The 57671-nt window shown below is 60.6% G+C and carries 45 protein-coding genes and 2 riboswitches (1 of these 47 running past the window's edge); of the genes, 25 read left to right on the top strand and 20 right to left on the bottom strand.

The features are described from left to right. On the bottom strand, window positions 1-851 hold the 5' portion of the coding sequence (locus RBR41_RS05050) for a sirohydrochlorin cobaltochelatase (RefSeq protein WP_320351501.1). 67 nt of this gene lie to the left of the window's left edge; only the first 851 of its 918 coding nucleotides appear in the window; it begins with the start codon at window positions 849-851; its stop codon lies off the left edge, out of view. Between the two features lie 33 nt (window positions 852-884). Further along, a riboswitch (cobalamin riboswitch) is annotated at window positions 885-1110 on the bottom strand. Window positions 1111-1275: 165 nt separating this feature from the next. Between RBR41_RS05050 and RBR41_RS05045 the strand changes: the two genes are divergently transcribed. Beyond that, window positions 1276-2988, top strand: a complete 1713-nt coding sequence (locus RBR41_RS05045) for a 30S ribosomal protein S1 (RefSeq protein WP_179980415.1) — start codon at window positions 1276-1278, stop codon at window positions 2986-2988. A gap of 201 nt (window positions 2989-3189) precedes the next feature. Continuing rightward, on the top strand, window positions 3190-4107 hold the full coding sequence (locus RBR41_RS05040) for a diguanylate cyclase (protein WP_320351500.1): 918 nt from the start codon (window positions 3190-3192) through the stop codon (window positions 4105-4107). A gap of 125 nt (window positions 4108-4232) precedes the next feature. On the opposite strand, the gene RBR41_RS05035 is transcribed toward RBR41_RS05040, so the two are convergent. The 5 genes from RBR41_RS05035 to RBR41_RS05015 form a co-directional block, all read right to left on the bottom strand. Further along, entirely contained in the window at window positions 4233-4718 is a 486-nt protein-coding gene (locus RBR41_RS05035) for a hypothetical protein (protein ID WP_320351499.1), read from the bottom strand. A gap of 110 nt (window positions 4719-4828) precedes the next feature. After that, a complete protein-coding gene (locus tag RBR41_RS05030) occupies window positions 4829-5311 on the bottom strand; it encodes a hypothetical protein (protein WP_320351498.1) in 483 nt (160 codons plus the stop codon). A gap of 245 nt (window positions 5312-5556) precedes the next feature. After that, window positions 5557-6750, bottom strand: coding sequence for a signal peptide peptidase SppA (gene sppA / locus RBR41_RS05025; protein ID WP_320351497.1), 1194 nt, complete (start codon window positions 6748-6750; stop codon window positions 5557-5559). 57 nt (window positions 6751-6807) lie between these two features. Beyond that, a complete protein-coding gene (locus RBR41_RS05020) occupies window positions 6808-8493 on the bottom strand; it encodes an AMP-binding protein (protein ID WP_320351496.1) in 1686 nt (561 codons plus the stop codon). Between the two features lie 56 nt (window positions 8494-8549). After that, window positions 8550-9119 (bottom strand): XRE family transcriptional regulator, encoded by a 570-nt coding sequence (locus RBR41_RS05015; protein ID WP_320351495.1) that lies wholly within the window; start codon window positions 9117-9119, stop codon window positions 8550-8552. Between the two features lie 346 nt (window positions 9120-9465). Here RBR41_RS05015 and RBR41_RS05010 point away from each other — a divergent pair, with 346 nt between their 5' ends. Beyond that, complete coding sequence (locus RBR41_RS05010) at window positions 9466-12159, top strand: carbamoyltransferase HypF (protein WP_320351494.1); 2694 nt, start codon at window positions 9466-9468, stop codon at window positions 12157-12159. 278 nt (window positions 12160-12437) lie between these two features. Here the strand turns inward: RBR41_RS05010 and RBR41_RS05005 are convergent, their stop codons facing one another. Beyond that, window positions 12438-13895, bottom strand: a complete 1458-nt coding sequence (locus RBR41_RS05005; protein WP_320351493.1) for an RsmB/NOP family class I SAM-dependent RNA methyltransferase — start codon at window positions 13893-13895, stop codon at window positions 12438-12440. Between the two features lie 403 nt (window positions 13896-14298). Between RBR41_RS05005 and RBR41_RS05000 the strand changes: the two genes are divergently transcribed. The 3 genes from RBR41_RS05000 to purE all read left to right on the top strand — a co-directional run bounded on the left by RBR41_RS05000 (window position 14299) and on the right by purE (window position 18293). Continuing rightward, window positions 14299-15981, top strand: coding sequence for a VCBS repeat-containing protein (locus RBR41_RS05000; protein WP_320351492.1), 1683 nt, complete (start codon window positions 14299-14301; stop codon window positions 15979-15981). 243 nt (window positions 15982-16224) lie between these two features. Continuing rightward, complete coding sequence (gene purD, locus RBR41_RS04995; RefSeq protein WP_320351491.1) at window positions 16225-17511, top strand: phosphoribosylamine--glycine ligase; 1287 nt, start codon at window positions 16225-16227, stop codon at window positions 17509-17511. A 284-nt stretch (window positions 17512-17795) separates the two neighbouring features. Further along, window positions 17796-18293 carry a 5-(carboxyamino)imidazole ribonucleotide mutase gene (purE, locus tag RBR41_RS04990; protein WP_320351490.1) on the top strand — a complete coding sequence of 166 codons (498 nt, stop codon included), beginning with the start codon at window positions 17796-17798 and terminating at the stop codon, window positions 18291-18293. Between the two features lie 375 nt (window positions 18294-18668). Here purE and RBR41_RS04985 read toward each other — a convergent pair whose 3' ends face one another. Further along, a complete protein-coding gene (locus RBR41_RS04985; protein ID WP_320351489.1) occupies window positions 18669-18974 on the bottom strand; it encodes a hypothetical protein in 306 nt (101 codons plus the stop codon). A 192-nt stretch (window positions 18975-19166) separates the two neighbouring features. Between RBR41_RS04985 and mutL the strand changes: the two genes are divergently transcribed. The 3 genes from mutL to RBR41_RS04970 all read left to right on the top strand — a co-directional run bounded on the left by mutL (window position 19167) and on the right by RBR41_RS04970 (window position 25023). Then, complete coding sequence (mutL, locus tag RBR41_RS04980; protein ID WP_320351488.1) at window positions 19167-21338, top strand: DNA mismatch repair endonuclease MutL; 2172 nt, start codon at window positions 19167-19169, stop codon at window positions 21336-21338. Between the two features lie 295 nt (window positions 21339-21633). Next, window positions 21634-22110, top strand: a complete 477-nt coding sequence (locus tag RBR41_RS04975; protein ID WP_320351487.1) for an EVE domain-containing protein — start codon at window positions 21634-21636, stop codon at window positions 22108-22110. A 735-nt stretch (window positions 22111-22845) separates the two neighbouring features. Then, on the top strand, window positions 22846-25023 hold the full coding sequence (locus tag RBR41_RS04970; RefSeq protein WP_320351486.1) for an autotransporter outer membrane beta-barrel domain-containing protein: 2178 nt from the start codon (window positions 22846-22848) through the stop codon (window positions 25021-25023). Window positions 25024-26266: 1243 nt separating this feature from the next. Here RBR41_RS04970 and RBR41_RS04965 read toward each other — a convergent pair. From RBR41_RS04965 to RBR41_RS04940, 6 genes are all read right to left on the bottom strand, one after another. Continuing rightward, complete coding sequence (locus tag RBR41_RS04965) at window positions 26267-27538, bottom strand: DNA polymerase IV (RefSeq protein WP_320351485.1); 1272 nt, start codon at window positions 27536-27538, stop codon at window positions 26267-26269. Between the two features lie 448 nt (window positions 27539-27986). Next, window positions 27987-29675 (bottom strand): cation:proton antiporter, encoded by a 1689-nt coding sequence (locus RBR41_RS04960; RefSeq protein WP_320351484.1) that lies wholly within the window; start codon window positions 29673-29675, stop codon window positions 27987-27989. A 3-nt stretch (window positions 29676-29678) separates the two neighbouring features. Further along, a complete protein-coding gene (locus RBR41_RS04955; protein ID WP_320351483.1) occupies window positions 29679-30095 on the bottom strand; it encodes a secondary thiamine-phosphate synthase enzyme YjbQ in 417 nt (138 codons plus the stop codon). Window positions 30096-30114: 19 nt separating this feature from the next. Continuing rightward, entirely contained in the window at window positions 30115-31362 is a 1248-nt protein-coding gene (locus RBR41_RS04950) for an ATP-grasp domain-containing protein (RefSeq protein ID WP_320351482.1), read from the bottom strand. Further along, entirely contained in the window at window positions 31359-32708 is a 1350-nt protein-coding gene (locus RBR41_RS04945) for a homoserine dehydrogenase (RefSeq protein WP_320351481.1), read from the bottom strand. The genes RBR41_RS04950 and RBR41_RS04945 overlap by 4 nt, the downstream gene beginning before the upstream one ends. 249 nt (window positions 32709-32957) lie before the next feature. Then, window positions 32958-34139 carry an aminotransferase class I/II-fold pyridoxal phosphate-dependent enzyme gene (locus tag RBR41_RS04940; RefSeq protein ID WP_320351480.1) on the bottom strand — a complete coding sequence of 394 codons (1182 nt, stop codon included), beginning with the start codon at window positions 34137-34139 and terminating at the stop codon, window positions 32958-32960. Between RBR41_RS04940 and RBR41_RS04935 the strand changes: the two genes are divergently transcribed. The 6 genes from RBR41_RS04935 to RBR41_RS04910 all read left to right on the top strand — a co-directional run bounded on the left by RBR41_RS04935 (window position 34120) and on the right by RBR41_RS04910 (window position 40421). Continuing rightward, on the top strand, window positions 34120-34341 hold the full coding sequence (locus tag RBR41_RS04935; protein WP_320351479.1) for a hypothetical protein: 222 nt from the start codon (window positions 34120-34122) through the stop codon (window positions 34339-34341). The two genes, RBR41_RS04940 and RBR41_RS04935, sit on opposite strands and share 20 nt — an antisense overlap. A 273-nt stretch (window positions 34342-34614) precedes the next feature. Further along, window positions 34615-35733, top strand: coding sequence for an S-methyl-5-thioribose-1-phosphate isomerase (gene mtnA, locus RBR41_RS04930; RefSeq protein WP_320351478.1), 1119 nt, complete (start codon window positions 34615-34617; stop codon window positions 35731-35733). A 4-nt stretch (window positions 35734-35737) separates the two neighbouring features. Further along, on the top strand, window positions 35738-37846 hold the full coding sequence (locus RBR41_RS04925; RefSeq protein WP_320351477.1) for a TIGR04326 family surface carbohydrate biosynthesis protein: 2109 nt from the start codon (window positions 35738-35740) through the stop codon (window positions 37844-37846). Between the two features lie 2 nt (window positions 37847-37848). After that, a complete protein-coding gene (locus RBR41_RS04920) occupies window positions 37849-38274 on the top strand; it encodes a C-GCAxxG-C-C family (seleno)protein (protein ID WP_320351476.1) in 426 nt (141 codons plus the stop codon). Between the two features lie 392 nt (window positions 38275-38666). Then, window positions 38667-40061 carry an L-serine ammonia-lyase gene (locus RBR41_RS04915; protein ID WP_320351475.1) on the top strand — a complete coding sequence of 465 codons (1395 nt, stop codon included), beginning with the start codon at window positions 38667-38669 and terminating at the stop codon, window positions 40059-40061. 69 nt (window positions 40062-40130) lie between these two features. Then, on the top strand, window positions 40131-40421 hold the full coding sequence (locus tag RBR41_RS04910; RefSeq protein ID WP_320351474.1) for a putative quinol monooxygenase: 291 nt from the start codon (window positions 40131-40133) through the stop codon (window positions 40419-40421). A 463-nt stretch (window positions 40422-40884) separates the two neighbouring features. Here RBR41_RS04910 and RBR41_RS04905 read toward each other — a convergent pair whose 3' ends face one another. Together RBR41_RS04905 and serS are read right to left on the bottom strand one after the other, a co-directional pair. Next, a complete protein-coding gene (locus RBR41_RS04905; protein WP_320351473.1) occupies window positions 40885-41697 on the bottom strand; it encodes a class I SAM-dependent methyltransferase in 813 nt (270 codons plus the stop codon). A gap of 539 nt (window positions 41698-42236) precedes the next feature. After that, window positions 42237-43511, bottom strand: a complete 1275-nt coding sequence (gene serS, locus RBR41_RS04900; RefSeq protein ID WP_320351472.1) for a serine--tRNA ligase — start codon at window positions 43509-43511, stop codon at window positions 42237-42239. 181 nt (window positions 43512-43692) lie between these two features. Between serS and RBR41_RS04895 the strand changes: the two genes are divergently transcribed. From RBR41_RS04895 to RBR41_RS04885, 3 genes are all read left to right on the top strand, one after another. After that, window positions 43693-44280 carry a hypothetical protein gene (locus tag RBR41_RS04895; RefSeq protein ID WP_320351471.1) on the top strand — a complete coding sequence of 196 codons (588 nt, stop codon included), beginning with the start codon at window positions 43693-43695 and terminating at the stop codon, window positions 44278-44280. Between the two features lie 313 nt (window positions 44281-44593). Continuing rightward, window positions 44594-46219 (top strand): hypothetical protein, encoded by a 1626-nt coding sequence (locus tag RBR41_RS04890; protein WP_320351470.1) that lies wholly within the window; start codon window positions 44594-44596, stop codon window positions 46217-46219. Then, window positions 46216-46560 (top strand): hypothetical protein, encoded by a 345-nt coding sequence (locus RBR41_RS04885; protein WP_320351469.1) that lies wholly within the window; start codon window positions 46216-46218, stop codon window positions 46558-46560. Before RBR41_RS04890 ends, RBR41_RS04885 begins: the two co-directional genes overlap by 4 nt. Before the next feature lie 98 nt (window positions 46561-46658). Here RBR41_RS04885 and RBR41_RS04880 read toward each other — a convergent pair whose 3' ends face one another. Beyond that, window positions 46659-47441: a TlyA family RNA methyltransferase gene (locus RBR41_RS04880; RefSeq protein WP_320351468.1), complete on the bottom strand. Its 783-nt coding sequence runs from the start codon at window positions 47439-47441 to the stop codon at window positions 46659-46661. 414 nt (window positions 47442-47855) lie between these two features. On the opposite strand from RBR41_RS04880, the gene rpmE reads away from it, so the two are divergent. The 3 genes from rpmE (at window position 47856) to prfA (ending at window position 50271) form a co-directional block, all read left to right on the top strand. Beyond that, window positions 47856-48068, top strand: a complete 213-nt coding sequence (rpmE, locus tag RBR41_RS04875; RefSeq protein ID WP_179980448.1) for a 50S ribosomal protein L31 — start codon at window positions 47856-47858, stop codon at window positions 48066-48068. A 142-nt stretch (window positions 48069-48210) separates the two neighbouring features. Further along, window positions 48211-49125: a DUF1385 domain-containing protein gene (locus tag RBR41_RS04870; RefSeq protein WP_320351714.1), complete on the top strand. Its 915-nt coding sequence runs from the start codon at window positions 48211-48213 to the stop codon at window positions 49123-49125. 75 nt (window positions 49126-49200) lie between these two features. Then, window positions 49201-50271, top strand: coding sequence for a peptide chain release factor 1 (gene prfA, locus RBR41_RS04865; protein WP_320351467.1), 1071 nt, complete (start codon window positions 49201-49203; stop codon window positions 50269-50271). Window positions 50272-50683: 412 nt separating this feature from the next. Here the strand turns inward: prfA and RBR41_RS04860 are convergent, their stop codons facing one another. From RBR41_RS04860 to RBR41_RS04850, 3 genes are read right to left on the bottom strand one after another with little or no spacing between them, the layout of a single operon-like run. Further along, window positions 50684-51394, bottom strand: a complete 711-nt coding sequence (locus tag RBR41_RS04860) for a septal ring lytic transglycosylase RlpA family protein (protein ID WP_320351466.1) — start codon at window positions 51392-51394, stop codon at window positions 50684-50686. Next, window positions 51391-52458: a hypothetical protein gene (locus tag RBR41_RS04855; RefSeq protein WP_320351465.1), complete on the bottom strand. Its 1068-nt coding sequence runs from the start codon at window positions 52456-52458 to the stop codon at window positions 51391-51393. Before RBR41_RS04855 ends, RBR41_RS04860 begins: the two co-directional genes overlap by 4 nt. Further along, window positions 52455-52724 carry a hypothetical protein gene (locus RBR41_RS04850; RefSeq protein WP_179980453.1) on the bottom strand — a complete coding sequence of 90 codons (270 nt, stop codon included), beginning with the start codon at window positions 52722-52724 and terminating at the stop codon, window positions 52455-52457. The genes RBR41_RS04855 and RBR41_RS04850 overlap by 4 nt, the downstream gene beginning before the upstream one ends. A 553-nt stretch (window positions 52725-53277) precedes the next feature. Here RBR41_RS04850 and dsrA point away from each other — a divergent pair. The 4 genes from dsrA to amrA all read left to right on the top strand — a co-directional run bounded on the left by dsrA (window position 53278) and on the right by amrA (window position 57070). Further along, a complete protein-coding gene (gene dsrA / locus RBR41_RS04845; RefSeq protein WP_320351464.1) occupies window positions 53278-54591 on the top strand; it encodes a dissimilatory-type sulfite reductase subunit alpha in 1314 nt (437 codons plus the stop codon). Between the two features lie 18 nt (window positions 54592-54609). Then, on the top strand, window positions 54610-55755 hold the full coding sequence (dsrB, locus tag RBR41_RS04840; protein WP_320351463.1) for a dissimilatory-type sulfite reductase subunit beta: 1146 nt from the start codon (window positions 54610-54612) through the stop codon (window positions 55753-55755). A gap of 56 nt (window positions 55756-55811) precedes the next feature. Continuing rightward, window positions 55812-56048, top strand: coding sequence for a dissimilatory sulfite reductase D family protein (locus tag RBR41_RS04835; RefSeq protein WP_320351462.1), 237 nt, complete (start codon window positions 55812-55814; stop codon window positions 56046-56048). 443 nt (window positions 56049-56491) lie between these two features. Next, window positions 56492-57070, top strand: a complete 579-nt coding sequence (amrA, locus tag RBR41_RS04830; protein ID WP_320351461.1) for an AmmeMemoRadiSam system protein A — start codon at window positions 56492-56494, stop codon at window positions 57068-57070. A gap of 415 nt (window positions 57071-57485) precedes the next feature. After that, window positions 57486-57634, top strand: a riboswitch (FMN riboswitch). Window positions 57635-57671: the final 37 nt, after the last annotated feature.

Here is a 57671-nt window from a genome sequence, read left to right as displayed (position 1 = left end):
GCAGTGCCGGGGGTTTCGCCAAGACCCTTGATATGGGTGTCAACCTTGATGCCGGCCTTTTTAAGCTGGGTAGCCCAGGAGTCGTCCTCGTCGCCTGCAAGGTCGTTGCGGGCATGGTCGCCAGCCACCAGCATGAGCGGGGCGATGACAACGTGCTTGACCTTGGCGGCCTTGAGTTCCTTGAGCAGGTCTTCAAAGCTGCGTGCGCCTTCCACCGTGGCCATGTGGATGTTTTTGTCAGCGGTTTTGAAAACCGAGCGCACGCCTTCAAAGGCCAGGTCTGCGCGGCCATGGCTCTGGCCGTGGCCCATGAGCACAAGGGCGGTGTTTTTGTTGCGCTGGCCCTTGGTGTCGGCCAGGATGGCGGCCAGAAGTTCCTGGGCGTCGGGCTTGGACTCAAGCAGGGGGCGGCCCATAAAAACAGCCTCAAAGCGGCCGGGGTTCTTGCTCACGTCAAGCAGCACGGCCCGTTCAAGGGCGGTAAATTCTTCACCGGCCAGAACATGCAGGGACTGCACGCGCACAACCTTTACGCCGTCCTTGGCCAGCTGGGCCATGCCGTCGCTGATGCCGCCCACAGGATGCCCCTGTTCGGCCAGCTTTTTACGGATGATCTGTGATGTGTAGGCCCAGACCACAGGCGAGCCGGGAAAGGCTTTTTTAAATTCCGCATCCACAGCCTTGAAGGCGGGCTGGGCTTCGGGCACGCTGGTGCCGAAAGCCACCAGCAAAATGCCTTCCTTGGGGGCGGCGTCTGTGGCGTGGCTTGTGCCGTGCACGGCAAGCGCCGCCAGCAGCAGCAGGACAAAAAGCAGCGGGCGAAGCCCGACGTGTGACAGGATGCGCGGCATGGCAACCTCCTCAATATCGCGTTGAAAGGTTCGCAAAAGGGTTATGGCCCCGGCGGGTGTTCGGACTTGAGGGCTGTGTGGCCGCATGGCCAGCGCCTTGGTTTCGCCTTCACCGCTTGCGCGATTGGCTGTCAAACGCCGCCCTTCCTGAGCAGGCGAAAAGAAACCTTGTCCCCTCTTACCGCAGCGCGACTGTTTTCGATTTGCACGAAATTCCCCGCCAAAGGGATACAGGACAACAGGGCGCGTCAAATGTCAAGGAGGGCGGGAGGTTGCGCCAGCCGCCACATGAGGGCCAGCACAGGGGCTGCAGCGCGGCTTTCGTGGCCGCTCAGGCCGTATTTTTCCTTGTTCTTCCGGCAAATTTCTGCTACATATGCGACCTCCCTTTGAAAAAGGGAAATCATGTTTGGAGGCTGGACATATGGCAGGCTTGGAAACCGGGCACGAAACCGAAATGAATTTCGAGAGTGCTCTCGAAAACTACCTCACTTCCGATTTTGGCGACCTTGAAGAAGGCTCTATCACCAAGGGCGAAATCGTTCGCGTGGACGAAGACAATGTACTGGTGGACGTGAACTTCAAGTCCGAGGGGCAGATTCCCGCGGCTGAATTTCGCGATGCCGCCGGCAACATGGTCGTTGCCGTGGGCGACAAGGTGGACGTGTACGTTGTTCGCAAGAACGAAAACGACGGCACCATTACCCTTTCTTTTGAAAAGGCCAAACGCATGCAGGTTTTCGACCAGCTCGAAGACGTGCAGGAAAACAACAGGGTCATCACGGGCCACATTGTACGCCGCATCAAGGGCGGTTACACCGTGGACATCGGCGGAGTCGAGGCATTTTTGCCCGGTTCTCATGTGGATCTGCGTCCCGTGCCGGACATGGACGCCCTGGTCAACCAGGAGTTCGAATTCCGCGTGCTCAAGATCAACCGCCGCCGCAGCAATGTCATTGTTTCGCGCCGCGTGCTGCTTGAAGAAGAACGCGATTCCAAGCGCCAGGATCTGCTGCGCACCCTCGAAGAAAACCAGACTGTGCAGGGCAAGGCCAAGAACATCACCGAATACGGCGTGTTCGTTGACCTGGGCGGCCTCGACGGCCTGCTGCACATCACTGACATGAGCTGGAAGCGCATCCGCCATCCCAAGGAAATGATCACCATCGGTCAGGAACTGACCCTGAAGGTGCTTTCCTTTGATCGCGAAAACAACAAGGTTTCCCTGGGCCTCAAGCAGCTTGTGCCCGATCCGTGGCAGGATATTTCTGCCCGCTTCCCCGAAGGCGCCAAGTGCACCGGCAAAGTCACCAACCTCGTCGATTACGGCGCGTTTGTTGAACTGGAAGCCGGCGTTGAAGGTCTTGTGCATATTTCTGAAATGTCCTGGACCCGCAAGCTGCGTCATCCTTCCCAGATGGTTCACACCGGCGACGAAGTCGAAGTGGTCATCCTGGGCGTTGACGGCGACAAAAAGCGCATCAGCCTCGGCATGAAGCAGGTTCGTCCCAACCCCTGGGAACTGGTGGCCGAGCGCTATCCCGAAGGCACCATCCTTGAAGGCGTCATCAAGAACATCACCGAATTCGGCATGTTCATCGGCATTGAAGACGGCATCGACGGCCTCATCCACGTGTCCGACATTTCCTGGACCAAGAAGGTTCGCCATCCCAACGAAATATACAAGGTCGGCGACACCGTGCAGGCCAAGGTATTGACCGTTGACCAGGAAAGCGAAAAGTTCACCCTGGGCGTCAAGCAGCTGGTGGACGATCCGTGGGGCCATGTGCCCACCACCTACCCCGTGGGCTGCACCATCAAGGGAACCGTGACCAACATCACCGACTTCGGCCTCTTTGTTGAAGTGGAAGAAGGCATTGAAGGCCTGGTGCATGTTTCCGAGCTGTCCAGCAAGAAGGTCAAGACCCCGGCTGAAATCTACAAGGAAGGCCAGGAAATCCAGGCCAAGGTCATCCACGTCAGCGCTGAAGAGCGCCGCCTTGGACTGTCCATCAAGCAGATTCAGGAAGTGGAAGAACGCCGCAAGCCCAAGGAATTCCATTCCGGGCCGCAGGAATCCGGACAGAGCCTGGGCGACCTGCTCAAGCAGAAGTTCGAAGAGAGCGAGAACGGCTAGTCCGTTTGAGAGCAAGTATCAAGGGCGCTTCCAGTGGGAGCGCCCTTTTTGCATCATTGGATTATCGGAATACCTGAGGCGGGCGGCGGCTGTTTGGCGCTATGCTGAACGCATCGCATAGGGTATTGTAACACAATTGGCACATGAATTTTCTCGTACAAAAAGTCGTGACACAAAAGCCCGCAGCCTGGATGAAACGTTATGGATAATGTTACAGTGTTCGACATGAATATGGTGCTGGATCTGCTACCCAACGCCATATTTATCAAAGACGAGAATCTGCGCTTTGTTTTTGTGAACAAGGCCTATGAAAAAATGTTCGGCGTGCGGCGAGAGGACGTTTTGGGAAAGTCCGTGCTGGAAGTGACCTATCTGCCCGAAGAAGAGCGCAAGATGTATCAGGCCGATGATCTGGCCACCCTGGAGACTCAGGCGTTCAAGCACTATATTTTCAGTTACAGGTTCGCCGACGGCAAGATGCATACCTGTCTGCACTGGAGCGGCGGCTTTACGGACGCAAACAACGCGCGCGGCTTTCTTGGGGTCATTGTGGACATCACGGAGCAGAGCCGCACCATAGGCACGCTGCGCAGCCAGCTGAACTCGATGCTCAACAGGGTCAGGCTGGCGGACGAGAGAAGTCTGAAAGATTCGCTCACCCAGTTGCGGACCAGAAAATATCTCGACCTTGTGCTGAACAAGTACGCCAAGGTGGAAAAGCGGCCATTCTGCTGTGTCATGCTTGACGTGGACAGATTCAAGGACATCAACGATACCTTTGGGCATCTGGCTGGCGACAGCGTGCTCAGGGCGGTGGGGGCAGCCATCCGCCAGTGCGCGCGCAGCAATGACATAATCTGTCGTTATGGCGGGGACGAATTTGTGGTTCTGCTGCCCGACTGCGGGATAAGAAATGCCGTGCCCACTGCGGAAAGAATACGCAGCACTGTGGCCGCAAAGGTGTTCAGGCCGGACGGCAAGCCTGTGAGCGTGAGCCTGGGCTGTAGTGAGCACAGCGGCCATGGCGACGGCCTGCTGACGCTGCACGAGGCGGACAAGGCGCTGTATGCGGCAAAGCAGGCTGGTCGCAACCGTGTGTGCGCCGGGCTTGTTTGGTAAGGCATGGCATGAGGAGCGCGCGTGCGACAACATGGCGGTCATTCTGACCGGCGGTATATGGCCTATATAAAAACCGCCCGGCTTGTCTGAAGCCGGGCGGTTTTCATATACCTTGGTAAACCGTCCTATTCGGGGAACAGGATTTTTTTCAGAAACGTGTCGATCTTGTCGTCCTTACCGGTGATGGAGTCATACGCGGCCTGCAGCGAAGTGGGCCATTCCTTGTCACTGGCGTCGCTCATGAACATTATAAGGTAGTCATGGTCGCCCACCACATCCACGTTCATGAGCATGCCGTTGCTGGTGGCCGTGAAGGTCCAGCCGCCGTCCTCGGAAGGTTCGGGCGCGCTGCCCTTCATCTGCCGCGAAAGCTTGGCTGCAAAATCCTTGTCGGAAAGGTTGCCAGCCTCGCTCTTGGTGTACAGGGCAACGGAAAAAAAGGCTTCTTTCGAGGCCGTTACGGTCACGATGCCGTCTTTTTCCTGAGTGGTGCAGCCGGCGGGCACATCTATGCTGAAGTGGGCGAACTTCACTTCCTTGGCCTGCGCAGGCAGGGCCAGGGCCAGAAGAACCAGACAGCAAATGGGAAACATGAGAAACTTTTTCAGCATTTCGTCCTCCTGAAAAACGGGCATTGCTGGGCAAGCTTTGTCACGCTGTCCGGTATTTGTCCATTAAAAAATATGACGGTAAAAATTTAGTAAATAAGGTTGGTTAAGCGTTATCTTGCCGTAAGGATTTTGTGCAGCAGGGGAGCCAGTTCGGGCGCCTTGCCCTTCACCGAAGCGTAGGCGCTGCTGATGTCTTCTGGCCATTGTGCCTTGTTCAGGTCGGTGAACAGCTCCACCACATGGCTTTCATCAGCCATGACCAGCACATCAAAGGGCACCATGGCGATTTTTACCGTAAAGCCATAGCCGTCGTCGCCCACCTGGCTCACGGGGCCGCCCTTGAGACTGCGGGACAGGTTTTCGGCGTGTTGCTGCAGCGAAACGTCCTTGGCGCGATCGGTCACATTGACGGTGAAAAAATGGTCTTCATCGTCAAGCACAAAGAGCGCGCCGTCCCGCGTCATAAAGTTGCAGGAGTCAGGAATGTCAGCGGTCACAAAGGCAAGGTCATAGGGTTTTGCATGGGCGGGGGCCGCGACAAAAGCCAGACTCAGGGCCAGCAGCAAAAAGGTCAGAAAACGCTGGTGCGGCATACTATGTTCTCCGGATAGGAACGGGCGGGCACGGCCCATGGCGGATTTGTATCCGCCATGGGCTGATGCTCCGCCTTGATAAACGTGCAGGTAAGGAAACGCTGATTTATTCCGTTTGGCGGACTTGCTTCACTTTTTTTGAAACAGTCGAGGACGGAAGAGTCCACTCCTGCTTCAAAAAAAGTTCGCGCCTTGCCAAACGAAATAACTGCACGTTTCCAGGAGGCTCTTTAATCAGCGTTTCCTTAAAACTGGTATAAAAAGGCCGGAGTACGCAGGTCGGTCTGGCCGTTGTTGTTGTGCAGGCCCACAAGGGCCGCCAGCCCGCCGATGGAGTCCGCATCAAGGCCGAGCATGGCCGTGAGGCCACGCCCCAGCCAGTTGCCTTCCTTGGGTCTTGTCAGCAGTTTGCGGTCAGCGGGCACGCCCGTCTTCTGCGCCAGCCAGCGCTGGGCCTGCTCGCGGCCGCCCATTTCGTCCACAAGGCCGAGCCTGAGCGCTTCCTGCCCGGTATAGACCTTGCCGTTGGCCAGCTTGACGACCTGTTCGCGCGGCATGTTGCGGCCCTGGGCCACAATATCCACAAACTGGCCGTACATGTCGTTGAGCACGCCCTGAAAATAGGTGCGCTGTTCGGGCGTCATGGGCCGCATGTAGGAGGCGGCGTCTTTGTACGCGCCGACCACAAGGGTTTCCTGCCCCACGCCCACCTTGTCCATAAGGCCCTGAAGCTGGGGCACGTCCATGCGCACGCCAATGGAGCCCGTCACTGTGGAGGGGTTGGCGAACACGCGCTGCCCGGCCATGCTGACCATGAGCCCGCCGGACGCCGCCATGGAGCCCATGCTGACGGCCACGGGCATTTTTTGCGCCACCGCTTTCAGGGCGTCAAAAATTTCCTGCGAGGCCGCCGCGCCGCCGCCGGGGGAATCCACACGCACAAGGATGCCCTTGACCGAAGGATTCTGCGCCACCTTGCGCAGCCATTCAAGGGTGGGTTCAGCGGAAAGTATGGGGCCGTTCACCGAGACAAGGGCGATGCGGCCGCCGCCCGTGAAAGGGCCACCATCATCGCTTGCCTTGACGATCAGGCCGCCGATCAGGCCAAGAACCAGCAGGACGCAGCCCCAGAACACTACGGGACGCCGTTTGCGGAAGGGGCGGCGCAGCAGGGTTTTCCATACCTCCGCCGGAATCTGGGCCAGGGGGCAGGCGGTGGCGCAGCCCGCCCGTTCAGGCAGCGGGCCAGTCTGCAGCATGGATTGCTGCGCGGATTGCTGGACGGTCTCGGCGGACTGCGCAGCGGAAGCCGCGTCCTTGTGGCCCCCGCTGCCATTGCGGGCATTGCCGCCATTGTCACCGTTGCCACCGTTGGTGGAAGGGCTTGGAGTCCCAATCATTGACAGGGGCTCGTCATAGGAAAATTCTTTGTCACTCACGTTGTAATCCTTTGCGGAGGGGCCAGTGCCCCAGGCGCAGTTGCGGGCGCAAAGCGCCTACAATTTGGGCTGCATGGCTTCGGGCCACAGTTCGGCCGCCTGCTCACGCAGTATGTATTTTTGTATCTTGCCGCTGGCTGTAAGAGGAAAGCCAGATATCATGGCAACATACTTTGGAACCTTGAACCAGGCTATCTTGCCCCGGCAGAAGGCGCGTACGTCTTCGGGCTGTATCTCGACGCCGGGACGGGGGATGATGAAGGCCGCCACTTCTTCGCCATACTTGAAGCTGGGCACGGCGACCACCTGCACGTCCAGAACGCCCGGCATGGACAAAAGGTATTCTTCCACCTCGCGGGGGTACACGTTTTCACCGCCACGGATGATCATGTCCTTGATGCGTCCCGTGATGCGCAGATAGCCTTCTTCGTCCATCACGCCCAGGTCGCCGGAGTGCAGCCAGCCCTCGGGGCTGACGGCCTTGGCCGTGTCTTCGGGCATATTGTAGTAGCCCTTCATGACATTATAGCCCCGGCAAAGGATTTCTCCAACCTGGCCGCGCGGCAGTTCCTCGCAGGTTTCGGGGTTCGCCACGCGCACCTCGATGCCCGGCATGGCGCAGCCCACGGTTTCGCAGCGCTGCTCCAGGGTGTCGTGCATGTCGGACTGCGTCATGACTGGCGAGCCTTCTGTCAGGCCGTAACAGATGGTGATCTCCTTCATGTTCATGTCTTCGATGACGCGGCGCATGAGGGGTTCGGGGCAGATCGACCCTGCCATGATGCCCGTGCGCAGGCTGGACATGTCAAAGCGGTGAAAGAGCTTGTGTTCCAGTTCGGCCAGAAACATTGTCGGCACGCCGTAGAGGGCGGTGCAGCGCTCGGCGTCAACGGCGGCCAGCACCTTGAGCGGATTGAAGGACTCAAGAATGACCATGGTGGCCCCGTGATTGACGCAGGCCGAAACGCCGAGCACACAGCCGAAGCAGTGAAAGAGCGGAACAGGCAGGCACACGCGGTCATTGGGGCCGAAGTTCTGGTGGCGGCCTATCCAGTAGCCGTTGAGCCCCACGCCCACATGGGTGAGCATGACCCCGCGCGGAAAGCCCGTCGTGCCGGAGGTATACTGCATGTTGATGACGTCCCAGGGGTGCAGCGTAGCCTGCCGGGCCTGGTATTCCTCATCATCCACCATGACGGACAGGGAGAGGATTTCAGGCACGGAATACATGCCCCTGTGCTTCTCCATGCCCAGAAAACAGACGCGCTTGAGGTGGGGCAGGCTTTTGCACACGAACGAGCGGCGCGCCTGCACGCGCAGTTCAGGCGCGATGCGGTACAATGTGTCCAGATAGTCGTGGTCGCGCACGCTGTCGATGAGAAAGAGATTTTCGCATTCCGAATGGGTGAGCAAATAGCGCAGTTCGTGTTCGCGGTAGTTGGTGTTTACCGTGATGAGTATGGCGCCGATCTTGGCAGTGGCAAACTGCAGGGCGACCCAGTAGGGCACGTTGGTGGCCCATACCGCCACCTTTTCGCCCTTTTGCACGCCAAGGGCCATAAGCCCCTTGGCAAAGCGGTCAACAACATCGCCAAACTCCCGCCAGGTCTGACGAAAGTCGCGGTCGGCGTACACAAGCGCCTCATTGTCGGGGAAGCGGCTTATGGTGTGGTCAAGAATCTGCCCCAGTGTCCATTCGCGTAATTCAAACTGGGCCTGACGCTGGCGAACTTTTTCTTCCATACTGTCTCCTGTGGTGCGCGTGCGGCAAGTGGTCGGTGGAACTATTTCAGTTGAGCCTACGAGTTGTAGGTAACGGCCAGAATTTCCACCGGTTCGTCACCCGCCGCGCCCACAAAGTGGGGCACGATGGAATTGTAGTAGATGGTTTCGCCGGCTTTCAGCACGTAGTTTTCGCGTCCGTATACCACCAGCAGCGTGCCCTTGAGCACAAATATGAACTCTTCACCCTGGTGCGAACTGGTTTTGCGTTCCCCGGCGTCAGGGAAAATACGGATGTGGAATGGCTCCATGTTGCGGTCGTTCTTGCCCTTGCCCAGAGGCTGATAGGTGTAGCTCGGGCGGGGGATGCGGCCGGTGTGCAGGGCTTCTTCGCCTTCACAGTCGTTGTTGATACAGGCAATGATGGGGTCGCGGGTAAACTGGTCGTCCAAAAACGTTCCCAGGCGCACGCCAAGGGCGCGGGCCACCTTTTGCAGGGGGCCGATGCTGGGGTAGATGGCGTCGCTCTCCAGCTTTTGCAGGTAGTTCTGGTCAAGACCGGTATCCCGGGCCAGTGTTTCAAGGTCAACTTCGCGTTCTTCACGGAATGACCGTATGCGGGAACCAATGGTACGGGTAGAGGGCATGGCGGGCTCCTGGCTGTGACCCGGCCTGGATGCGTTGGTGGGCTGGTGTCCGGGCGGGCTTTTCTGAGGTGATTGGAACGTCAATATGGGCCTCAACCTAGCTAAAAGCTGTCTCGCCCGCAAGTCTGGGAAGCACGGATTAAAGAGCCTCCTGGAAACGCGCAGTTATTTCGTTTGGCAAGGCGCGAACTTTTTTTGAAGCAGGAGTGGGCTCTTCCGTCCTCGACTGTTTCAAAAAAAGTGAAGCAACGCAGCCAAACGGAATACATCAGCGTTTCCCTTGGTATCACTGCGGCTGCCGGGGCATCCCTGCTGACAGGGCGGGATTTGTGCGATACTGTGCCGCATGAACGAAAAACTTACAGTACGGCGGGCTTTTGTGGCCTCCGGGCAGGTACAGGGCGTGGGCTTTCGCCCCTTTGTCTACAGGCTCGCGCACGAGGGCGGCCTCACGGGAACCGTGGGCAATACCTCGGAAGGCGTGCGCATGGAAGTGCAGGGCGCGGAGGCAGAGGTGCGCCGCTTCGGCCAGCGTCTGCAGGCGGAGCTTCCTCCCCTGGCCCGTCTTACCGGCCTGAAAGAGGAAGATCTGTCGCCTGTTGCGCAGGAGGACGCCTTTGCCATTGTACAGAGCAGCGGCCATGCCGGGCACAGCGTGCTGGTCAGCCCGGATGTGGGCGTGTGCGCCGACTGCCTGGCGGATATGGCTGATCCGCAAAATCCGCGTTACAATTATCCTTTCACCAACTGCACCAATTGCGGCCCGCGCTATACCATCACCCGTTCCATTCCGTACGACAGGGCCGTCACGTCCATGAGCTGTTTTCCCCTGTGCCCGCGCTGCTCGTCGGAGTATGCGAACCCGGCGGACAGGCGCTTTCATGCCCAGCCCGTGGCCTGCCCGGTCTGCGGGCCGACGCTCTGGTTTGTAAGCAAAGAAGACGCGGCGGCGGGGCGCACCTGTCCGCAATGGGGCAGCGTGCAGGACAAGGAAGCCCTGACGCGCCACGCTCTGGAGCGTTCGGGCCAGGTGTTGCTGGATGGCGGCATTCTGGCCATCAAGGGGCTCGGCGGCTTTCAGCTTGCCTGTGATGCCCGCAATGCCCGGGCCGTGGCGCTCTTGCGGCAGCGCAAAGATCGTCCGCACAAGCCGCTGGCGCTCATGGCTGGCAGTCTTGCGACCGTGCGATCCCTTTGTGATCTCACGCCGGAGCATGAGGCCCTGCTCGTGAGTCCGGAAAAGCCCATTGTGCTCTGCCCGCGCCGTCAGCAAGGCGATTCGCCCTCGCTGCCGCTGCAGGTGGCCCCGGATACGCGGCAGGTGGGCTTCATGCTGCCCAACACCCCCCTGCACAGCGTGCTTTTTGACTGGCTGGCCGCCCACGCGCCCCAGCCGCCTGTTCTGGTCATGACCTCGGCCAATGCCGGGGGCGAGCCCATCTGCCTCGGCAACAGGGAGGCGCTTGAGCGTCTGCCGCACCTCGCGGACGCCTGGCTGCTGCACGACCGGGACATTCTGGTGCGCGTTGACGACAGCGTCATCACCCTGCAACCGCACGCAGCCCCGGCAGCGGCCGCCCTTTCCAGCGCATCGCGGTCAGACAGGGGCGAACCGCTTTTTTACCGCCGCGCGCGGGGCTATGTGCCGCGCCCGGTGTTTCTGGCAGACAGCCAGGCAAAGGCGGATGCGGCGAGCGCGGCGGCTGCGTCAGGTACAGGGACTGCGGAGGCTCGGCCAGATACGGCAGCTACAGAGGCTACGCCAAATATGGCGAGTATGGCGGGCACGGCGGGTATGGCAAATACGGCAAGCGCGAAAGCTGCGGCGGCAAGGGCGCAAGCTGAAGGCCCGGCCCCTGCCTGCGTTCTCGGCACAGGAGCGGAACTCAAGGCCACGGTCTGCATCACGCGCGGCAACGAAGCCTTTGTGGGGCAGCATGTGGGCGATCTGGAAAACCCTTCGGTCATGGCTTTTTACGAAGAAGTGGTCACGCATCTGGAAAAGCTGCTGGAGGTTCGCCCCAAGGCTCTTGTCTGCGATCTGCACCCCGACTTTCTTTCCACGCGCTATGCCGAAGCCCGCGCCGCGCGCGAGGGTCTGCCCCTGTGGCGATTGCAGCACCACGCGGCCCACGCCGCCGCTGTTCTGGCCGAAAACGCCTGTTTCAGCCCGGCTCTGGCCCTGTGTCTGGACGGAACGGGCCTTGGCGACGACGGCACGGTCTGGGGCGGCGAACTGCTTGTTATGGATTTGGACAGGCCGGAATGGCGGCGGCTGGGGCGGCTCTCCCCCTTTGCCCTGCCGGGTGGTGACGCTGCCGTGCGCGAACCGTGGCGCATAGCCCAGGGGCTCATGGCCCAGGCCGCGGAATACGGTCATCTGGACGCAGCCAGCGCCCTGGCTGGCGCGCCCTGGTTGCCGGAGCATGCACAGGCATCCCGCGCCGTGGGGGAAATGCTGGCACGCGGCATCAATTGTCCCGCCACTTCAAGCTGCGGGCGTCTGTTTGACGCCGTGGCCGCGCAGGCTGGCCTGTGCATGACCACCACCTACGAGGGGCAGGCGGCCATACGGCTGGAGGACGCGGCCAACCGGGCGCAAGGCCCGATGGGGGACGTGCTGGCTGGCCGCGCACCCTTGGTGGATATACGTAACATTCCGGGCATGATCTGGCCCGTGGGCGTGACGGAACGCGGCGGCCTGCTGGAACTGGACAGCGCCGGACTTTTTGCCAGGGTAGCGCAGGGCCTCGCGCACGGCATGTCCGTGGCCGAGGCGGCAGGGCGTTTTCATCTGAGCCTGGCCGAGGCGCTGGCGGGCATGGCGGGCAGGGCCGCCAGATCGCTTGGCATCACCAGCGTGGGCCTCAGCGGCGGCGTCATGCAGAATGCCATTATGGCGCGGCTGCTGCCTCAGGCCCTGGAATACATGGGCCTCAAGGCGCTCACCCATCATGAACTACCGCCCGGCGACGGTGGCCTGTCTTTGGGGCAGGCCGTGTGGGGCAGAAGAATGCTGGCCGCCGGGGCCGGACAGTAGGGAACCGTGAAGACAGCCTGCGGCGCGCGCCGCACGGCCTGTTAGAGTAGTGCTATTTTAAAATGCTTTGTGGGGGAGGGACCCTTTTGCAAAAGGGTCTCCTCCCCCACACCCCCTCCTCCTAAAACCTTTATTGTAGCTTACCAGGGTACAATGAGGGTTTGCTCTAAAGCTGAGGGGAGAGGCAGCATCTTCTTGGCGTCACACCATCTCAAATCTTGTCTGTTCAAGGCCAGGCGCGGCTGTTTTGCCGCCGGGATCTGGCCGCCGGGATCCGGCTACCGGAAACCGGCCACAGCCCGTCCGTTCTTGAGGGCCACGCGGCCCAGGGGCAGGTCGCGCCACCACAGGGCGGCCTCGCGTCCCTGAAGCCCCGTCTGGCGGCTCTGCCCGCTGAGCAGGGCACTGATGTCGTTGAGATCTTCCAGCACAAGGCTTGAGGCCGCGTCCGGTTCTTCGGGCATCAGTGTTCGCAGGCGCGGGGCTGCGTCCAGCCTGCCGCCACAAAGTTTGCCCAGCAGCGCGCCCTGCCAGATGCAGTTCTGCGGCAAAAGGGCCGTGGCCTGGGCCGGAATAAAGCGCACGTGTTCGCCATACAGTACGGCCTCACCAGGGGGCAGCAGGGCGGGATCGCACGTGGGCCCGGCAAGACAGTCCGGCGGCAGGGCCTGGCCCAATGTCTGGCCTGATGTCTGGCCCAAGGTCTGGCCCAAAGCCTGTCCGGGCGATTGGCGGGACGCGCGGCCAGACCTTTTGCGTCCAAAACGCGAAGAGCCGGAAAATTCGGAGTCCGATGCAGCCCTTGGGGAAAACCCGTCCGCACTGCCAAATGCGGTGGATGTGGAGGCTGCGGCGCTGCCCTGTGTGTCGCCAGTCCCGCTGCCCTGTGTGCCGCCTGCCCCGCCGTCAGTCATGGTGCCGGGCTTGCGCAAACGGGCCACATAAAATCCCTGGGCCTGGGAGCGTGCGCCGTCCACCCGCAGGGTGCCTTCGCCGCCGGGCATCTCTTCCCAGACAAAGCCGGGTATGGGCGCAAGATGCTCGCGCACAAGACCCAGTTCTTCTTCGGCAAAGCGTACCTGGTCTTCGTTTTCAGCCACATTGGTAGTGCAGGTCGAGTAAACGAGGCTCCCGCCGGGAGCCAGCAAATGCGCGGCATGGCGCAGCAGGCGTTGTTGCAGGCTGGTGAGGCTGTCCAGTTTGTCCCCCTGCCAGAGTTTGAGCACCTGCGGGTGCTTTTCGGCCGTGCCCCAGCCGGAGCAGGGAGGGTCAAGCAATATGGCGTTCCACGATCCTGGGTGCAGGGGCAGGGCGTCGCCGCTGTAGAGGCAGGTTCCCGCCTGGATCAAATTGCACTGGTGCAGGTTGGCGCGCAGCGTGCCGAGGCGCGTGGGCGAGGGTTCGTTGCCCAGCACAAAGCCTGTGCGCCCCACAAGTTGCGCCAGAAAGCCCGTCTTGCTGCCGGGGCTTGCGCACATGTCCAGCACCGAGGCTCCCATAGCCGGGGCCAGAGCCACGGGCGGCAGCATGGACGAACGATCCTGGATGTAAATATAGCCAAAAAAGGCCGCCAGCGAACTGCCCAGAGGGCGCGGTTCGGCCAGCAGGCGGCGGCACAGGGGAGAAAAAGGCTCAGGCTCGAATGCGTACCCCTGGGCGCGCAACAGGGCCTCCACGGCTGTGGTATGCCTATCCTCACAAACAATACGGAATGAACGGGCGGCGGGTTTGGACATGGCGGCATAGTATGGGCAGGCGTTCAGGGCTGCAAGAGCTTTTTGCCGGAAAATCCGTGCGGACGGCAACTTCAAGATGTTGCGCGGCGCTGCAACTGCGGGTATAGTGCGCCGGTGTGGCATCCATGCGGCGCCACGCCATCCGCGCCCGGCGCGGGTGAGCCCCGTGGTCTGTTCGCTGCCGGATTTTTACGGCGGGCGGCGACCCCAGGAAACCTGATCATCGGTTTTTTTGCATTTCAGGCGTCATTACAGGCCTTGATATGGCCGTATGGCAGCCCTGCGCCGATTTTTGTGACGCGCTACAGCCAGAAACGGTCTTGCACACCGTATGTAAAAGCCGCCCTGATCGGAGCTTCCTCTACTTTATCGGATATCTGGCAAGATACCCAAGGAGAACGGAATGAAATTTGCCATGCGACTGACTTTTGCGGTCTGCCTCGCGCTGCTCGCCGCCGGGTTGACCCCCACGGCGCAGGCTGCAGCCAAGAGTGCCGTGGTGCTGCCTTTCACGGTGAACGCGCCGCAAAGCTACGCCTATCTTTCCAAGGCCGTTCCGGCCACCATTCAGGGCCGTCTGAACCGCCCCGGCGTGCTTGATGTGCGTCCTGTTCAGGGCAAGGCCACCACGCAGGCGGAAGCCAGCAAGGTCATGAATTCCTCCGGCGCAGACAACGCCGTGTGGGGATCCGTCAATGTGGTGGGCAATGACTGCACCATTGAAGTCAACAGCGTGGACAAAGCCGGAAAAACCTGGAGCAAGACGGCCCAGAGTTCCGTGAGCGGCCTGACGGGCGCTGTGCAGAACCTGAGCGCCGCCCTGGGCCAGGAAGTGTTCGGCATTGCCGGCGTTCGCGCACCCGGCACTACGGCGGCCTCCGGCCCCCGTGGCTCGGTGGCTCCCGGCGGCGACATCATCGCCAATGAAACGGGCCAGCAGCAGGTGTACCTGAACCCGCAGTTCCGTTATCAGGGCGCAGGTTCCGGCGACGGTTCGCGTCTGCGCAGCCAGCGTCTGCCTTACGCCATGGTGGGCATGCTGGTGGGCGACTTCAACGGCGACGGCAAGAACGAAATCTGCGTGATGAGCGACAACCATCTGCGCATCTATTCCTGGGACGGCGCAAGCCAGCTCAAGCTGCTGGGTGAAACCCTTGTTTCGCGTTCCAACCAGAACTTCTCCATGCGGGCCATGGATCTCAACCGTGACGGCGCCATGGATATTGTGGTTACCACCTTTGAAAGCGAGAGCAACCGCCCTTACAGCTATTTCTTCAGCTTCAAGGGCAACAAGTTCTCCCAGGTGTCGGAGCGCATCCCCTATTACGTAAGCGTGCTGCGTGTGCCGCCCACCTTTGCGCCCACCCTCGTGGGTCAGGGCTGGGATTCGCTCAAGCTTTTTGCCCCCGGCGTCTACACCATGGTGAAGACCGACGGCAAATACTCCTTCGGTTCCCGGCTTGACCTGCCCACAGGGGCCACTGTCTTTAACGTGACATGGCTGCCCGGCGGCAAGGCCGGCAAGGGCGATCAGCTTATCATGCTGACCGACGACGAGCGCCTTAAAGTCTTCCAGGGCAATGGCAATACGCTCATCCATACCACTATGGAGCGCTTCTCCGGCTCGGCCACCGGCATGGACCACTACAAGGGCATGCCCGGCCTCGGCGTAGACAAGAACTACCAGTTGCCCAGCAAGTACTATGCGCCCATGAACCTCATCACTGCCGATATCGGCCACACCGGCGAGTACACCCTGCTGATCAACAAGCCCATATCCACGGCTTCGCAGATGTTCGACCGCTACCGCTACTTCCCGCAGGGTGAAATTCACGCTCTGTACTGGGACGGCGTGGGCCTCGGCCTCAAGTGGAAGACGCGCCGCATCCGTGGTTCTGTGGCTGCTGTGGATCTGGCTGACGTCACCAATAAAGGCACCCTTGATCTTGTGGTGGGGCTGAATACCTCGCCGGATCTCGGCGTGGGCAGCCGCCAGTGCATGATCACGGCCTATCCGCTGGACGTCTCGGCCACGGACCCCAATGTGCCGGCTGACATGAGCGACTTTGAAGTGAGCCCCAATTAGGGCAGTTTGCGAATGCAATGAGTTAACTGCTTGGCAAGGATTTTAAGGATTTTTCTGAAAATTCTTGCCACGAAATGCGAGCAGGCAGGCTTTTGCCAGCCATACGCGAGCGTTTCAAGTGTTAAATGCTCTAGATAACGTCGGGCGCGGACAGCCCGCCGCAGAACGCGTGGGCTGTCCGCCCCTGACAAAGCCCCCTTTTCGGGGCTTTGCTTTTTCATCAGTACACGGCAAGGAGACGGCATGCGCATCCTGGTGATTGGTTCCGGTGGGCGGGAACACGCCCTGGTCTGGAAATTCATGCAAAGCCCCGGCGTTGAGGCGGTCTTCGCCGCGCCCGGCAACGGGGGAACCAGCAGGGAGGGCGCGGTCAATGTGCCTGTTCCTGTTGACGATCTGGACGGGCTGGTGGCCCTGGCGCGCAAAGAAAAGATCGATCTTGTGATGCCTGGCCCCGAACTTCCTCTGACCTTGGGCATTACCGACCGCATGCGCGAAGCGGGCATAGCCTGTTTCGGCCCCGACAGTTACGGCGCAAAGCTCGAAGGCAGCAAGGCCTTTGCCAAGGAAATCATGGCCAGGGCCCATGTGCCCACAGCGCACAGCGCCGTGTTCAGCGATGTGAAAATGGCCAAAAACCATGTGGCCAAGGTGGGCGGCCCCCTGGTGGTCAAGGCCGACGGCCTGGCTGCGGGCAAGGGCGTCATCATGGCGGCCGACTCTCAGGAGGCCCTGCAGGCCATTGACGACATCATGAGCGCCAGGGCCTTTGGCTCTGCTGGCGATCTTGTGGTGCTGGAAGAATGGCTTGTGGGCGAGGAAGCCTCCTTCCTGTGCCTGTGCGATGGCGAACGCGCCGTGCCGCTGCCCTCGGCCCAGGATCACAAGCGTGTTTTTGACAATGACGAAGGCCCCAATACCGGAGGCATGGGCGCGTACAGCCCCGCCCCCGTCCTGCCCGACAACATGCTGGAGGAAATGGCCGACCTCACCGTGCGGCCCATCCTTCGCGAGCTTGCCAAGGACGGACATCCCTTTGTGGGCGTGCTGTATGCCGGGCTGATGATGACCGCCGACGGCCCCAAGGTGCTGGAGTACAACGTGCGCTTTGGCGACCCTGAATGCCAGCCAATGCTCATGCGGCTTGAGGGCGATCTGCCCCGTATCATGCTGGACGGCATCGCTGGCAAGCTTGACCCCTCCAGCATCGGACAGAGCGCCAAGACGGCCCTGGGTGTGGTCATGACCGCTGAAGGCTACCCCGGCGCGTACACAAAGGGAGTGCCCATTACCGGCATCAGCGAAGCGGACGCGCTGCCCGGCGTAAAGGTTTTTCACGGCGGCACGACCATCAAGGAGGGCGCGCTGGTATCCAGCGGCGGTCGCGTGCTTTGCGTGACGGCGCTGGGCGATGACATTGAGGGCGCGCAAAGGGCCGCCTATGCGGGTGTGGAAAAGATTCGCATGGACGGCGGCTTTTACCGCAAGGACATAGGGCAGAAGGGCATCAACCGGCTGAAGGGCAAATAGGCCCGCAGCCTCGCAGCACGTTCACACGGAGCGCCTTCATGCCGAAGCGCTCTGGAGCATTTTACATTTGAAAAAGTGTAACTGCGTTAAGAAAACACTGATTGAGAGAGCCTCCTGGAAACGCGTAGTTGTTTCGTATGGCAAGGCGCGATCTTTTTTTGAAGCGGGAGTGGACTCTTCCGTCCCCGACTGTTTCAAAAAAAGTGAAGCAAGTCCGCCAAACGGAATAAATCGGCGTTTCCCTGGATTACCTCCGGCCCAGAGCCGGATTCAGAGGATACGACATGGCGCAAGTGGTCATATTGATGGGTTCGCAGTCTGATGAAGACAAGGTCAGCCCCTGTGTTGAAGTGCTGAAAAGCCTGGGCATAAGCTGTTTTATTACGGTCAGTTCCGCACACCGCACCCCTGAACGCACGGAAAGGCTGGTGAGCGAGCACGAAGCAGCGGGCGCGCAGGTATTTATCTGCGCGGCGGGCATGGCGGCGCATCTGGCCGGGGCCGTGGCCGCGCGCACCACGCGCCCGGTCATAGGCATCCCCGTGTCCAGCGTGGCCCTTGGCGGCATGGACGCCCTGCTTGCCACAGTGCAGATGCCCCCCGGATTCCCGGTGGCCACCGTGGCTCTGGACAAGGCCGGAGCGCGCAACGCCGCCTGGCTTGCAGCCCAGATTCTGGCCCTCGCTGATCCCGCTCTTGCCGACAGGATCAACGCTGCCCGTGCGAAGATGCGTGCAGACGTTGAAAAGGCCGGGGAAGAAATCAGCCGTAAATACGCCTGAGTCGCCGGGCCGCCGGGCACGGCCGCCATGTGAATCCTCGCCTCTGTACGCTGAGCGATGCCGTGTTGAAATGCTTTGTGGGGGAGGGACTCTTTTGCAAAGGGGGCCCTCCCCCACGCCCCCCCTAAAAACCGCTATTGCTTCTGAGCACGTCGCCTTATTCAAAGGCTACGTGCTCCAATTGCTGTTGTCGCATGAGGGATGCTCAAGGCGTTAGGTTCTGGCGGCGGCACGGGAGGCCCTGCCGTGAATGCGGGCGCGCGGCCCGTGAAAAAAACAGCAAAAAATAAACAAAAAAAAGGTCGCCGGGCACATGAACCGGCGACCTGGCTTCAGGGCAGGTGGGGTAAAACCCGCCCCTTGTCTACGCATTGTTTACGCATTGCCGAAATAGGGCGGACGGCGCGTCTGCGCGTCGCCGCTGACGCGGAAAATCTGTACGGTGTAGTGTCCTGTGCCGCCGCACGTGGGGCAGGCGTCCGTCACCAGCAGGCAGGACGCGTCCAGTTCCAGCGGGTCAATGCCCGCAACGCCGAGAATATGTGTGGCCTTGCCCTGCTCCCACATAACCGGCGAACCACAACGTCCGCATTCCACATACAGAAGTTCAGGGTCATAACCCTTGCCCACAAGCGGGCCGCGCAGTGGTTCGGCAATGGCCTTGAGCGTGTTGTTATGCATTATTCCCTCCCTCAGGCCCCGGCGCACGTCGACCGCGCGTATGATCGCGGTTGCGGCACGTCCTTTAAGCCTTACCTTCCATAGATAAGCACCTCTGGCTGCAAGGCAAGTCCTGTGGCGCACCCGGGCCCTGTTTTTTCTCGCGTGACGCTGCAGCTTGCCATGCGCCAAACGGCCGATTAGAGTGGAACCATGTCTGAAAATAAACGTCATATACGTCTGCTGCCGCCTGAGCTGCGCAACCAGATCGCCGCTGGCGAAGTGGTTGAACGGCCCGCCAGCGTGTTGAAGGAACTGGTGGAAAACAGCCTGGACGCCCAGGCTGACCAGATAGATGTTTGCCTTGAAAACGGCGGCCAAAGCCGCATCAGCGTGCAGGATGACGGTTGCGGCATCCCCGCTGAAGACCTGGAACTGGCCGTTACCCGTCACGCCACCAGCAAGATTGCCTGCCTTGAAGACCTGGAGCGCATCCTGTCCTACGGGTTTCGCGGCGAGGCTTTGCCGAGCATAGCCTCGGTGTCGCGTTTTTCCATCACCTCCGCCCATGCCGGGGAGGACGGGAATGTGACGGCGCACCGGATAGAAGTGGAACACGGCCTGCTCAAAAGTTCCGGCCCGGCGGCTTTGCACAAGGGAACGCTGGTGGAGGTGCGCGACCTTTTTTCCAATATACCAGCCCGCCTGAAATTTTTAAAGACCCCCTCCACGGAGTTCAAACGCGCCCAGGACTGGCTGGCGCGCCTCGCGCTCACCCGGCCCGAGGTGGGCTTCAGCCTGCATTCGGGCGAGCGTGAGGCCCTGCGTTTTCTGCCGGGGCAGACCCTTGCCGGACGGCTTGCCATCCTCTGGCCACGGCTTGTGGTGGACGCCCTGCGCCCCTTTGACGGCCAGAGGCACGGCATACGCGCGCACGGTCTGGCGGCTCTGCCCAATGTGAGCCAGCCGCGCGGCGACCGCATCCTGCTCTATGTCAACGGGCGCTCCGTCACGGACAAACGGCTGCTGGCCGCCGTGCGCGAAGCCTACAAGGGTCGCATGACCAGCCGCGACTATCCGCAGATAGTGCTTTTTGTGGAAATGGACCCGGCTGAGGTGGACGTGAACGTGCACCCGGCCAAGAGCGAGGTGCGCTTCAGGGACGAATCCGCAGTTTTTTCCGCAGTGCTGCACGCTGTTCAGGCCGCGCTTGTCACGTCCTTTGACGTGGCCGACGCCGCCTGGCATGACGCGGGCGCGGCGTCTGCGGGAGCGGCGTCTGCGGGAGCGGCCTTTGTGGGCGGGACGTCTGCGGGCGGGACGGATCACGCTGCTGCGGAATCCACTACGGAAGCCACTGCAGAATCCACGGGCGCGGCCTCGCGTCCCATGGGCTTTTGGGGGCGGCTCGACAATCCGCCCCTTGTGGAGCGCCAGGAGCGGGACGATCTTGCGGATGCGGGGCAATGGCAGGCCAGCGGGCCTGCTCAGGTAAACGGGCCTGCCAGCCACTACGGCCACAATCTGCTCGAAGAGCAGGCGCACGGGTCACAGCCGCCTGCAGGTTCGGATTACGGGGCGCAAGCCCTGGGCGCAACGGCGCAGGGCCATGCGCGAACCGGGGAACAATCCCGTGACGCCGGGGTTTTTGTGTGTCCCGAAGGGCTGAACGCAGACCACGGGGTCATGGCGGAAGCCAGCGCGCCCTACGGATCCGGCCTGAATGCCGGAAACACTGCACCGGACGCTGGAAGCCCTGCACCGGACGCCCTTGCACACGCGGCCGCACCGTATGCCGATGGCGAAAGCGTGCGGGATCGCCAGCCCCTGCGCGTGGAAAATGTGGAATATCTGGGCCAGGTGGCCGACACCTATCTTGTGCTGCGCGACAGGGCAGGGGCACTGCTTTTGCTGGATCAGCACGCCGCACACGAGCGCATACTCTATGCCCGCATGCGCAGGGGAGCTTTTGCGGGGTCGGGTCAGTTGCTGGCCCTGCCGCTGGAAATGTCCCTGCACCCGGCAGAGCGCGAAAGGCTTTTTGACTTGCGGCCCACGCTGGAATCCCTCGGTTTTGTATTGGAAACCTCGGCCAGCGGGCTTGAGGTCAGGGGCATGCCGCCCGTTCTTTCGCGCGCCGAAGCCAGGGAATTTTTGCGTGAAGCGCTGGCGGGCCGCAAGGACGACCTGGCGGACATGTTCATATCCATGTCCTGCAAGGCTGCCATCAAGGCCGGGCAGCGCCTTACCGACGACGAGGCCGCCGGGCTGCTGCGCCAGTGGCTGGCCACCGATGCCAGGGAGTATTGCCCCCACGGCCGCCCCTGCATTCTGCGCTGGGACGCCGTGGAACTGGAAAAGTTGTTCAAGCGGCGGCAATCCTGATGTGGCGGCGCGTGAGCGCGTGCGCTTTGAGGGTGCTTACGCCCAGGGGAATCTGCTGATTTTACGCCTAAAAAACGGCAAGCACGCTGAAGGTGCCCACGCCCAGGGGAATACGCCCTGACATAAAGCGTGCCCGGCATTTGGCGTGAAGGATGCCTGAAGTCATTGGGCTGACGCATTGCCGCCAAAGGAAATAAAGCAGCGTTCCCGGGAGGCTCTTTAATCAGTGCTCCCCAAGCGCCGCCTGTATTGGCCAATCCGGCTTCTCGTGGAGCCTGTAGTCTGGAGAGTTCTTATGGAAAAGAAATATTGGCTCCTGAAATCCGAGCCTGGGTGCTATTCCATTGACGATCTTGCGGCCGAGCCGAAACAGATCACCTGCTGGAGCGGCGTGCGCAACTATCAGGCGCGCAATTTCCTGCGGGATCAGATGTCTGTGGGTGATATGGTCATTTTTTATCATAGCGTCACGGATCCTTCGGCCGTGGGCGTGGCCCGTGTGGTCAGGGCCGGATACCCGGACCCTACCGCCTGGGAGCCGGAAGACGAGCACTTTGATCCCAAATCAACGCCCGAAAGGCCGCTCTGGTATGCGGTGGATGTGCGATTTGTCAAAAAATTCGCCAATGCCGTGCCGCTCAAGGCCATGCGTATGGATCCGGCCCTGGCGGGTATGGAGTTGCTGCGCAAGGGGTCGAGGCTTTCGGTTATGCCCGTGAGCAAAGAAGAATTTGAGATTGTTTGCAGAATGGGGGATCCGTTGGGCGCGTAGGGGGCTGGCCGTTCAGGCTGTCAGCGCCTTTTTGATGGGCAAGGCATATTTTTGCCGTCGTCGGATACGTTTTCGACGTAAGAGCATTTACACGTTGAAAAAGTGTAAATGCTCTTACGTTGCACGACAGTGCAGCGCGCTACAACGTGGCGTGGATTCAGCCGAGCTTTAGCCGTTGCGGCCCGCGGTTGTTCGGGCAGGAAGCAGCCGTTTTTATGTATACCTCTGTGTACTAAGATTTTTGAGGCTTACCTATGAAAATTTGCTTAAATCTATAAGTAAACGCGCTGAAATTGTTAAAAAAATGAGTGCGCTGACCCAACAGGCAGATGGAATGTTGTAATGTTATACGGGTAATACAGTCAGAAGATTGCTCATATTTTTATTTTCTGACATGCTTTGCCTACTTTCCAATCACAAACGAAAAATAGTGTCGCCCGTTGGATATAGATGACATGCCATTTTCGATGTCATTTCTGGCTGCGATTCATATCCATTGTATTTTTTTGGTGTCAAATCTTGCAACGACACTGCCCAGTGTGAAAAAGCAGAACGCTTTCATTCAAAAGCAGTAACACAATATGGAGGCAGATTTGCGGGTCATATTCGCGCGCAAGATAGGTGCCGCGTAGTTAAAGCCTGATCTGACAGGCATTAACACAGCAGAATTCTTATTTGACGTGCGCTTGCAACTAAAGTGTTTCAAAATGATGTTGTCATCTGAGGGGAATTACCATGTTGCATCATAAGCTGTACGTCTTGCCACTTGCTCTTGCGGCTCTGTTCTTCCTGTTGCCGCTGTATGGTCTGGCCGCCACTGTGGAGTATAGTTCTGGAACGTATGATTACGTTATCGGCAACCCCGTCAATGCGGGTGACAGCACAGGCATCGGTGGCACGAACCTTAGAGCAACTATCAACAATGCCAATGCGTCCGGCAATACCGTGACCGTAACGGGTGGTACGGTAAACTGGATAATCAGCGGCGGCTATCATAGAAGCAATCTCGTTAGTGCTATGGCCAAGGACAACTGGGTGGAGATCACAAATTTCACCGGATCAATCTACACCAATGCTATTGGGGGGTTCGCCGATACAACAGATTATTCCAGCGCCATAGCCACGGGCAATAGTGTGCTCGTCAGGGGGGGGATGTTCGACAGCATTGTCGGCGGCGCTGCCTCGAACATTAAAGGTACGGCTTTGTCTGGCGACAACAGGGTGCATGTTACCGGCGCTACAGTAAATGACATTTCCGGCGGTCGCGCCAGGGCACACGCGGGTACGGAGGCCATAGCCACGGGGAATGAGGCGATTGTCATAGACAGCACGGTCACCAATGACATTTATGGCGGCTATGCTTTTGCCTCTCTTGGCATCGCCAGGGCTGTGGGCAATAGCGTAATCCTCAGCGGCGGCGAGGTACGCTGCGATATCTATGGCGGCTTTAGCGGCACCCGCGTGGGCGGTTGGGCCACGGGCAACAGTGTGACCATCAGCGGCGCTCCCAACCTGGCAAGCAGCAGAATTTTCGGCGGCTTTGTCAAAAATGTAACAGACCCTCATGAGTCCATAGACGAAGATGACTTCAGCGGCAACACCCTGAATATAAAAACATCGGGCCTGACTGTGCGGGGCCTGTACAATTTTCAGAATATCAACTTCTACCTGCCCTCCTCCCTGGCGGCGGGGGATACCGCACTTACCACGACCGTCGAGGCGCGTCTTTCTGAAAACAGCGATGGCACAGGCAGAAAGGCCACAATCAACGTGGGTGTTGCGGGCGGTGCCGCACCTCTAAAAAATGGGGACCATGTGGTGCTCATCGACGCCGAAACGCTGACCGGCACACCCGCCAACAGCACGGTCAACAGTCAGGGCGTGGCCCTGCGTTATAATTTCGACATTTTGACTCAGGGTAACAAATTACTGGCCACTGTCACCTCTTCCAGCGTAAACCCGCAAGCGAAAGCTCTGTCAGAAGGATTTATCGGCGGCATGGCCATGACATTGCAAGGAGCGGATCTCGCGGCGGGCAAGGGTATGGAATCTGCCGTGCAGGCCGCTTCCGGTGCGGGTGAGAACGTGCTTGCCGGGTTCGGCTCGCTTTCTGGCGGTTCACTTCGTTTCAACACCGGCTCGCATGTGGACATGAGGAGCCTGTCCCTGCTCACTGGGCTTGCCTGGGGCGCTGATTGTACTCTTGGACGTTTTACAGCGGGTCCTTTTTTCGAGTACGGCAATGGCTCGTACAATACCGCCAACTCCTTCAGCAATGCCGCTGACGTGGACGGCAACGGCAACACGTACTATCTGGGCGGCGGCCTGTTGGCCCGTATGGATTTCACATCCACCGGCCCCGGTCATTTTTATACCGAAGCCAGCGGCCGCGCAGGCTCGATACACAATAAATACGACAGCTCAGACCTGCGCGACGCCACCGGGCGCGAGGCGGAGTATGACAGCGACACGCCATATTACGGCCTGCATTTGGGCGCAGGCTATATATGGAACATTACTGACGCTGCCAGTCTTGACTTCTATGGCAAGTACTTCTGGACGCGGCAGTCGGGCGATTCCATCAGGCTGTCCACTGGCGACCCCATTGATTTTGATGATGTGTATTCCAGCCGTCTGCGGTTTGGTTCTCGCTTCGCCTACCTGGTAAATGAATATGTCAGCCCCTACGCTGGTGTTGCCTGGGAACATGAATTTGATGGCAAGGCCCGCGCCTCCACCAATGGCTACAGTATGCAAGCCCCGTCCATGCGCGGGGATACCGGCATCGGCGAGTTGGGCCTGTTGCTCAAGCCCTCCCAAACGCTGCCCCTGTCCTTTGACCTCGGCGTGCAGGGGTATACGGGCAAAAGAGAGGGTGTGACAGGCAGCCTGCAGGCCAGGTGGGAGTTTTGAAGTATAAATTGCAGCAGCTGCCAAAATCTGTAGTGCCCTGTCCTTTGAGAGGGGATTTTTGTGCCCTGCGGGCACGGAGGCCTTTTTTTATTTGTTGTTTGGGCCGCCTCCGGCGAGGGCTGGGGCGTAGGGGGCATGGCGGCGGGCGCTCTGAAGAGAACAAAGCAGAGTCTGTTCTTTGAGAGGCGGTTTGTGTGCCCTGCGGGCACGGAGGCCTTTTTTTATTTGTTGTTTGGGCCGCCTCCGGCGAGGGCAAGGCGGGGCCGGTTATGGGGCTGCGCCCCCTTCTCGGCCCCCCTTGCATCCCCCCCGAAGCACCCCCCTGGGGTTTTCCAGCTTCCGACATTCCACGAGGGCTGCGCGGCTTCTGCTCCGGGAGCTTCCTCGCTGCGCTCGGCGATCTCCCTCCGCGCCGCGCAATGCCAGCGTAGGGGTCGCGCTGAATGAGAGATTTGGGGCATGTGGGTGCTGTAGGAAGTCTCAGAAACGTATTTTCGCTGTCGGAAAAAGGTACAGTGTGATGCGGAGGTTGGGGCTTTGAGACTGGTTTTTTGAAATGCGTGGAAGGCTCCGCAGGCGGCAGGTTTTTCGAAAAGGGGCGGTTCGCACGAATCTCGCCGACGTGTCGGCTTCGGTTCTTTATGACGCCGCCCCGGCACCAATCCTTGCCCTGTCTGAGAAACTACACAGACTTCACGGCGTTGCTTGCGCGACAGATTTTTTTGGACTGAACCACGCCAAAGCTGCGGCTACGGTTGGACGCTACATAACGATCAGATATAAAGCCCAAATCCGCCACTATGTCTCAAGCCAGCCAGAAGCCGCTTGGCCTTGCATTCAACGCAAAGGAGCACGCTGGCATTGCGCGGCGCGCTGGGAGATCGCCGAGCGGAGCGAGGAAGCTCCCGGAGCAGAGGCCGCGCAGCCCTCGTGGAATGGTGGAATATGGAAAGCCCTTAAGGGCTAGCCCGTGGAAGTGGGGATATACGACAAGCCCAGCGGGGTCGTCCGAGGGGAGTGCAGAGGGGGCCTCGGAGGGGCGGCAGCCCCTAACAGGCCCCCATCTGCCGCCCGCCGCGCAGGCGGCCAAAACGTAATAAACGAAAATCCGTCGTGTCCGCAGGACACACAAACCGCATCTCAAAGGACAGGCCCTGCTTTTTCTTCAGAGCGCCCGCCGCGCATACTCACAGCCGCCCATACCCATGCCTAGTCGCGCATATCTGTAATCCCTCATTCACGCCTAGCCGCCCGGTTTCATCCCGCCCTTTTCGGGCTTCTTCTCCACCCCGTCGCCCTTGCCGTTGTTCACGCGCTCCGGCGCGTCTTCCTGCTGGGCAAGGGTAAAGAGGCGGCCCCGCTGCACGGCCTGTCTGCCGAATTTCTCGCGCAGGTTGTCCAGGGCGGCGTCCAGCTTTTGCCTTTTGGCCTCAACCTGCGGGTCCAGGTTCTGCCCGGCGGCCTTGCCCGCGCCCGGCAGAAAAAGCTGGTTGGCGGGCGCGTCAAAGCCCGACACGCCAAGCCCGATGAGGCGCACTGGCTGCGGCAGGGGCAGTTCGGCCAAGAGGCGGCAGCCTGTTTCAAAAATGGTTTCCGTGGCGTTGACGGGTTCTTCCAGCGTGCGGGAGCGGGTGATCTGCTTGAAGTCGCAAAATTTTACCTTGAGGGTAATGGTGCGGCCCTTGTAGCCGTGCCTGCGCAGGGAGGCGCCCACGCGCTCGGCATGGGCCATGAGCATGCGCTGCAGGAACGTCCTGTCCCGCGTGTCCTGCGCAAAGGTGCATTCCGCGCTTTCGCTCTTGGCGGCGCGCTCGGTCTCCACCTTGCGGCTGTCGCGCCCGTGCACACGCTCATAGAGCACAGCGCCCCATTTGCCGAAGCGGCGCTCCATAACTTCCGGGCTGAAGCGGCGCAACTGCCCCACGGTTTTGATGCCAAGGTCTTGCAGGCTTTGCACCATGCGCTTGCCGACACCGGGGATCTTGCCCACGGGCAGGGCGCACAAAAAGGCGTCCACATTTTCGGGGTACAGTATGAACACGCCGTCAGGCTTGTTCACTTCAGAGCATATTTTGGCCAGAAATTTTACCGGAGCCGCGCCCACCGAGCAGGTCAGGCCGCCCGTGACTTCCTCAATGCGGGCCTTGATGGCTGCCACAAGGTCTTCCAGCGGGCCAAAAAGCCGCTCAAGACCGGTGGCGTCCACATAGGCTTCGTCCACACTGGCTGGCTCCACAAGGGGGGAGAAATCCCGCAGGGCGTTCATGATGGCGTGCGAAAGTTCGCTGTATCGTGGGTAGCGCCCGCGCACAATGATTGCCTGCGGGCACAGCCGCCGCGCCACGACCATAGGCATGGCCGAATGCACGCCAAAGGCCCGCGCCTCGTAGGAACAGGTGGAAACCACGCCCCTGTCGCTGCTGCCGCCCACAATGACGGGCTTGCCCTGCAGGTCGGGGTTGTCCATTTGCTCCACCGAGGCGAAGAAGGCGTCCATATCAATATGAATAATCATGGCGGCGGCTCTGGAGCTGTTTACGAATGAAATGAACTAGGGAAGCACGGATTAAAGGGCCTCCTGGAAACGCTGACGGCTTGTGGAGTGCGTGCAGGATAGCAGGGCCTGCCTGACAGGGCAAACGTCGGGCCAGGGACGTCGTGCACGCCAGGCTGTAGTCAGGGCTGAAATCCCCGCTTCAGTTCAGAAGGCCCATCGTACCATGCAAAATATATAAAGAATTTTAGGGGGAGGGGGTGTGGGGGAGGAGACCCTTTTGCAAAAGGGTCCCTCCCCCACAGAGCATCTCTGAAGGAAGCACTGATTAAAGATCCTCCTGGAAACGCGCAGTTATTTCGTTTGGCAAGGCGCGATCTTTTTTTGAAGCAGGAGTGGGCTCTTCCGTCCTCGACTGTTTCAAAAAAAGTGAAGCAACGCCGCCAAACGGAATAAATCAGCGTTTCCCTTAATCCAGCTTCAGGCGAACCCTCTCAAGCTCCGTCTGCACAAAGGCTTCCGGCGAACCAAGGTAGCGCAGCAGATATTCGGACATGCCCAGCGCCACTTCGCGTTCGCCGCTGAATACGGCGGTAACGCCCTGCTGGCGCAGCTTGCGCGCATCCCCCACAAAGGACGTGTGCACAAGGATGCGCACATCGGGGTTGACGGCGCTGGCGATGGCCGCCACATCCGAGGCGGGTATGCTGGGCGTGGTCAAAAGCAGGGCTTCGGCCTTTTCAAGGCCAGCCTCGCGCAGCACCTCGGCCTGGCTGGCGTCGCCGTGAATGATGGGCAGGCCCTTGCCGCGTTCCTTGCGCACGGTGTCGATGTTCATCTCCACCACCACGGGCGTGATGCCGCTCTCGCGTAAAATACTGCAACAGCTGCGCCCCACGGGGCCGTAGCCGATGATCACAACATGGGGCTTGCCGTCATCCATTGTAGTGTCGGGCGCGCTTTCTGCTGGCGCGCCGCTTTTGCGTTTGGCCTCTATCCAGCGCGCCACGCCTTCAAGCTTGCGGAAAATTATGGGATTCAGCGTAATGGAAATCATGGCCGCAGGAATGATGGCATTGTTGACCCTGGCGTCAAAAATACCGAGGCTGATGCCCATGGCCGCGAGAATAAAGGAAAATTCACCAATCTGCGAGAGCGACGCCGAAACCGCCAGACCCAGTCGCAAGGGTTTGCGAAACAGGGTGGTCATGGCCAGCGCGCCCAGAGGTTTGATCACCAGGATGACAAAGAGGGTCACGAGCATGAGGGGCCAGTCCGTGAGCAGGGCCACGGGATCAAAGAGCATGCCCACTGAGACGAAGAAGAGCACCGCAAAGGCGTCGCGCAGGGGCAGGGCCTCGGCGGCGGCGCGTGCGCTGAACTCGGACTGCCCCACCACCATGCCTGCCAGAAAAGCCCCAAGGGCCATGCTGGCGTCAAAGACGTAGGCGGCTGCCACGGCGATGCCAAGGGCCAGGGCTATGACGGCCAGGGTAAAGAGGTCGCGCGTGCCCGTGCGGGCCACATAGCCCAGAAAGAGGGGGATAAGCTTTTGCCCCACAATGAGGGTAAAGGCCGTAAGCCCGGCCAGTTTGAGCAGGGTGAGGCCAAGGGCGCTCCAGAACTCGCCTCCGGGGCTGAGCACAGCGGGCAGCAGCACCAGCAGCAGGATAGTGAAGATGTCCTCCACCACCAGCCAGCCCAGGGCCACGTGCCCCGTATGGGTGTGGAGCTGGTGATTGTCGGTGAGAACGCGGGTGAGCACCACGGTGCTCGCCACGGATATGGCCATGCCGAAGATGGCTGCCGACATCAGGGAAAAGCCGAAGAAATAGTGCAGCAAAACCATACTGGCCAGGGTGGCGGCCGAAATCTGCACGGCTGCCCCGCTGAGGGCAATGGCCCCCACGGCCAGAAGGTCCTTGAGGTGAAAGTGCAGCCCCACGCCGAACATGAGCAGAATGACGCCGATTTCAGCGCACTGGGCCGCTGTGGAGGCATCGGCCTCGAATCCGGGCGAATACGGCCCCACCAGAATGCCTGCCAGCAGATAGCCCACAAGTGGCGAAAGGCGCAGCTTCTGGGTGATGAAGCCCAGTACCATGGCTGCTGAAAGGCCGCCTGCGAGAGTCAGTATCAGGTCAGTCTGGTGTTCCATGGCTTATTCCTCCTGGCCGGCCAGCCATTGCAGCCAGATGCTGCGGCGGCGCGGGCCGTCGCCTTCGCACAGATAGACGGACTGCCACGTGCCGAGGCAGAGTTCGCCGTTTTCCACAAAAAGGGTCAGGGAAGGGCCGTGCAGGGTGGCCTTGATATGGGCGTCGCTGTTGCCTTCGGCGTGGTGATAGTCGCCAAGGCGGGGAACAAGCCCGTTGAAAAAGGTCAGCATGTCGCGGCGCACGTCGGGGTCTGCCCCTTCGTTGACGGTGAGGCCGCAGGTCGTGTGCGGGCAGAAGAGCGCCAGCACGCCGTTGCGCCAGCCTTTTTCAATGGCGTTGCGGCGCACCACGCTGCGCAGTTGCGAGGTGATGTCGCGCATGTCGCTGCGGCTTGTGGTCTCAAATTCCAGACTAAGCACAACCGCCTCCTTGGGGGGATCAGATTAGGGCAAATTCCAGCAGGTCGGATCGGGCAATGCGGTCCAGCTCTTCCCGCTGGTTTTCGGGAGTTTCAGTAAACAGAAAGCCGAACAGGCCATACCGGGTATAGTCGTTGCGGCGCAGGCAGAGCACCTTTGCGAACTGCTTCGCCAGAGCCTCGTAGTCAAAGTCGCGAATGGGCGGGCAGTTGGCGGGCTTGTTCAGCGCCATGAGGGTATACAGCTTGCCTTCCTTGCCTTTGAGGATGCTGTTCCAGTCCGGTTTTACGCCTTCAAGAAAGCAGCCGTAGGAATGGAAGCCCCAGGCAAAAAGGCTGACGTCCGTGCTGCACCAGCCGGCAAAGCGCAGGGGGTTGAACTCGATGGGCAGGATGCGCCCGGACGCGTGGCGGCGCAGTTCCACGTGCGCCGGGAAGTTGCGCAGGCCCAGCAGGGCGTTGACCCTGTTGAACCAGTCCTCAAATTCCGCCAGACGTTCGTGGATGATGTCCGCGCTGGTGTAGTAGAGGCGGTCGCTCACGTCGTCGTCGCCGGTGAACTCGTGCCGCAGGATATTGCAGATGACGGCCTGTCCGTCCTGGTCAAAGTATACATCCACGGCGTATTCATCGCCATCAATATATTCTTCCAGCAGCCAGTCGTTGCCGTCAACCACCGATTGCGGGTACTGCGCGGCCCAGCGCTCCGCTTCTGCGGCAATGGCGCTTTTGGCGGCATGCCAGTCTTCGGCGTTGCCGATGCGGTAGACCCCAAGGCTGAAAAATCCCACGGCGGGCTTGAGCACGCAGGGCGCGCGCAGGGCTTCGAAGGGCAGGGCCTGCATTTCGGCCAGGCTGAGGCGGCGGTAGTAATAGTCCGGGTCCAGCGGGCGCAGCAGTTCGCGGGTCAGCGCCTTGTTCTTGAGTTTGGCTATGGCTTCGGCCAGGGCAGGGGAGCAGTGCTCCGTCACCCAGGCCAGGGAATTTTCGGAGCAGGTATACAGGCGGGCGGGGGCTGCCGCGCCGTGGGCCGGGCTATTGTTTTGGCCCTGCTCCTGGCTCTGATTCTGGCCCTGATTCTGGCCCTGTCCGCCGCGCAGCATGGCGGCAAAGCGGTCTTCGGGCACGAGGTTGAGCACCTGCCTGCCCTGCATTTTCAGATCGGTGGAACAGGCCCGCGCCATATAGTTATCAAGAACAGGTTCCTGCCGGGCTGCCGCGTAGGCCAGCAGCTCCGGCGAAACATAGGGTTGGTCGAGAATGATCATTCGCCGCCCAATACGCGGAAGTACACCGCGGGTTCCTTGAGCAGCCCGGCGTCAAGCGTGCGCTGCAGGGCGTCGCTCATGGCCTGGGCCGTTGTTTCGTGGGTCATGAAGACCAGGGGCACGCCCTGACCTTCGTCGGACTTCTGGATGACCTGGGCCATGCTGATGCCCTCGGCGGCCATGCAGCCCGAAAGATCACGCAGCACGCCGGGGGCGTCCTGCACCATCACGCGCACGTAGTAGCAGGAGCGCCATTCTTCGGGCGGCACAATGGCGGCCTTGGGCAGTTCCTTGTTCACAAAGCCGGTGTTGTTGGGGCGTTCGTCGCGGGCAACGGCCAGCAGGTCGGCCAGCACGGCTCCGGCGGTGGGCAGGTCGCCCGCGCCGCGCCCGTGGAAAAAGAGCGGGCCGGAGGCGTTGGCGTCCACGCGCACGGCATTGTATGCGCCGCCCACGCGCGCCAGCAGGTATTTGTGGTAAACAAGGGCGGGAAAAACCCCGGCTTCGAGGCGTACCGGCCCGTCGCCGCAGTCCTTGGCGTCGGCCTTATCTTCGGGACAGGGCACCTGGCGCACCTGGCCGATGAGCTTGATGCGGTAGCCGAATTCACGGGCCAGGCGGATGTCCAGTGCCGAAAGGCCACGGATGCCGCGCACCGAGAGGGCCGTGTAGGGATAGTGCACCCCGTAGGCCAGGCGGATGAGCAGAATGAGCTTGTGCGCCGCGTCGTGCCCGTCGATATCCAGGGTGGGATCGGCCTCGGCGTAACCCAGGTGCTGGGCCTGCTTGAGGGCCACGTCAAAATCCAGACCGTTGGAGGTCATTTCGGACAGGATGTAGTTGCTCGTACCGTTGAGAATGCCCATGAGGGACTGGATGCGGTTGCCCGTGAGGCTTTCCTTGAGGGCTTCCACAATGGGCACGGCTCCGGCCACGCTGGCCTCGTAGCGCAGGATGCGCCTCTTGCGGTCGGCCTTCTGGAACAGCGCAAGGCCTTCCTCGGCCAGCAGGGCCTTGTTGGCGGTGACAATGTGCTTGCCCTGGTCAAGAGCGCGGTCAATGAGGTCACGGGCATGGTCAATGCCGCCCATAAGCTCCACCAGCACGTCGATTTCGGGATCGTCCGTGAGGTCGCGGGGATTGGTGGTCAGTTCCGCCCCGTCGGGCAGGGGGATGCTGCGCGCCTTCTTGGCATTGCGCACCAGAACCTTCTTGAGCAGGATGTCCCGACCGGAACGGCGGCGGATAAGATCCGCGTTTTCCTCGATCAGGCGTACCAGGCCGCCGCCCACTGTGCCGAATCCGGCCAGGCCCACTACCAGTGGCTTGTCGCTGTTCTTGGTCATGATTTCTCCGAAAGTGCCCGGTAGCAAAGCCGCAACTGATAAGGCACCGGTTTTGACAGAGGCCGGGCAAGCCCGGCCTCCGCGTTTCTATTCTCCTACGTCATGCGCCAACGGTTCTCAAGAGTCGAAGGCGCGGAACAGCATACGTCGTCTGCTCCGGCAGTGAACCTTCGTGGATGCGCAGACGTTCTGCGCTTGAGTGAACATGCCGAAATCATTGAGAATGCGTATTTGCAGCGCTACGTGGCCCTAGTCGGCTGTGCCCGACAAAAGCTTGCGCATGCTGCTGACGGCCTGCCGCGTGCGGTGTTCGTTTTCAATAAGGGCAAAACGCACATATTCGTCGCCGTAAGAGCCGAAGCCAAGACCCGGCGAAACGGCCACGTGGGCCTCGGTGAGCAGCAGCTTGGAAAACTCCACGGAGCCCATCTTGCGGAAGGCTTCGGGTATGCGCGCCCAGACAAACATGGTGGCCTTGGGTGAAGGCACTTCCCAGCCTATGCGGTTGAGGCCGTCGATAAGGCGGTCGCGCCGTTCCCTGTAGATGTCGCAGATGTTCTGCACGCAGTCTTCCGGGCCGTTGAGGGCCACGGTGGCGGCTATCTGCACGGGCTGGAAGATGCCGTAGTCAAGATAGCTCTTGATGCGGCCCAGCGCGTGGATGAGGTGCTTGTTGCCCAGGCAGAAGCCCACGCGCCAGCCGGGCATGGAGTAGCTTTTGGACAGGGTGTAGAATTCCACGCCCACGTCCTTGGCGCCTTTTGCCTGCAGAAAGCTCGGGGCCTTGTAGCCGTCAAAAACAAGGTCGGCGTAGGCCAGGTCGTGTATGACCCAGATGTTGTTTGCCTTGGCGAATTCCACAATCTTTTCAAAAAAAGCCAGATCCGTCACTTCTGTGGTGGGGTTGTGCGGATAGCAGAGGAAAAGCAGCTTGGGCTTGGGCCAGGCCTGACGGGTGGCGGTTTCAAGGTCTTCAAAAAAATCCCGGCCGGGGCCGATGGGCACGCTGCGCACGTCCGCGCCCGCAATGATGGGGGCGTATTTGTGGATGGGGTAGGTGGGGTCGGGCGCAAGCACCACGTCGCCTGGCTCAAGCATGGCCAGCGAAAGGTGGGCAAGGCCCTCCTTGGAGCCCATGGTCACGATGGCTTCGCTTTCCGGGTCAAGGTCCACGTCAAAGTGGCGCTTGTAGCGGTCACAGACGGCCTTGCGCAGGTTGGGTATGCCGCGCGAAAGGGAATAGCGATGGTTGACGGGCTTGAGTGCTGCCTCTGCGAGCTTTTCCACAATGGGTGCGGGCGTGGGGATGTCCGGATTGCCCATGCTGAAGTCCACGATGTCGATGTTCTGCCGACGAAGCCGCATCTTGAGATCCCCAACCACGGCGAAAACGTAGGGGGGTAGGCGGCGAATGCGTGAAAACTCTTCCATTGTCTTGCTCCCAGAGCATATTGATTGTCCCGTCAAAGGCAAAAACGCCCTTGGCGGCGCGGCGGGCGGCCAGCTAGAGCATTTAACACTTGAAATGCTCGCGTACGGCAGGCAAAAGCCCGCCTACCCGCATTTCGTGGCAAGGATTTTCAGAAAAATCCTTGCAGAGCTTGTAACTCATTTCATTCGTAAACTGCTCTAGTCGCTCTGCCGCGCAAGGGTGAAAAAAAACCGTGTCAGCTGCGTCTGAAGCGCAGCCACGGCGGACGCCACAGGCGTTCCTCACAGTGTCTGTGCAGCATAGCCAGCGAAAAGCCGGTTTGTAAAGCTTCTGGATGGGATAATCAGCCAAATACCTCGCCTTTCACAGGGTTATGCCGCATAAAAAGAAATGCGCCCCTGACGATCAACCCGGCGCTCTTTGCTTTCAGGCCGTTGTGGTGTAATCTGGCCGCAAGTATGCCCGGAGGAACGCATGGACGACCATATCCGTTTTGACCATCAAACCCTTGAGTTGCATCTGCTGGATCAGCGCTTTCTGCCCGAGCAGGAGTCGGACTTTGTGTGCCGGACAGCGCAGGACGTCATCAGCGCCCTGCAAACCATGGTGGTGCGCGGTGCGCCCGCCATCGGCGTGACGGCGGCCTGGGGCTGCGTGCTGGCTCTCAAGGAGGCGCAGGGGCCGGATTGGGCCGCCAGGCTGGAACTGGGCATGGAGCGCATAGCCGCTGCCAGACCCACAGCCGTGAACCTGCGTTGGGGTGTGGATCGCATGCGCAACAAGTGGCGATCCTTTGGCGGGGCCAATATCGATCAGTCAGCCCTGCTCACGGCCTTTATTCATGAAGCCCAGTCCATGCAGGATGAGGATGTGGCCACTTGCAAGACTTTGGGCCGCCACGGGGCAACCTGCATCGAAGACGGCGACTGCGTGCTCACCCACTGCAATGCCGGGGCCCTGGCAACAGCGGGCTACGGCACGGCCCTTGGCGTCATCCGCGCGGCAGCCGAGTCGGGCAAGAAGGTCAGCGTTATTGCCGATGAAACCCGTCCCTTTCTTCAGGGCGCGCGTCTCACCGCCTGGGAACTGGCGCGGGACGGCATCCCCGTAACCGTGGCCTGCGACAATGCCTGCGCCCTGCTCATGAGCAGGGGGCTGGTGCAGCGCGTGGTGGTGGGCGCTGACCGCATTGCCGCCAACGGCGATACGGCCAACAAGATCGGCACCTTCGGCGTGGCCCTGTTGGCCAGACATTTTCATATTCCTTTCTATGTGGCGGCGCCTCTGTCCACCATTGACGCGGCCACGCCCGACGGATCGGGCATTCCCATAGAGCAGCGGCCGGACAGGGAAGTGACCCACGTGGGCGAAACGCGCCTGTGCCCCAGGGACGTGCCTGTGTTCAATTATGCCTTTGACGTGACTCCGGCGGAATATATATCCGGCATCATTACTGAAAAAGGCGTGCTGTATCCGCCTTACGGGCTGTCCATCTGGGCCGCGCTCAATGACCTGAGCACCGGCCGCAGCGCGGGCATCGGGGGGGCAGCGCCGGAATGCGAGGACTGTGACCCCGCGCCCGGCAGGAGCTAGACGCATGAAGGAACTCATCCTCGTTGTCGGCCCCGGTCAGCCGGATTTAGGGCCCTGCCAGGACGCCAGCGGCGAACAGTCCCGGCAGACCGTCATGCAGTGGGAGGGCTGGGAGCCGCCCACAGGGCACGTCTCACTGCCTGCCCTTTTGCGCGCCGACCTTGAAGCCATCCGCGCGGAGCATGCGGCCTGGGCCTACGACCTGGGGCGACTGACAGTGGAGGGCAAGGAGGCGCAGGACTGGCTGCGGGCCGGGCACGAGCTGTCCATGTGGTGGTGCTCGCTGCTGTATGAGCGCCATCCCAAGATGACGCCGGGCCTGTACACCGTGTACAAGCTGCGCGCCCTTGAACGCTTTATGGATCAGGAAGGTATTTCAGCCCTGTGCCTCAGCGGCGGGGATGATACCCTGCGCGAGGTTCTGGCCGACATGTGCCGTGCCTCCGGCCGGACGTTTTCCCTTGAGCAGGACGCACCAGCGCCTCTGGAGCCGCCAACGCCCCTTTTGCGGCGTCTGTACAATGCCGCGCCCGCGCCCTTGCGCGCTCTGGCCCGGTATGGGCACTGGCTGTGGGCCGTACGCCGCAGGCTGCCCGCAACGCCGGACGCAGGCAAGGCCCTCGCCCCGGTGCAGGGGCCGGACGGGCCAGTGCAAACGGCCACCATTGCCACCTATTTTCCCAATGTGGACATGAAGGCCGCCGGAGAGGGGCGCTTTCGCTCCCGCTACTGGGAAAAGCTGCACGACGTGCTGCATGACGAGGCCAGAAAGGAAGGCGCGCCCTGGGTGCGCTGGCTTTTCATCCGTTTTCCCGCGCCGCAGCTCAGCCTCGCGCAGTGTACGGCCCTGCGTGACCGGTTCCGCGCCGAAGGCAAGGACGGGGCCAGCTTTCACTACCTTGAGGAATTCTTGCGCCACCGCGACCTGTGGGCGGGCCTGTGGCGGTACCTGCGCCTGTGCCTTGGCAGCAGAAAGCTTGAGCCAGCCGTGCGCCCCGCCTTTCGTTTTGCCGGTTCACTGGTCAATTTCTGGCCGTACCTTGAGCCTTACTGGGTCGAATCCTTCAGGGGCTGGCGCTGCCTTGAGCGTTGCCTGCAGCAGCGCGCCTTTGACGTGTACGCCAGGGCGGCTGGCCCGCAACGCTGGACGCTCTTTCCGCTGGAAAACTGCCCCTGGGAGCGCATGCTCACCGTGGCCATGCGCGAGGCGGGAGCCGCCGCCACGCCATGTTCCGAACCAGCCGCCGGGCCGGTCATCGGGGCGCAGCACTCCACCGTGCGGCCCACGGATTTTCGCTATTTTGACGACCCCCGCACCTTCACGCCACCCTGCGACGCCTTTCAGCCCGACGCTGTGCGCGGCAACGGGCAGTCGGCCTGCACGCAGTGGTCTCAGGCGGGCGTTCCGCCCGAGCGGCTTGGCGAAGTGGAAGCGCTGCGCTATCTCTATCTTGCCGAAAGCCAGCACGGCACGGCTGCCCCAGGCGCTCATGCCGAAAGCAGCACCGGGACAACCAGTCCTGCCGCAAGCAGTGCCACGGCAAGCAGTTCCGGCCCGGGCAGCTTCGGCCCAGACAATCCCGCCGGGCAGGAAGCCGAAGCCGCCAAGGCCAGCGGAGCCGGTGCAGCCGGGCAGCTCAAGCGCCTTCTGGTTGTCACCAGCTTTTTCAAGGATGAAACCGAGGCCCATCTTGTTCTGCTGGCCCGCGCCCTGCATGCGGGCGTGCTCAAGGGCTGGCAGCTTGTGGTAAAACCCCACCCCTACCTGCCGGTGGAGGAGCGCCTGCGCGCCCTTCTGGGCCGCCGCGCCTCTGAGGTGCGCATCGCTCAGGGGGCCATAGGCGAGGAACTTGCGCCGGGGGTTGTGGTCTGGTCTTCCAACTCCACCACGGTGGCCCTTGAGGCCGCCTTGATGGGTTTGCCGGTCATGAGCATGCTGCCGGTCAATGACTTTGATCTGTGTCCTTTGCAGGATGTGGCGCAATTGCCGCGTACCGGCAGTGTTGAGGATGTGGCCCAGGCTCTCGCCACAGCCGCGCCGCTGCAACTGCCGCCCGACTATCTGGATCTGGACCCGGCCCTGCCGCGCTGGAAAAAGCTGCTTGGAGTGTAATTATGACAATGGGCACTCAGGAACGCATCCTCGAAATGGTGCACCACTGCTACTGGGACAATAATGCCAACTGCGCCCAGACAACCCTGCATTGCCTTGAGCAGTTGACGGGGCTGCCTGTACACCCATCGCTGTATCAGGCCACTGTCGGCTGCCACGGGGCAGCGGGCCATGGCGGGCAATGCGGCCTGATGGAAGGGGCCACGCTCTTTCTTGGACTGTACTGCGCCGCCATGGGCAAAAGCGCTGAAGAGACGGAAGAAATCTGTGGTCGCTATGCCTTGGTCTTCAACCGCAACTTCAGCAGTATGGCGTGCAGTGATCTTCGGCCCGGCGGTTTTCGCGCCGACGATCCTCCCCATTTGTGCGAGCGCTTTACCGTGCGGGCTGTGACCTGTCTGCACGATTTCGTCTCTTGCCTGAAGTAGCCTCGGGATCAGGGCGCGCTCCGGCATGCCGTGCGGGCGTCCTCCCGTTGCGTGGTGGAGCGTCCTGTGTCACAAGGAGATATGCGGTTCTGTCAGTAGCGGAGCCGCTGTATCTTTGCGCAGTGGGTGGACTTTAAAAAAGTAAATGCTCTGGCGCGGCACGAGAGCGCAGCGCGCCATAACGTGGCGTGGACTCTGCCGAGCGTCTGTTTGTGACAAAGGAAGCTGCGGATAGCGTCAGCCATTGGCAGGGTGCCCGTTCAAGTAACCCATTGCCGTCTTTATCCGCAAGCGGCAAAGGCCCGCTGACGGCACTGCAAAGCGCATTTTCCGGCAGAATGAACACTTTGAAATGTAAAGTAGTTCAGAGTTAATCCGGTCTAGGGGGCCTCATGCTCAGTGTTTTTGACCTGTTCAAGATTGGCATCGGGCCGTCCAGTTCACACACGGTAGGCCCAATGGTGGCGGGCAAGGCTTTTGCCGGAGAATTGGCGCTTCTGGGGCTGTTGCCCTGTATCGGGCGCGTTACCATTGATCTTTTTGGCTCTCTGGCGCTCACCGGCGAAGGGCACGGTACCACCGGGGCCATTTTGGGCGGGCTGGAAGGTGAAGAACCCGCCTCGGTGGACACGGCGCGTCTGGCGCGGCGCACGGCGGAACTCCAAAATAATGCCGACCTGACCCTCATCTGCGCGCATACGATTCCCTTTGACTACGCGCGCGACATGCGCCTGCACAAGGGCATGTTTTTGCCCCGCCATTCCAACGCCATGCGGCTCACGGCCCATGCCGCCGACGGCACCGAAGTCTATACCCGCACCTATTATTCCATCGGCGGCGGCTTCATCCGTACAGATGCGGACTTTGACGCCGAAACCGAAACCTGGCCCACTCCACCCTATCCGTACAAGACGGCTGGCGAACTGTTTGCCATTTGCGAGCGCGAAGGCAAAACCGTGGCCCAGATCGTCATGACCAATGAAAGTTTCTGGCATACGGCCGCAGAGGTGCGCCGCCGCGCCCAGGCCGTCATGGACGTCATGCGGGATTCGGTTGAACGCGGCTGCTACACTGACGGCGTGCTGCCGGGCGGCTATAACGTGCGGCGGCGCGCGCCCAACCTGCTGCGCAAGGTCAGCGCCCTTCAGGCCCAGGGTCGCCGCGACCTGAGCCTGTGGCCGACGCTGTATGCCTTTGCCGTGGCGGAAGAAAACGCCTCGGGCGGGCGGGTGGTCACGGCCCCCACCAACGGAGCCGCCGGTGTTGTGCCCGCTGTGCTGACCTATTACCAGAACTTCTACCCCCATGCCACGGAAGAGGGCGCGCTTGATTTTCTGCTCACAGCCGGGGCCATCGGCCTGTTTTACAAGACCAACGCCTCCATCTCCGGGGCGGAGGTCGGCTGCCAGGGCGAGGTGGGCGTGGCCTGCTCAATGGCGGCAGGAGCCTACTGCGCCGTGACGGGCGGCAACGTCAAACAGGTGGAAGTGGCTGCGGAAATCGGCATGGAGCACAACCTCGGCCTTACCTGCGACCCTGTCGGCGGCCTTGTGCAGATACCCTGCATTGAGCGCAACGGGGTGGCGGCGGAGCGCGCGGTCAACTGCGCGCAGCTTTCACGCCTTGAAGACGGGCGGCAGCGGGTCATCTCGCTGGACGCCATCATTGAGGTCATGTACCGCACCGGGCTCGATTTGCAGTCCCGCTACAAGGAAACGTCCCTGGGCGGCCTGGCCCAGGCCGTGGCCGAAGGTCTTGAGCGCAAGAAACAAGGCGATACTGCCTGACCCTGGCCCTGACTCTGGCCCTGAAGCCCGATCCTGATACGCAAGTCCCATACCAAAGGAAGAACGCTTATGAGTGAGATACGCATTGTGGCCGAACTGGAAGTGCTGCCGCAGCACAGGGAAGAACTTATGCCCGTGTTGCAGGCGCTGGTGGACGGCAGCCGGGGCGAAGCGGGCAATATTGCCTATGACCTGACCGAAGATCTTTCCAATGTCTGCCACTTTTTCGTCATCGAAACCTGGGCCTCGCAGCAGGCCATAGACGAGCACAACGACACGCCGCACTTCAGGGCCTTCGTAGGTTTTGTGGAAGGCAAGCTCAAGGGGCTGGCCATAACCCTGCTCAAAAAAGTTTTTTAGGGAAACGCGGATTTATTCCGTTTGGCGGTGTTGCTTGACTTTTTTTGAAACAGTCGAGGACGGAAGAGTCCACTCCTGCTTCAAAAAAAGATCGCGCCTTGCCAAACGAAACAACTGCGCGTTTCCAAGAGGCTCTTTAACCAGTGTTTTCTTAGATTGACGTCAGGTTGAAATGCTTTGTGGTGGAGGGACCCTTTTGTAAAAGGGTCTCCTCCCCCACGCCCCCACCCCCTAAAACTTTTTCGCATTGAGAATATCCATTCTCAATGCTTCTAAAACGCCTGCTTCGGCGCGTAACAGCGCAAATAAATCGCGCTTACGCCTCCACGGCGGGCGTCTGCTCATGCAGCCGCCAGAGCAATTTCAACGTGAAATCGCTCTGAAACTTTTATGCAAACATCCCCGCAACGCCATAAGCGTTGCGGGGATGTTTGCTGTGAAACTTACGGGGATATGCGGCAGATCAGCCCGCAAAGGCAAAATAATGCATAAGGGAGGCTCTGCCCAGGGGCGGAAAATAATGCAGCAGGCAGGTCAGCCCCCAGCGCTGGCGGAATCGGTTGAAATAAAAAGCCATATCCAGGCGGCGAAGGCGGGGGTGCCATTTGTCCAGGCTGCCGTCATGGTCATAGCCCCAGGTCATTTCCGCATTGAGTTTGCTGACAGCAGAATTTTTATTCATTTTTTTGCATACAAAGCTGCCCGTTGTGTCAAAAGCGAGGTGCGCACCAGGAAAATTGTCCGCCAGGTCCCTGAGCAGCGACCGCACTTCCGCCTCGCGCAGATACATGAGCACGCCCTCCGCAATGAACAGAATGTTGCGGCCCGCGTAGTCCTGCTGCAGCCTGTGCATCCAGTCCCTGTCAAGGATGGAGCCTGTCCAGTCAAGGCAGCGCTCGTCGGTTTGGGGTAAAAGCTCCTGCCGCAGGCGCATCACTTCCGGCAGATCCATGTTGATCTGAACGCCCTTGCCGGAATCGGTGCGCCAAAAACGGGTGTCCAGTCCGCAGCCCAGTTGGACAACCACAGGATTTTCCTTGTCATGCAAAAAAGCCTTGGTCAGGTCGTCAAAGTAGCGCACACGTACAGCCGTGCCCACACGCGTCATGTGGTTCACGGGAAAGATGAACACCTCCGGCGGCAGCCCCTCCACGGCCTTGCGCGCTCCGGGGTCTTTGAACATTCCGTCGGGCAGGTCATCCTCCTGCGAACGGATGCGCAGGGTTATGAGTAAGGTTCTTGACGCGGGATGTTCCAAAAGCCCGTTTGTATTCATGATCCTCTCCAGATAGAGTGTGGGATCCCCCCCCGTGATGCTTTGGTGTGGACTTTATTGAAATAGAATTTCAATGTCAAATAGAGGAGGCAGTACTGTCCTTGCGCGTACATCCGCACGCACCCACATATCCTGCAACTGTGAGCCTTCATTAATCTGTTCTGGCCTCAGCGCGAAGAAACCCCGGCGTGAAAGCGCAAGCGCAGTTTCGCGGCGGGGTCTGTTTTTGCAGCCTGTCGGATCAGAATGCCACTCTGCTCCAGATAAGAAACATCGTGGTGCTACAGGAAAAACAATAAAGGTTTTAGGGGGTGTGGGTGTGGGGGAGGAGACCCTTTTGCAAAAGGGTCCCTCCCCCACAAAGCATTTCACTGCTGAAAGGCTCTAAGGAAGCACTGATTAAAGAGCCTCCTGGAAACGCGCAGTTATTTCGTTTGGCAAGGCGCGAACTTTTTTTGAAGCAGGAGTGGACTCTTCTGTCCCCGACTGTTTCAAAAAAAGTGAAGCAAGTCCGCCAAACGGAATAAATCAGCGTTTCCCTAGCGCGGTTCGATAACCTCAAGCCCATTCATATAGGGAACCAGCACCTTGGGCAAAATGACGCTGCCGTCTTTTTGCTGGCAGTTTTCCAGAATGGCGGCGGTGGTGCGCCCTGTGGGCAGGCCGGAGCCGTTGAGGGTATGGACAAAGGCCGTCTTGCCGCCCTTGGGCTTGAAGCGAATGTCTGCCCGGCGTGCCTGAAAATCGGTGCAGTTGGAACAGGACGATATTTCCCTGTAGGTTTTCTGCGCGGGCATCCACACTTCCACATCATAGGTCTTGGCGGAGGAAAAGCCCATGTCGCCGGTACACAGGGTGATGACGCGGTAGGGCAGTTCCAGCAGTTCCAGCAGGGCGCAGGCATGGCCGCGCATGAGTTCAAGCTGGTTAAAGCTGTTGTCGGGGTGGGCAAAGCGCACCATTTCCACCTTGGTGAACTGATGCATGCGTATCATGCCGCGCGTATCCTTGCCCGCACTGCCCGCTTCCGAGCGAAAGCAGGGGGTGGCCGCGCAGTAGGCGCGGGGCAGATCGGCCTCATCCAGCACTTCGCCCGCGTGCAGGTTGGTCAGCGGCACTTCGGCTGTGGGAATGAGAAAATAGTCCCAGTCCTGCAGCTTGAACAGGTCTTCCTCAAACTTGGGCAACTGGGCCGTGCCCGTCATGGTGGCGCGGTTGACCATGTAGGGCGGGCTTACCTCGGTATAGTCGCCGTGGATGGTGTGGCGGTCGAGAAAAAAGGCGGCCAGGGCGCGCTCAAGGCGGGCTCCCCAACCGAGGGACACCACAAAGCGGCTGCCTGTCAGGCGCGCGGCACGCTCAAAGTCCAGACCGCCCAGGGCTACGCCGATGTCGCCGTGTTCGCGCACCTCGAAGTCGAACTGGCGCGGGCTGCCCCAGCGGCTGACCTCGACATTTTCGTTCTCGTTGGCGCCCAGGGGCACGGAACTGTCGGGAATGTTGGGCACGCGCATGAGCCAGCTTTCCACATGGGCCTTGGCCTGCACTGTTTCGCCTTCAAGGTTCTTGATGCGGTCAGACAGAGTGGAGAGTTCGGCAAGCAGTTCCGTGGCATCCTGCCCAGAGCGCTTGAGAGCCGCCACCTGACCGGAGGCTTCATTGCGTTTGCTCTTGAGGCCTTCGATTTCAGTGAGCAGGGTGCGGCGTTTGCCGTCCAGCTCAAGAAAAGCGTCCACACTGAGATCCGAATGACGGTCGGCCAGAGCCTTGGCCAATACTTCGGGCTGCTTCTGCACCAGTTTGAGATCGATCATGACCGCTCCTGAAAGATTGCGCTGTATCGCGCCGAATACGCGGTAAAATTGCGACCTGAAGCCGCGCGCGTTAAGGTTATTCCTTTATCATGGGGGCAGGCTGCCTTGCAAGGCTGGCTTTTTACGTATATATAGACCGCTGAAAGACTCTTGAAAATTTCTATAAAAACGCGAGGCTGTCATGAAACCTGTGCGCAACGTATTATTCCTTGTTTTGCTGGCCTTTCTGGCTACAGCCTGCGGGCCCGCCAACAGCGTGCGTCTGCTGCCGCCGCCTTTTCAGGAAGGCGCTGTGCTGCCCGGCCCCAAGGCTCCCAGGGTGACGGTGGTGGCATTTGACGACAAAAGAGAGGATATGACTGTCATCGGCTCCCGCCGCGACAATACCGCCTTTGTCACCAATGACAGCGTAACCCAGTGGATAAGCAAGGCCCTTGCCGATGAACTGGCCCGCAACGGACTTCAGGTGTCTTATTCCGACAGCGTGAGCCAGGCTCGCGCGGGCAACCCCGACTACCTGGTGACCGGCGACGTTGATCAGGTCTTGCTGCGCGAAAAATCCGCCACCGACCTTTCGACGCAGATGCGCGTCAATTATTCCGTGGCCAACCGCCAGAGCCGCATCTACAAAGAAACGCTCAATGCCTCGCAGTCGCGTACGGTCATGCCCACGGGCAGCGCTGCGGATACAATCATGCTGGACACGCTGCGTGAACTCATCAAGCCCATGGCGCAAAAGATTGTCCAGGCTATTGAGGCCAAAAAATAGACTTCTGCGCGCTCTGCGTGCGGTGTTTTTTTGCGCGGCGCTGACAGCGGCCGTGATGGTATATTGTGCTCTGCCGCCGACCCTTGTGGTCGGCGGTCTTGCGTTGGAGGCCCGCGCTGCCGTGGCCCCTACGGAATCGCCGCCCTCTGCGGGCGGCCAGCCGGAAAGCCCGTCGAAAAGCCAGGGGGCCAGGCAACCGGAAGGGCAGAGGAAAGCCTTGCCAAAGGGCCAGAGGGATGCCCCGGCGTCCAGCTTGGCGTCCAGCCCGCCGACCATCTCACCGCCCAGCCCGCCGACCGGCTTGGCGACCAGCTTGGCGACCAGCCCGGCACCCAGCCCGGCACCAAGCCCGGCAAAAGACCAGGCGGAAGATCCCCCAAGTGTTCAGACGTTCCGGCAGCCAGCGGCTGCGGGTCAGCCAGCTTCGCCGCTCTCCGGCAGTGTTCCTGATCTTGCCGCAATGCCTGATGCCGACATTCCGCCGCTTGCGGACATTGAGCGCAGCGAATTTGCGCGGGCGCGGCTTCCCATGAGCAGCGGGGCGGCACGTATTCTGGCTGAGGGCAATGCCCGGCAGACGGCCCTGGAGGCTGCCGCCGACGCGCTGCCCAACAGGCGCGACATCCGTATGGGCGCAGACAGCGCGGAAGATCGGCTGGCTCTGGCCGCGCAACTCTATACGCCCGTGACACGGCACCACAAGAGCGCGGACGGCGCGCCCGTGGTGACGGTTCTTTTGCGCCCCCGTTCCGAAGCCGCCGCCAGGATAACACTGTCGTTGCGCAGTTTTGACCTCATGCAGGTGCGTTCGGCCCTGTTGGGAGAAACAGCGGCGCTGCTGCGTCTTATGAACGCGCGCGACCCGGCGTACGTCGGGGCTGCCCGCGCTCGGGCTGCGGGCAATGGCAAAGGCCCTGATGCGCCCCTTCGCGGAAGCGGCAATCTGGGCACTGTCTACCGTGCGCCAGTGGGCATGCATGAGGCCGCAGGCGCGGGCAGCGCTCAGGGTGGAGACGCCCACAAGAATGCGCTGGACGAGCTTTTTTCGGGCAGCGCCGGAATGAGCGCGGGAACGGGCGCAAGCGCGCAGTCCGCTCTGCCAGCGGCTTCGGGCGGGGCGTCCTCCGCACGCGCTCTGCCTGGGGCTTCGGGCGAGACCGCGCCCTCGCTGCCCCCGCAGCCTTCTCTGGATGACGCCGTGTGGACGGAGCGACACTGGGAGGCAGCGTCGGGCCGATTGCAGGCGCTTTTGCGGGCGCAGGATATTATGGAGGCAGACGCGGAGGGCTGGCTTGTGCCTGACGGCGTGCTGCCCCGGCTTGAGCGGGCATCGGCCAGGCTGCCGCAAAGCCCCACAGTATGGCTTTTGCTGGCCGAGGCGCAGTTGCGGCGCGGGTTGCCCCTGCAAAGTGTGGCTTCGTGCGACGCTGCCCTGGCTCTTGCGCCAGGACTGAACCGGGCGCGCTACATTCGCGCTCTGGGGCACTGGCGTTTGCAGCAGCTGGCTCTTGCCGAGGATGACCTGACGTCTTCTCTGGACGCGCGGCATGGCCTTGCGCCGCAAGGTGAAGACCGTGCGCGCCGTTTGCGGGCGCGGGGCGCGGTGCGCATGCTGCGGCGCGACCTGTCGGGCATGTGCGAGGATTTTGGCGCGGCCTGCGCCCTTGGGGAGTGCGAAGGGCTGATTCTGTCCAGGGCGCAGGGGTATTGCCTGCCTTCCATCCCCGACGAAATGGGGGTTGGCGCAAAAGCCCGGCAGCACGGCGAGCATCCGACGCCGGAGAAGGAAAATACGAGCCAGCGTGGGGCGGAGAACCCGCCTGCACCGCCACTTGGGGCACTTGAGTCGCCTGGGCCGCAGGGGCCGGGCATGCCCGATATGCCGAATATGCCGAATATGCCGGTTATGCCGGATGGGAAAGGAGGCGCGAAGCCATGAGCAGGGAGCCTCTTCTCAAGGTCTACGGGCACGTGTTCCCGGTGACTGACGCGTTTTACGAAGACCTGGCGCGGGCCTGTGCCGATGCCCTGCCTGATGCAGACGACATCCCCGTACTGGAAAGGGACGGGGACATGGCGCGCATTTCTTTCGAGGGCGTGTACTTTCCCGTGGACGAGGTGCTGGAAGCCCTGGCCCGCCATCTGGGGCCGGAGCACAAGGGCAAGCTGGACGTGCTTGATATGGAAGGCTGGCGTCTGACGCGCCATGTGCTGGCCGGGGGAAGCGTCCACAGCAGCAGCGCGCCGCTGAACAATGTTCTGGACTATTCCGGCCATTGAGGCCGTTTTTTGTAAAAGTTTTGGGGGGAGGGGGCGTGGGGGAGGAGACCCCTTTTCAAAAGGGTCCCACCCCAACAAAGCTTCAACGCGCGGACGCTCTACGCCGGGCTCTCGGCAGGCGTGTTGCGTTCAAAGAGCGCCATATATTCCTGATTGCCCTTGGGGCCCTTGATGGCGGCGGGCAGCACTCCACGACAGCGCAAGTTGAGGTTGGCCTCGCTGAAGGCCAGAATCTTTTTGACCGCCCTTTGCCGGGCGTCTTCGTCGCGCACCACGCCCTTGACGGTTTCGCCAGGGCCTAGCTCGAACTGGGGCTTGATAAGGGTGGCCACCAGCCCGCCGGGTTTGAGCCAGGTCATGCAGGCGGGCAGCACCAGGGTGAGCGATATGAAGGAAACGTCCGCCACCACCATGTCCACCTGTTCGGGGATGAGGTCGGCTTCGGCGTGGCGCAGGTTGACGCCTTCAAGGTTGATGACGCGGGGATCGCTGCGCAGTTTTTCGTGCAGCTGGTTGCGGCCCACGTCCACCGCGTATACGCGGGCGGCCCCACGTTGCAGCAGGCAGTCGGTGAAGCCCCCGGTGGAGGCCCCGGCGTCCAGGCAGGCAAAGCCCGTCACGTCCAGCTTGAAGTGATCAAGGATGGTGATCAGCTTGTAGGCGCCACGGCTGACGTAGGGTTCCGGCTCCAGCAGGGCAAAGGCCGTGTCTGCGGGATAGGGATGCCCCGGCTTGGGCACAAGCTGTGGCGGAGCGCCGGGAATGTTCAGGGCAAGCATGACCTTGCCGGCCATGATAAGACGGCGGGCCTGCTCGCGGCTTTCCGCCAGCCCCTGTTCAAAAACAAGCTGATCTGCGCGTTGACGTGGGTTTTTTGCCATGCGGGCTATATACAGGCGAAGGGCCGCGCTGGCAATGCGGCGGCCCGGCTCAGTCTGCCTGGCTCCGTCCAACTCCTGTCAGCTCAAATCAGCGTCGCCCAACGGGTCTGGCATGGCCGATCTGAACTGGCCCGAACTGGCCCGATTTGGCCCGATTTGGCCTGGCTCTGGCCTGCACTGGCCCGGCTCTGGCCTGAGCTGGCCCGATTTGGCCCGATTTGGTCTGGCTGGCGTGGGCCGCCCGACCTTTCTCGACCTTCCGGTATGTTCCTGCACGTCTTGCCTCTTGCCAAATGCTGAAAGAAGCGCTATATGATTTGCCCTTGTGCGATATACTTTCGCGCCAAGGGAAAAACGCGCGGGCGTCTGGCAAGGTTTTTGCCGGATTATGCCGCGTTCCATGAGGTAGCTGCCATGAAAAAAGATATTCATCCCAAAGTGTTCAATGCCACTATCACCTGCGCTTGCGGCAACGAAGAAAGCGTGCTCTCCACCAAGGGCGAACATGTGAACGTGGAAGTGTGCTCCGCTTGCCATCCCTTTTACACCGGCAAGCAGCGCTTCCTTGACACGGCTGGCCGTATTGACCGCTTCCGTAAAAAGTACGCCAAGTTTGATTCCAAATAGTCGCGGGCGGCAGGATATGCCGCACAAGGATGACGCACGGCAGGGAGCGCCAGCCAGGGCCGCCGGGAAAATGTCCCGGATGGTCATGACGGCGCTTTATGCTTTGACCTCCGCCTGCCCCACGGTAGGCGGTCAGGCCGTTATGGAAGGCGTCATGATGCGCAATGGCGAATCCTACGGTCTTGCCGTACGCCAGGCTGACGGGGCCATTGTCGCCCGCCGTCTGCCCTGGTTCTCGCTGTTGCGTCATCCCTGGCTGAAAAAGCCCTTCCTGCGCGGGTTCCCCGTGCTGCTGGAAACGCTGGTCAACGGCATCAGGGCGCTCAACCGCTCGGTTGAGGTCGTGGCTCAAGGGCAGGAAGAAGAAATCACCGGCTGGCACCTGGTTGCGACCATGGCGGCAGCCCTGCTCATGGCCATTGGCCTTTTTGTGGTCGTGCCGCATTTGCTGTCGCTGGGCATGCTCTGGCTGAACCTGGGCGGTGACGTGGAAGGGCTGACCTTTCACCTGTGGGACGGCTTTTTCAAGTGCTGCATCTTTATGGGCTACATAAAGATAATCTCTTATGTGCCCGATATCAGACGGGTTTTTCAGTATCACGGGGCAGAGCACAAGACCATCCACGCCTTTGAATCCGGCGAGGAAGTGAACGCGGCCAATGCCGCGCGCATGAGCCGTCTGCACCCCCGTTGCGGCACCACGTTCTTGCTCTTTGTCATCTGCATATCCATTATTCTGCATGCGGTACTGGTGCCCATGCTGCTGGCCCTGTATACGCCGCAGAGCGCCGTGGCCAAGCATGCCCTGACCCTGTTTTTCAAGCTGCTGCTGATGGTGCCCATCAGCGCGCTGGCATACGAGCTTATCCGCTATGCGGCGCGCCTGCCCGAGGGGCCGCTTGCCAGAGTGCTGCAAGCGCCGGGCCTGTCACTGCAAAAGCTGACCACCTACGAGCCGGACGAAAGCCAGCTTGAAGTGGCGGTAGTGGCCCTGGCCGAAGCGCTGGGGCCCGAGGCCGGGGAGCGGGTGCGCACGGTGCCCTATACCGCGCAGTAACGCCCCTGGTTCCTGAACGGCGGTTATGCCCGCCGACCGCTTTTCCGTTTTTGTCCACTGCCAGCCGGAGACCCTATGTTCGCCAAATTAGAAGGTCTGGAAAAAAAATATCTGGAGCTTGAGGAAGCCCTCGCCCAGCCCGATGTTTTTAACGACCAGGATCATTACCGCAAGCTGACCAAGGCCCACGCCGACCTGCGCGACGTGGTGGGCCTTTTTCGCCGTTATCGTGCCGTGAGTGAAGAACTGGCCGAAGGCAAGCAGCTGCTGCATGACGCTGACCCGGAAATGCGCGCCATGGCCCAGGAAGAAGTGCAGAAGGCAGAGCAGAAACTGCCGGAACTGGAGCACGAACTCAAGGTCATGCTGTTGCCCTCCGACCCCCTTGATGAAAAAAATACCATCCTTGAAATCCGCGCCGGTACGGGCGGCGAAGAAGCGGCCCTTTTTGCCGCCGACCTCTTCCGCATGTATACGCGTTACGCCGAACTCAAGGGCTGGAAGGTGGAACTCATGAGCGAGTCCCCCTCCGAATCCGGGGGCTACAAGGAAATCATCTGCCTTATCGCTGGCGACCGCGTTTACAGCCATCTCAAGTATGAAGCGGGAACCCACCGCGTCCAGCGCGTGCCCGCCACCGAAGCGCAGGGGCGCATCCACACTTCCGCCGCCACCGTGGCCGTCATGCCCGAAGCCGAGGAAGTGGACGTTGAAATCCGCCCCGATGATCTGCGCATCGACATTTACCGCGCCTCTGGCGCTGGCGGCCAGCACGTCAACAAGACGGAATCGGCCGTGCGCATTACGCACATTCCCACCAATACCGTGGTCACCTGCCAGGACGAGCGCTCGCAGCACAAGAACAAGGCCCGCGCCATGAAGGTTCTTGCCTCGCGAATTCTGGCTGCCGAGCGCGAGCGCCAGAGTTCGGAACTGTCCGCAGACCGCAAGGCGCAGGTCGGCTCCGGCGACCGGTCGGAACGCATCCGTACCTACAACTTCCCGCAGGGCCGCTGCACCGACCACCGCATCAACCTGACCATGTACTCTCTGGAAAGGATTATGGAAGGCGAAATCCAGTCCCTGGTGGAAGCTCTGGGCACCGCCGCCCAGGCCGAGGCGCTCAGGGCCCAGGCTACTGATTAGGCTGCTGATTAGGCAGAAATATGTTGTGAAAAGCTTTGTGGGGGAGGGACCCTTTTGCAAAAGGGTCTCCTCCCCCACGCCCCCACCCCCCAAAACTCTTGTTGGGTATGAGCGCAGTGGTTTTTTTCAGAGTTAAGGCACGCTAAAATTTTCTGCGGAGAGTTCCGCACAAGCATAAAGCACCCCCGCAGACTGTCAGCCTGCGGGGGTGCTTTATGTCTGGCGGCAAGGCCGGGCGTTGTCAGCAAGGCGGGCACAGTGCCCTGGAGCAGATTAACTTTGAAATGCTTCACATTTCAAAGTTTTCATTCAGCCGAAAAATGCGATTTGCGGCTGAATCCACGCCACGTTGTTGCGCGCTGTACTTTCGTACAGCGTTAGAGCAGTTACACTTTTTTAAAGTTACAATGCCCTAATCGCCGACTACAAACGCGCCGGGGTAAAGAATGGAGAAAATTTCAAGCTGCTTCTGCGCGCCGAAGGAGTCGGGCCACGGCCCCACCTGCACGTTCCACATGCCGTTGCTGCCAAAGTGTACGCGGCTCTTGTGTCCTGACCTGGCCAGATCGCTGGTGAGCCTGTCGGCGTTGTCCTTGTTGGCAAAAGCGCCCACCTGCACGAAGTAGGCTCCGTCAATGTCGCCGTCGCTGCGCATCTGCGGGACGCCGCCAAGGCTCTGAATGCGCACACGCCCCGTGCCGGGGCCGATAATGCTGAGCTGGGTGGCGGCGGCGCGTGAAAGGTCTATGACGCGATCGCCCACAAAAGGCCCACGGTCATTGATGCGCACAATAATGCTGCGGCCGTTGCTCATGTGGGTGACGCGCACCTTGGTGCCCAGGGGCAGCAGCTTGTGTGCCGCCGTCATGGCGTACTGGTTGTAGCGCTCGCCGTTGGCAGTGGTTTTGCCGTGAAAGCCCGGCCCGTACCATGAGGCTTCGCCCTCTTCGACAAATCCGTGGGCGGATTTGAGAGGGTAGTAGGTTTTGCCGCGAACCGTATAGGGTTTGGTGCCGGTGATGCCGCCCTTGCGCCAGGAACCCCTGGAGCCGCACCCTGCCAGCAGCAGGACGCAGAGCGCGAGTATGAGGCAGTTCCGCAAGGCGCGGAGGGCAGGAGTCATGCTTTGGTGGTCTCCAGCGGGTGAAGATAGGGCAGACAGGGAAAACTCTTCTGCCTGCCGCAGGCCGCGCAGATGTCGGACGCTGTGGCTGCATCCCTGGTGTCTTCAGCAAGCAGGCGGCTGAGCAGGCTGCGTCCTTCGCCGCGCAGCAGGCCGCGTTCATCGGCGTCCTGCAGCAGGGCTATGGCCGGTTCGCGGCGGCCGGCTTCAAGAAAGTCCCGTGCGGCAAGCAAATAGAGGCGCTCGTGTTCGGGGCCGTACAGCGCGTCCAGCATGGGCACAAAGTTGGACCCGAAAACCTGCCGGGCTGACAGTTCCTCGCTGGCAAGCCAGCGGGCAAGATGGGTATTGTGCTTTTCAACCGCAAGATACTGGGCCAGCATGCGCAGGCCGTGGGACAGCACGTGGCTTATGCGCGACAGTTCGCGCGAGGAGCTTTCTGCCGTTTGGCCGACGAGCCCGCGCAACGGATTGTACATGTCCGTCGTGACGCCGTCATGCCGGGCGACCTGCGCAAGACGGTTGGCATAGTGCTGGTTCTGAAAGGCGTCTTCCTTGAGTTTGACGCATTCGTGAAAGGCATAGCCAATGCACCAGTCGACGATGGCTTCAAGGGCGCGCTGACCGTCCGCGCCGCCGGGCAGCAGAGTGTTGGCAGAGCGGAGCAGCGCCGCTACCTGCGCGGATTCCGCGACCTGCGCGGATTCGTCAATTTGCGCGGATTCGGCGGATTCGGGATTTAGTCTGCGTGTCTGCCCTGCGTTGGGTGCGTCCTGCGTTTTGCTTTCGCAGGACGGGCAGATCGGGCCGGGCGTATCGACGGGGGCCACGTCGCTGTGCGCCGGGGCATTGCGAAAGAGCAGATGGGAGGTATCTTTGAGACGCCAGAAAACGCCCTTGCGCATGGCCTCGCCCAAAAGGTCGCGCAGGGCCGAGTACGAGACGGCCCCGGCCTGCTCAAAGCGTTGGCGCTGTGCCGAAAGAGCCTGAAAAACCGTGCAGTAGTCGCGCACAAGGTCGCGCATGAGAAAGTCACGGTTTGCCAGCAACCAACGTCCTTTCACGCTTCGTCTTCCTTGAGCAGAGCCCTGGCCACGGCCAGGTCATAAAGCTTGAGGGGGTCGGCGTCGGCATTGCGCTCCTGCCGATAAAGCTCCGAGGCGTCCTGCACCACGCTCATGCTGAGCCAGGGGTGACGCTCCCACACGTCGGGCATGTCGGCCCGCCAGAGGCGAAACTCCACCTCGCCGTGCTCTCCACGGCGAACATAGACGCGGGAAAGCGTGTTGCCCGCCTGGGGATGATAATACAAACCGAGTTCATCTTTCATGACGTGAGGTTCCTTAAAGGTAATGCCAGCGAGGGCGCAGTCTCTGTTCAGCGGCAGTCTACGCTCAAACGGCTTTGTTTGCCAAGTGTGGATGCGTTGCTTATGTGAAAAAAAGTACATAATTCGAAAAAAAGTTGCACAATTGACAAAAAAATGCGTATTAGTAGCCTCTATACAGACGGGACAAGCACAGCTGCCTGAATGCGCTTTATGGCGCAAAGGCTTGCTTGGCGGGCCTTGGGGTCTGCCTTGCAATATATTCCCGGCCAGGTTGTCATTAGCGCGAAAATGCGTTACGGAATGATCTGACCGCGTTGCGGCCTGAGGGGCCGAGGCTTTGGCTCGCCCGTCTTACGCGATCCCTTGGGACGTCCCGATTTTCACGGGATGGGCGCGATCCGGCGGGGGGCAATACCTGTCGGCGTTGAAGAACCCAAGCGGTTCTTGCCCGCACGTCCGATGCAGATGGCGCTTTGCGCCAAAGCACGGATCGCCGCATTTGACGGCACATCACGCGCTGCGTGATACAAACAAACCATGTGGAGGTATGGCAATGGCGAAACATGCAACCCCCCTGTTGGACCAGCTGGAAAGCGGCCCCTGGCCGAGCTTTGTGTCCGACATCAAGCAGGAAGCGGCTGTTAGGGCCAAAAATCCTCGGGGTATCGACTATCAGATCCCTGTGGACTGCCCTGAAGACCTGCTGGGTGTGCTTGAACTTTCCTATAATGAAAAGGAAACCCACTGGAAGCACGGCGGTATCGTTGGCGTGTTCGGTTACGGCGGCGGCGTTATCGGCCGTTACTGCGACCAGCCCGAAATGTTCCCCGGCGTTGCTCACTTCCACACCATGCGTGTGGCCCAGCCTGCGGGCAAATTCTACAACACCAAATTCCTGCGCGATCTGTGCGACATTTGGGACATGCGCGGCTCCGGCCTGACCAACATGCACGGCTCCACCGGCGACATCGTGCTTCTTGGCACCCAGACCGCTCAGCTTGAAGAAATCTTCTTCGAACTGACCCACAACATGAACGTGGACCTTGGCGGCTCCGGCTCCAACCTGCGTACGCCTGAAGCCTGTCTTGGCCAGTCCCGCTGCGAATATGCCTGCTACAACACGCAGGACATGTGCTACCAGCTCACCATGGACTACCAGGACGAACTGCACCGTCCCGCCTTCCCCTACAAGTTCAAGTTCAAGTTCGACGGCTGCCCCAACGGCTGCGTGTGCGCCATGGCGCGCTCCGACTTCGCCGTGGTAGGCACCTGGAAGGACGACATCAAGATCGACCAGGAAGCCGTGAAGGCCTATGTGGCCGGTGAATTCGCTCCCAACGCCGGCGCGCACTCCGGCCGCGACTGGGGCAAGTTCGACCTGCAGAAAGAAGTGGTGGATCGCTGCCCCTCCCAGTGCATGAAGTGGGACGGCTCCAAGCTCTCCATCAAGACTGCTGACTGCGTGCGCTGCATGCACTGCATCAACACCATGCCCCGCGCCCTGCACATCGGCGACGAACGCGGCGCAAGCATCCTCGTGGGCGCCAAGGCCCCCGTGGTTGACGGTGCTCAGATGGGTTCGCTGCTCGTGCCCTTCATCTCCTGTGAAGCCCCTTACGATGACGTCAAAGAAGTCATCGAAAAGATTTGGGACTGGTGGATGGAAGAAGGCAAGAACCGCGAACGCGTGGGCGAAACCATGAAGCGTCTGTCCTTCCAGAAACTGCTGGAAGTCACCGACACTCCTGCTGCCGCCTACCATGTCAAGGAACCCCGTTCCAACCCGTACATCTTCTTCAAGGAAGAAGAAGTGCCCGGCGGCTGGAACCGTGACCTTGCCGCTTACCGCAAACGCCATCAACGCTAGTCAAAGGGGGAGAAGAACATGGCTTTTATTTCTTCCGGGTACAATCCCGCAAAACCGATGGAAGGCCGTATCACCGACATCGGCCCCCACAAGTATGACGAATACTTCCCGCCGATTATCAAAAATAACTTCGGCAAGTGGTTGTATCATGAAATCCTTGAGCCCGGCGTGCTCGTGCACGTGGCTGAAAGCGGCGACAAGTGCTACACCGTCCGCGTAGGCGGCACCCGCACCATGTCCATCACGCACATCCGCGAACTGTGCGACATCGCCGACAAGTACTGCAACGGCAGCCTGCGCTGGACCACCCGTAACAACATCGAGTTCATGGTGGACAGCGAAGAGGGCATGAAGGCCCTGCGCGACGACCTGAACAGCCGCAAGTTTGACGGCGGTTCGTTCAAGTTCCCCGTGGGCGGCACCGGCGCTGGCATCAGCAACATGGTGCACACCCAGGGCTGGGTGCACTGCCACACGCCTGCCACCGACGCCTCCGGCCCGGTCAAGGCCGTGATGGACGCCGTGTTTGAAGACTTCAAGACCATGCGTATGCCCGCTCCTGTGCGCATCGCCCTGGCTTGCTGCATCAACATGTGCGGCGCCGTGCACTGCTCCGACATCGGCCTTGTGGGCATCCACCGCAAGCCCCCCATGATCGACCACGAATGGGCTGACCAGCTGTGCGAAATTCCCCTGGCCGTGTCCGCTTGCCCCACTGCCGCCGTGCGTCCCACCAAGGTGGAGCTTGACGGCAAGAAGGTGAACTCCATCGCCATCAAGGAAGACCGCTGCATGTACTGCGGTAACTGCTACACCATGTGCCCCGCGCTGCCCATCTCGGACGGCGAAGGCGACGGCGTTGCCATCATGGTTGGCGGCAAGGTTTCCAACCGCATCAGCATGCCCAAGTTCTCCAAGGTCGTTGTGGGTTACATCCCCAACGAACCGCCCCGTTGGCCTTCGCTGACCAAAACCGTGAAGCACATCGTTGAAGTGTACGCGGCCAACGCCAACAAGTACGAACGCCTGGGCGACTGGGCTGAACGCATCGGCTGGGAAAGCTTCTTCAAGATGACCGGCCTTGAGTTCACCCACCACCTTATCGACGACTTCCGTGATCCCGCCTACTACACGTGGCGCCAGAGCACGCAGTTCAAGTTCTAGGATTATTTTGCTTAACCCCGGCGGCGCAGCAGCGCCGCCGGGACAGGAGAACCACCATGGCTGACGACAAAGACATTGTTGTTGATTTTTTGAACAGCAAATCCGCCTCCAAGTCGAAGTTCTACTTCAAGGACTTCACTGATCTGTTCCCTGACAAAGGCCCCCGCGACGTGAAGAAAATCCTCACCAAGCTGGTCAATGAAGAAGTGCTGGAGTTCTGGTCTTCAGGTTCCACCACCATGTACGGCCTCAAGGGTGCGGGCAAGCAGTCCCACGCTGAAGGCGAAGACTAGCGGTTGATTTTTTTAGCCGGGTGCGGCCTTATGCCGGACTTTCCGTTCAGGGTTCGAGGCGGTTCTTCCGCGTCGGCCAGGCAGGTTTTGTGCTTTCCGCGCACGACTAAAAATCCTCAAGCGCCAGAATTGCCCCGTTCATGGCCTTCGCAGGGCTCGTCAGCCTTTGCGTGAAAGCCTCATGCAAGAAATGCCGTAACCTATGTTGCGGCATTTCTTGCATGGTACGGCAGGGCGTGTTCCTTGCGCCGCACCTGCACTGCCTGCGAACAGGCTGTGCGACGGCAAACGGCGCAGTGGGCAAGCAATGGCGACGACGCCTGTCGGGCCTGACAGTCCAGCGCAGATGGCAGAGCGAAAAGGGCAGCAGTGCGTAAACAGGGCAGCCGGAACCTCCCCGTGGGTCTGGCGACGTGCGTAGCAAAACATCAGGCAGGAACGCTATGGGAATTTCCTTTACCCTCACTGATGCGGAAAAGAATTTTTTGAGCCGTCAGGCCCGGATGTCCATAGAAGCCGGGCTTGTGGGCAGGGCGGTGGACGCCATCCCAAGCCCTTCGGAAACGCTGGACAGGCAGCAAGGCCCCCTCAGGCGTCATCTTGGCGCGTTTGTTACCATTTCCATAAACAACGCGCTGCGCGGGTGTATCGGCAGTATTGTGGGCCAGGAACCGCTGTATGTGAATGTCTGGCGCATGGCCGCTTCAGCGGCGTTCAGCGACCCGCGTTTTCCGCCCCTGACCCTTGCCGAATGGCGCAGTAATGTGGAACTGGACATTTCCGTGCTGGACGAACTGACGCTCTGCCCAAGCCCGGAGGCTGTGGAAGTCGGCCGTCACGGACTGGTGCTTCAATACCAGAACCAGAGCGGCGTTTTCCTGCCGCAGGTTCCCGTTGAACAGGGCTGGGACAGGCTGGCCTATCTTGAGCACCTCTGCAGCAAGGCCGGGTTGCCCAAAGACAGCTGGAAGCAGCCCGGCGCACGTCTCTTCTGGTTTGAGGCGCTGGTTTTTCCGGCGTAGGTTGCGTGTATTAGGCTGTGTGTATTTTGTGAGGTCTTGTGGGGGAGGGACCCTTTTGTAAAAGGGCTCATCCCCCATGCCCCCACCCCCCAGGGAAACGCTGATTTATTCCGTTTGGCGGACTTGCTTCACTTTTTTTGAAACAGTCGAGGACGGAAGAGTCCACTCCTGCTTGAAAAAAGATCGCGCCTTGCCAAACGAAATAACCGCGCGTTTCCAGGAGGCTCTCAATCAGTGCTTGCCTGAAGCTTTTCGTATTGAGAATGAGATGTTCTCAATGCAAAACTGCTTCAAATCTCGGCATTTTTTCTCCTCATATGTACACTTCTTTTGTGCAACCAGCCAAGAAAACTCGCGTTTGGCCCATTTACAGCCCATGCCTCTTGCCTTGATTGCGGCAAGGGCGTATGTTGCCACTGTTTCTCAGGGCGGGGTGCAAGTCCCCACCGGCGGTGATGCGGCAGCGTACAGCTCCCGTCAGCCCGCGAGCGCCCATGGTTGGGGTCAGCAGATTCGGTGAGAATCCGAAGCCGACGGTAACAGTCCGGATGGAAGAGAACGGTCATAGCCACGCGAAAATCCTGTGCGCCATGCACTTGCC

The organism is Desulfovibrio sp., assembly GCF_034006445.1.
Lineage (GTDB): Bacteria > Desulfobacterota > Desulfovibrionia > Desulfovibrionales > Desulfovibrionaceae > Desulfovibrio.
Note: the sequence above shows the minus strand (reverse complement) of the source record. Positions and strands in the feature narration are given on the sequence as shown.

Bases quoted from the DNA above. Each gene is read 5' to 3' on its own strand.
- purD (WP_320351491.1), top strand. From the start codon at position 16,225: ATGCGCATCCTGGTGATTGGTTCCGGTGGGCGGGAACACGCCCTGGTC.
- RBR41_RS05040 (WP_320351500.1), top strand. From the start codon at position 3,190: ATGGATAATGTTACAGTGTTCGACATGAATATGGTGCTGGATCTGCTA.
- RBR41_RS05045 (WP_179980415.1), top strand. From the start codon at position 1,276: ATGGCAGGCTTGGAAACCGGGCACGAAACCGAAATGAATTTCGAGAGT.
- RBR41_RS04940 (WP_320351480.1), bottom strand. From the start codon at position 34,139: ATGGAAGAGTTTTCACGCATTCGCCGCCTACCCCCCTACGTTTTCGCC.
- serS (WP_320351472.1), bottom strand. From the start codon at position 43,511: ATGATCGATCTCAAACTGGTGCAGAAGCAGCCCGAAGTATTGGCCAAG.
- RBR41_RS04860 (WP_320351466.1), bottom strand. From the start codon at position 51,394: ATGACTCCTGCCCTCCGCGCCTTGCGGAACTGCCTCATACTCGCGCTC.
- RBR41_RS04895 (WP_320351471.1), top strand. From the start codon at position 43,693: ATGAAACCTGTGCGCAACGTATTATTCCTTGTTTTGCTGGCCTTTCTG.
- RBR41_RS04985 (WP_320351489.1), bottom strand. From the start codon at position 18,974: ATGCATAACAACACGCTCAAGGCCATTGCCGAACCACTGCGCGGCCCG.
- RBR41_RS04905 (WP_320351473.1), bottom strand. From the start codon at position 41,697: ATGAATACAAACGGGCTTTTGGAACATCCCGCGTCAAGAACCTTACTC.
- RBR41_RS04850 (WP_179980453.1), bottom strand. From the start codon at position 52,724: ATGAAAGATGAACTCGGTTTGTATTATCATCCCCAGGCGGGCAACACG.
- amrA (WP_320351461.1), top strand. From the start codon at position 56,492: ATGGGAATTTCCTTTACCCTCACTGATGCGGAAAAGAATTTTTTGAGC.
- mutL (WP_320351488.1), top strand. From the start codon at position 19,167: ATGTCTGAAAATAAACGTCATATACGTCTGCTGCCGCCTGAGCTGCGC.
- RBR41_RS04885 (WP_320351469.1), top strand. From the start codon at position 46,216: ATGAGCAGGGAGCCTCTTCTCAAGGTCTACGGGCACGTGTTCCCGGTG.
- prfA (WP_320351467.1), top strand. From the start codon at position 49,201: ATGTTCGCCAAATTAGAAGGTCTGGAAAAAAAATATCTGGAGCTTGAG.
- RBR41_RS05000 (WP_320351492.1), top strand. From the start codon at position 14,299: ATGAAATTTGCCATGCGACTGACTTTTGCGGTCTGCCTCGCGCTGCTC.
- rpmE (WP_179980448.1), top strand. From the start codon at position 47,856: ATGAAAAAAGATATTCATCCCAAAGTGTTCAATGCCACTATCACCTGC.
- RBR41_RS05015 (WP_320351495.1), bottom strand. From the start codon at position 9,119: ATGCCCTCTACCCGTACCATTGGTTCCCGCATACGGTCATTCCGTGAA.
- RBR41_RS04925 (WP_320351477.1), top strand. From the start codon at position 35,738: ATGAAGGAACTCATCCTCGTTGTCGGCCCCGGTCAGCCGGATTTAGGG.
- mtnA (WP_320351478.1), top strand. From the start codon at position 34,615: ATGGACGACCATATCCGTTTTGACCATCAAACCCTTGAGTTGCATCTG.
- RBR41_RS04970 (WP_320351486.1), top strand. From the start codon at position 22,846: ATGTTGCATCATAAGCTGTACGTCTTGCCACTTGCTCTTGCGGCTCTG.
- RBR41_RS04870 (WP_320351714.1), top strand. From the start codon at position 48,211: ATGGAAGGCGTCATGATGCGCAATGGCGAATCCTACGGTCTTGCCGTA.
- RBR41_RS04910 (WP_320351474.1), top strand. From the start codon at position 40,131: ATGAGTGAGATACGCATTGTGGCCGAACTGGAAGTGCTGCCGCAGCAC.
- dsrB (WP_320351463.1), top strand. From the start codon at position 54,610: ATGGCTTTTATTTCTTCCGGGTACAATCCCGCAAAACCGATGGAAGGC.
- RBR41_RS04965 (WP_320351485.1), bottom strand. From the start codon at position 27,538: ATGATTATTCATATTGATATGGACGCCTTCTTCGCCTCGGTGGAGCAA.
- RBR41_RS04920 (WP_320351476.1), top strand. From the start codon at position 37,849: ATGACAATGGGCACTCAGGAACGCATCCTCGAAATGGTGCACCACTGC.
- RBR41_RS05035 (WP_320351499.1), bottom strand. From the start codon at position 4,718: ATGCTGAAAAAGTTTCTCATGTTTCCCATTTGCTGTCTGGTTCTTCTG.
- RBR41_RS04915 (WP_320351475.1), top strand. From the start codon at position 38,667: ATGCTCAGTGTTTTTGACCTGTTCAAGATTGGCATCGGGCCGTCCAGT.
- RBR41_RS04835 (WP_320351462.1), top strand. From the start codon at position 55,812: ATGGCTGACGACAAAGACATTGTTGTTGATTTTTTGAACAGCAAATCC.
- RBR41_RS04935 (WP_320351479.1), top strand. From the start codon at position 34,120: ATGCGTGAAAACTCTTCCATTGTCTTGCTCCCAGAGCATATTGATTGT.
- purE (WP_320351490.1), top strand. From the start codon at position 17,796: ATGGCGCAAGTGGTCATATTGATGGGTTCGCAGTCTGATGAAGACAAG.
- RBR41_RS05005 (WP_320351493.1), bottom strand. From the start codon at position 13,895: ATGTCCAAACCCGCCGCCCGTTCATTCCGTATTGTTTGTGAGGATAGG.
- RBR41_RS04975 (WP_320351487.1), top strand. From the start codon at position 21,634: ATGGAAAAGAAATATTGGCTCCTGAAATCCGAGCCTGGGTGCTATTCC.
- RBR41_RS04880 (WP_320351468.1), bottom strand. From the start codon at position 47,441: ATGGCAAAAAACCCACGTCAACGCGCAGATCAGCTTGTTTTTGAACAG.
- dsrA (WP_320351464.1), top strand. From the start codon at position 53,278: ATGGCGAAACATGCAACCCCCCTGTTGGACCAGCTGGAAAGCGGCCCC.
- RBR41_RS05030 (WP_320351498.1), bottom strand. From the start codon at position 5,311: ATGCCGCACCAGCGTTTTCTGACCTTTTTGCTGCTGGCCCTGAGTCTG.
- RBR41_RS05010 (WP_320351494.1), top strand. From the start codon at position 9,466: ATGAACGAAAAACTTACAGTACGGCGGGCTTTTGTGGCCTCCGGGCAG.
- RBR41_RS04950 (WP_320351482.1), bottom strand. From the start codon at position 31,362: ATGATCATTCTCGACCAACCCTATGTTTCGCCGGAGCTGCTGGCCTAC.
- RBR41_RS04960 (WP_320351484.1), bottom strand. From the start codon at position 29,675: ATGGAACACCAGACTGACCTGATACTGACTCTCGCAGGCGGCCTTTCA.
- RBR41_RS05020 (WP_320351496.1), bottom strand. From the start codon at position 8,493: ATGGAAGAAAAAGTTCGCCAGCGTCAGGCCCAGTTTGAATTACGCGAA.
- RBR41_RS04945 (WP_320351481.1), bottom strand. From the start codon at position 32,708: ATGACCAAGAACAGCGACAAGCCACTGGTAGTGGGCCTGGCCGGATTC.